Consider the following 53,784-nt stretch of genomic DNA (forward strand, 5'->3'; position numbering starts at 1 on the left):
TCTACCTGCGTGATTGCGGTCGTTGCTTGCCGCTGTCGCGTGGGCGGTCTAAACCGCGCGCAAATGATTTGAGTTTCGCCAAAGGACCGCCACATGATTCCCCGCTATTCCCGCCCCGACATGGTTGCCATCTGGTCGCCCGAGACCAAGTTTCGCATCTGGTACGAGATCGAGGCCCATGCTTGTGACGCGATGGCCGATCTGGGCGTGATTCCGCGCGAGAATGCCGAAGCCGTGTGGAAAGCCAGGGACGCGGAATTCGATGTGGCTCGGATTGATGAGATCGAAGCTGTGACCAAACATGACGTGATCGCCTTCCTCACGCATCTGGCTGAACATGTGGGCAGTGACGAAGCGCGGTTCGTGCATCAGGGCATGACCAGCTCGGACGTGCTGGATACTTGCCTGAACGTGCAGCTGGTACGCGCCGCCGATATTCTACTGGACGGCATGGACAAGGTGTTGGCCGCGCTGAAGAAACGCGCGCTGGAACACAAGAACACCGTTCGCGTCGGCCGCAGCCACGGCATCCATGCCGAGCCGACCACGATGGGCCTGACCTTCGCCCGCTTCTTTGCCGAGATGGATCGCAACAAGAACCGGCTGGAGAAAGCCCGCTGGGAGGTCGCCACCGGCGCGATCTCGGGTGCCGTGGGAACCTTCGCCAATATCGACCCGGCGGTCGAGGAACATGTCTGCGAGAAACTGGGCCTGCGCCCCGAGCCCATCAGCACACAGGTGATCCCGCGCGACCGCCACGCCATGTTCTTTGCCACCTTGGGCGTCATTGCCTCGTCAATCGAAAATATCGCGGTCGAGATCCGCCACATGCAGCGCACCGAAGTCCTGGAAGGGGCCGAGTTTTTCTCGATGGGCCAGAAAGGCTCCTCGGCAATGCCGCACAAGAAGAACCCGGTGCTGACCGAAAACCTCACCGGTCTTGCCCGTCTGGTGCGCATGGCGGTGATCCCGGCGATGGAGAACGTGGCGCTCTGGCATGAACGTGACATTTCGCACAGCTCGGTTGAGCGCAGTATCGGTCCGGATGCGACCGTGACGCTGGATTTCGCACTGCACCGACTGGCCGGTGTTGTCGACAAGATGCTGATTTTCCCGGAAAACATGCGGGACAACATGAACAAATATCCGGGTCTTGTGATGTCGCAGAGGGTGCTTCTGGCGCTGACCCAGGCCGGGGTCAGTCGCGAGGATGCCTATTCCATGGTGCAGCGTAACGCACTCAAGGTCTGGGAAGACCGCCTTGATTTCCGCGAACTTCTGCTGGCGGATGCAGAGGTGGTTGCCGCGCTCGGAGAAGAGGCGATCAATGAGAAGTTCGACATGGGCTACCACACCAAACACGTAGACACGATTTTCAAGCGCGTTTTCGGCGAGGGTTAAGCGTAAACCCGGTTCACGAATTTTTTGCCGAATAAAACTCGTCCTGAGGCGTATTCCTACTACAACAGTATGAAACCTACGCCGCAGGAGGCACCATGTTCCGTGAAACCCTGGCGATTGCCCTGATCCTTCCCGCCCTTTCCTTTGCAGCTGGTGGGGGTGGAAGCTCTGCCCCCAAGCCAAGCGAAACCACCAAATCCTGCGTGGATGGCAAGGTCTGGGACAGGAACTCCAAGTCCTGCGTGAGTGCCAGCAATTCCGCGCTGGATGATGACACGCTCTACGGTGCGGTGCGCGAGTTTGCCTATGCCGGTCAATATGACAATGCGCAGGCGGTACTGGCCGCGATGTCGGATCAGCATGACGACCGTGTCCTGACCTATTGGGGCTTTACCCATCGCAAGAAGGGCGATTTTGAAACCGGCATGGCTTTCTATCGTAAAGCGATTGCTCAGAACCCCGACAATATTCTGGCGCGCTCCTACATGGGTCAGGCGCTGGTCGAGCAGGGCGATCTGGTGGGCGCCAGACGGCAGTTGAAATCCATACAGGCATCAGGCGGGGTCGGAAGCTGGGCTGAGACTTCGCTCCATCAGGCGATTTCGACGGGCGCGACCTACAGCTATTGAATGTGGTTCTCGGAAATCGTGATCACGGATTGGCTGAAACTATGATATAGTCGCGCTCATTCCAGCGAGGAGAACGCCCATGAAACTGAGATTAGCATTGTCTGCCGTGATCATGGTGCTTGCTTCCACTGCCATGGCCGGCCCCGGCTGCGGCAAAGGTCACAGCAAGCAGGTTATGTCCTGTGCCGAGGGCACTGTCTGGGACATTCAAAGCCAAAGCTGCGTGCCTCAAATCACAAGCTAAGCGGTTCTCCCGGTTTTGTGACGAATTTGATCGGATGTGAAATCCCGTCAAATTCTTGCTTTGTTCTTAGACATATTTTCACCCTTCCTGCCTTATCCTGAGCGTCACTCAAGGAATGAGGATCAGGATGAATGATATGACCCCGATTGCCCGCCTGTCGCCGCCGCGATCGCCGGGTGCGACAGTGGCACGCCTGACCCGGCGTCAGAAAGCCGCCATCGTGGTGAGGTTCCTGATGAATGAAGGGGCAGAGGTGCCACTGACGGACCTCCCGGAACCGCTGCAGGCGGCGCTGACGACGCAGATGGGGTCGATGCGCTATGTAGATCGTTCAACCCTCGCGGATGTGGTGGCAGAATTCGCATCAGAGCTTGAGGCCATGGGCCTGACATTTCCAAGGGGTGTCGCCGGCGCTTTGACTGCGCTTGACGGCAAGATCAGCCCGCAAACCGCCGCACGCCTGCGCAAGGAAGCCGGGGTGCGCCAGTTTGGTGAGCCGTGGGAACAGGTTTGCAACGCCGGCGTCGACAGTCTTTTGCCGATCATCGAACTGGAAAGTATCGAAGTGGCGGCCGTTGTCCTGTCAAAACTTGAGGTCACACAGGCTGCGGAATTGCTGGGTAGATTGCCGGGTGAAAAGGCGCGGCGCATCACCTACGCGGTCTCGCAGACCGGGGCGGTCACGCCAGAGGCGGTTGATCGGATAGGTCTTTCGCTGGCGGCGCAGTTGCACGATGTTCCCGAAACCGCGTTTGACAGCGGGCCGGTAGAACGGGTCGGCAAGATCCTGAACTATTCGCCCGCTGCGACGCGCGACGATGTGCTGGAAGGGCTTGACGAGGCTGACAAGGATTTTGCGTCATTGGTACGCAAGGCGATCTTTACCTTTGCCAACATTCCCGAACGTCTGAATCCGGTCGATGTGCCCAAAGTCATTCGCGAGGTGGATAATGCAGTCCTTGCGACGGCGCTGGCGGCTGCCCTGGGCAGCGATGACCTGGCCCCTGTGGCCGAATTCGTGCTCGAGAACATGTCCAAACGCATGGCCGAGGCGCTGCGCGAGGAAGTGGAGGAACTGGGCAAGGTGAAGCAAAAAGATGGCGAAGAAGCGATGACCAGCGTCGTCAATGCCATCCGGACACTGGAAGCCAGCGGCGAGGTGACGCTTGTGATCCCCGAGGACGATGAGGATGAAGAGTGATCCGCAAAGGTGCGGCCGCTCACGTGATCTCTTGCGGTTGGGGTAGCACCTCTTCCTCAGTTGGTGTTTTACGCAACGCACACCTTCATCACTGCTAACTTGGCGGGAGCCGTGTTGCCGATTTGCTAACGACGCATCGGCGCGTAATGTACACCGCTGAACGAAGACAGCGGCAATCGACAACGCGATGTGGCGGGCCCGCTGCAATGCGGTGGACAGGCATGAAGGGGCGGCTTAAGTTGTCTCTCATGAGTGATATTGACGGAAGACGCTGGCATGACATGGGCGGACAGCCCGCGGGGGATATTCCCATGGAGGGGCATGATTTTGCCCTTTGGGAAAAGCGTGTAGATGCGCTGATGGTGCTCTGCGGCGGCAAGGGACTGTTCACCGTGGATGGTCTGCGCCGCGCGCTGGAGGATATGGGCGAAGAGGCGTTTGAAAAGCATAGCTACTACGAACGCTGGATCGCGTCTGTCAATCAGAACCTGATCGAGGCAGGCACCTATACGCTCGAGGAGTTGGCGCTGAAGATGCAGGAGGTGGCCGAGCGCGGCCCGAGCTATGCTGAGGCGCAAACAGATGGCTGAGAGGGTACGGGTGAAAGCGCTGATGCCGCCGGGCCACGTGCGTGCGCCAGCCTATCTGCGCGGCAAGACCGGCGTGATCGAACGCCGGCTGGGTACTTTTGGCAATCCCGAGCAACTGGCTTATGGCCACAAGGCCGGAAAGAAGCATTTGCTGCGGGTGCGCTTTACCATGGCAGAGCTGTGGGGCGAGGGGGCCGAGGCGCCCGACGATACCGTGGATGCCGAGATTTATGAACACTGGCTGGAAGAGGCGTAAGCGACGATGCCCCATGACCATCACGATCATCTGAGCCCTTCCGGACACCCGTTTCGGCCCGATAATGACAGCCCGCTGACCTATTGGCAGCAAATGGAAATCGCGGTGCGTGAATTGCTGATCGAGAAGGGCGTGATGACACCCGCCGAGATCGCCGCGCAAATTGACGCGATGGATGCCCGCAACCCGGCCAACGGGGCTGCCGTTGTGGCGCGGGCCTGGGTCGATCTGGATTTCAAGGCGCGGCTGCTGGCCGATGCCGCGGCAGCGAGCCGTGAGATGGGGTTTGATATCGGGCCGCTTAACCTGATTGCCGTTGAAAACACCGAGCGCGTCCACAACCTGATCGTCTGCACCCTGTGTTCGTGTTATCCACGCAATCTTCTGGGCTTGCCGCCGGATTGGTACAAGACCCGCGAATATCGCAGCCGGGCCGTGCGTGAACCCCGTACGGTTTTGCGCGAATTTGGCGTTGAACTGTCTGATGACATGCAGGTTCGGGTGCATGACAGCACGGCGGATATGCGCTATATCGTGCTGCCCGCCCGACCAGCGGGAACGGCTGATCTTACTGAGGCCCAGCTGGCTGAACTGGTTACGCGCGATTCGATGATAGGTACAGGATTGCCGCGTAACGCACTGTAATCAAATCCACTTTGCCAGCGGCGGCAGGCTCATCAATACAGCATCTGCATCATGACCTGTGGCAAGGCCGAATTTCGTGCCGCGATCATAAACTAGGTTGTATTCAGCGTAGAGTCCGCGATGAATCAGCTGGGTGTTCTTATCCTCATCGGTCCATGGCTGCGTTCGCCGCTTTTCGACCAACGGCACAAAGGCAGGTAGGAAGGCGCGACCGATATCCTGCGTCAGGGCAAAATCCGCCTGCCAGTCGCCGCTGTTGTGATCGTCCATGAAAATGCCGCCGACACCACGTGCGCGATGGCGATGGGGGATGTAGAAATACTCATCCGCCCATGCCTTGAGCTTTGGATAATGCGCATCGCCATGCGGATCCAGATGCGCCTTTTGCGTGGCGTGGAAATGTGCCGTGTCCTCTTCGTATTCGATGCAGGGGTTCAGATCCGAACCGCCACCGAACCACCAGGCATGTGGCGTCCAGAACATGCGCGTATTCATATGCACCGCCGGGGCGTGCGGGTTTTGCATATGTGCCACGAGGGAAATACCCGAGGCCCAGAAACGCGGATCATCTTCGATACCTGGCACACCGCGCGCCGCCATGGATTTCTGTGCCGCATCGCCGAGCGTGCCATAGACCTCGGAGACGTTGACGCCGACCTTTTCAAAAACGCGCCCGCCGCGCATCACGCTCATCAATCCGCCGCCTGCGTCGCTGCCATCATCGGATTGGCGGCTTGTGTTGCTGACATCGAACCGACCGGCGGGTCGGTCTGACAAGGGCCCGCTCGTGTGGTTGTCTTCCAGCGCTTCGAATGCGGCAACGATCTGGTTGCGTAACTCGCGAAACCAATCGGCGGCGCGTTGTTTTTCAGCGGCAAAGCTCTCGGTCATCTGTGTCGCCCGGTCAATGTGCCGGAGCCGCAACGGGATCAAGCAGCGTGCGGCCACCATCGACGGTCATGATTTGCCCGGTCATGAAGCCCGAGGCATCACAGGCAAGATATTGCACCGCCTCGGCCAGTTCGGCGGGGGAGGCAATGCGCCCCAGCGGGGTGTGATCTTCGATATCGCCGCGATAGGTTTTCTTTTCCCGCAGCGTATCTTTCAGTGACGCACTCATGACCGATCCGAAGGCCACCGCGTTGACACGAATTCGGTGCGGGGCGAGGGCGACCGCAAGACTGCGGGTCAGCTGATCGAGTGCTGCGGATGACACCGAATAGGCCAGCAGGTCGGGATGGGTGCGGCGCGCGGCGATCGACGACAGGTTGATGATCGTGCCGTTGCTGCGTTCCTCCTGATCCTCGGATTGTTTGATCATGCGCCGTGCCACAAGCTGAGACAGGCGCAGGGCGGTGATCAGGTTCTGATTGAGCAGCATCACCATTGCATCGTCATCGGGATTGAGCGGGTCAGAGGTGACCATCTGACGTGAGGCATTGACCAGAATATCGACCTGATCGAAGGCATCGATGGTGGCTGAAAGCAAATTCGCTTGAGTCAGTTTTTCACGAAGATCGCCTGAGAAGTACCTGATATTACTCCCATCTTCGTTTTTATCAATTTCCTTTTTCAGCTGCTTCTCGTCCATATCCGCAAGCATGACATTGGCGCCCTTGTTGGCGAAATGACGCCCGATCGCGAGGCCGATTCCATTGGCGCCGCCGGTGACGATTGCTGTTTTGCCGGAGATCGTGAAGGACATGATTGAGCCTTTCAGAGTGATTCTGCCACGGGCAGGCTAAGCGAATTCAACGCGCCTTGCGAGATGGCCGCGTTGCGTGCAGGATTTTGAACCGATTGTCGCCCGCGACCTTGGTTACATTGGCGAAACAGGCGGCGAGCGCGTCTTCATAGGGAAGGTGACGGTTAGCGACCAGCCAGAGCTGCCCAGAGGGTTTCAACATCGCTGCCGCCGAGGTGATGAAAGCGCGACCAAGCGCCGGGTCGGCGTTTCGGTCGGTGTGGAAGGGCGGGTTGGTGATCACGCAATCAAGTGCGGCATCAGGGCGCCAGCGGGTGGCGTCATCCCAGTGCAGCCGCAGGCGCGGGTCAGCGATGTTCTGGCGCGCGCAGGCGAGTGCGGCGTGATCGGCCTCAACCAGATCGAGCGTTTTGATGTCGCGTCCCTCCAGTGCACGCGCGCTCAGATAGCCCCAGCCACCACCGAGGTCGGCCAGATGCGCCCCCAGTTTGGCGGGAAGCGTATCTGCCAGAAGGCGCGATCCGGGGTCGATCCCGTCAGCGGAAAAGACGCCGGGCTGGGTGACGAAGCCATCGGCGATGACCTGCGGTGCACCGATTGCCCAATCATCAAAAGCAGGTGACGCGGTGAACCAGAAGAGCTTGCCATGCGCCTTGGACAGCGGTGGCGAAACCTGCGCGCGTTTGCGGCATTCCTTCAGGATCGATTCGACGCCGTCGGTTTTGGCCCCGTCCACGATGATCGGGCCATCGGTTACCCGGGCGGCCTCGGCGATCAGGCCACGGGCCAGTTGTTTTGACCGCGGCAGGCAGATGATCGCGGCGCTATAGCGGCCTTCGGGTTCGGTGGCGCAGCTCAGCCCCCGCGCGGCGAAATGATCGGTATCGGGTTTGAACCCGGTCAGCACATGCAGGCGGTCCTGCGGCAAGGGAGACAGATCGTGTACGTCTGTGCGCGGTGCGAAGACGGCAATTCGCCCGGTATCGGGCAAGCTCAGCTCGGCGCCTGAAAGGGCCGATGACAGGCGCGATCCGGACAAGTTATTCTTTTTCCATTGTGCATTGCAGCGGGTGCTGGTGCTGGCGGGCAAAATCCATCACCTGGGCCACTTTGGTTTCGGCGATTTCATGGCTGAAAACGCCGACAACGGCGACGCCTTTTTGGTGCACGGTCAGCATGATGTCGAAAGCCTGGGCGTGTGACATCCCGAAGAATCGCTCCAGCACCGCGACGACGAATTCCATCGGCGTGTAGTCATCGTTCAGCAGCAGCACCTTGTAAAGCGGCGGACGCTTGGTTTTGGGGCGTGTTTCAACAACGACCGACGTATCCTGATCGTCATCGTTCTTACCGGCCATTGTCACGCGATGTTGGATCATGTTGCTCAAAGGTACTTTGAAACGGGGCTATCGTGGGCTGTCTATATAACTCGACAGTAGCAGGTGAAAAGGGGGCGTTGCGTCAAAGGATAAACTATTAGCTAAAATCTTCCGGGGCTTGCGGGTTTCAACGGCGGCGTTTTCTGACAGGCTTGAGGCGGGTTTGGCCGGATTTCGCGGGTTGTTCGCTTTCAAGGCCAAGCTGATCGCGCAGGATGCGCGGACGGATTTCCTCAACCTTTCCCGGTTTCAACTGGCCCAGCTGGAAGGGGCCGTAAGAGACGCGGATCAGGCGATTGACGCTGAGGCCCACAAACTCCATCGCGCGGCGGATTTCGCGGTTCTTGCCTTCACGGATCGACACGGTAACCCAGGCATTGGCACCCTGCTGGCGATCCAGCGTCACGGTCATCGGCTGAAAATGCTCGCCTTCGACGTTCAGGCCCCGGCGCAGCGGTTCGAACGTCTCGTCAGCTGGCCGACCCTTGACGCGCACCCGGTATTTGCGCAGCCAGCCGGTCGAGGGCAGTTCAAGTTTGCGCTTGATACCGCCGTCATTGGTCAAAAGCAGCAGCCCCTCGGAGTTCAGGTCTAGCCGCCCCACACTCATCACCCTCGGCAGGTCCTCGGGCAATTCGTCATAGATCGTGGTGCGGCCCTGTTCGTCACGCGTTGTGGTCACCAGCCCGGTGGGCTTGTGATAGAGCCAGAGGCGGGGTGGTTCGGGGTCGCCCAGGATGCGGCCATCGACGGTGATCTTGTCCTTGCCGGTGACGTTCAGCGCGGCGCGGTCGATGGTCTTGCCGTTGACGGTGACGCGGCCTGCCTCGATCATGCGCTCGGCCTCGCGACGGCTGGCGATACCGGCACGGGCGATGACCTTGGCGATGCGGTCGCCTGCTGGGGGTTTGATACTCATGGCCCCCGATTAGCCCATAAGCAAGCCTTGCGAAAGCGCTGATCAGCGGGCAAAGACACGTGATGACTTTCAAAAGCCATATGGCGGCGGCACTGGCCGAAGCGCATGCCGCTGCCCAGCGGGGCGAGGTGCCTGTTGGTGCCGTGTTGGTTGATGGCAGTGGCAAGGTGGTAGCCCAAGCTGGAAACCGAACCCGCGAACTGAGCGACCCGACTGCCCATGCCGAGATACTGGTCATTCGCGCGGCCTGTACGGCGGCGGGTAGCGAGCGGCTGCCGGGTCATGACCTTTACGTGACGCTTGAGCCCTGTGCGATGTGCGCCACCGCGATTTCAGCGGCGCGTATCGCCCGGGTCTATTATGGCGCAACCGACCCCAAATCCGGCGGTGTCGCCCACGGGGCGCGAGTTTTCAGCCACGCGCAATGCCACCATGTGCCCGAGCTTTACGACGGCATAGCAGCAGAGGACTCCGAAGCGCTTCTGAAAGCGTTTTTTGACGCGCGGCGCTGAAAATTTGCTCAGATCTCAATCGGCACCATCACCTCGGGCTCGATGACATTTACATCCGGCAATGCTGCTATCAACTCTGCCGCCGATTGTTCAAGGATCGGGAAGGTCTTGTAATGGCAGGGGATCACGGTCTTGAAGTTGAAAAATGTCCTGGCCGCATAGGACGCGCGGCGCATGTCCATGGTGAAATGCCCGCCAGCGCAGAGAATGCCGATATCAGGCGCATGTAGGTCGTTGAACACCTTCATGTCCGCCATCACGTCGGTATCGCCTGACAGGTAAATGGTGTGACCCTCGGCCTCGATCATGTAGCCGCATTCAGTGCCGGGGACATTGGGGCCGTCAGGGCCCGCAACGCTGGAGGAATGCGTCGCGTGCACCATCGTCACTTTCACACCGTCCAGATCAACAGTGCCGCCCTTGTTGAAGCCCACGGTAGCGATCTTCTGGCGTTCTTCCCAATGGGACATCAGGTCGTATTGCCCGACAACAGGGACGTTCTGCGCTTTCGCGACATTCAGGACATCGGCCACGTGATCGAAATGCGCATGGGTCAGCAGGATATGGGTCGTGCCACTGGTCGCGGCCTCGTGCTGATCTTCAGGCAGCATCGGGTTGCCGTTCAGCCACGGATCAACCAGCAGAACCTGCCCGCCGATTTCGATTCTGAATGACGCGTGTCCCAGCCAGATGATGTTCATGATATCCTCCTGATCAGTCTTTCCGTCAGACTATCACGGGAAACGCTTAGGAAAAGAGGGCAGGTGGCTTGCGGGGCCGCGCACACGGCGGTAAACGCTGATCCGACAAAGATGACCCGGAGTTTCACCCCATGTCGATCGACACCGATACCGCCGCCAAAGTGGCCAAGCTGGCCCGCATCCGCGTGGAAGATGATGCGCTGCCTGCGCTGGCGCAGGAGTTCAACAATATCCTCGGTTTCATCGAGCAGTTGAATGAGGTCGATGTAACCGGGGTCGAGCCGATGGTCAGCGTCACGCCGATGCGACTGAAACGGCGCGAGGATGTGGTCAATGACGGCAATCAGCAGGACAAGGTTCTGTCAAATGCGCCCGACGCGCGAGAAGGGTTTTTTGCCGTGCCGAAGGTGGTTGAATAATGTCCGACCTGAACAAACTGACCATTGCCGAGGCACGCGACAAGCTGCGCGGCGGCGAGATCACCAGCACCGAGCTGACAAGCGCCTGCCTTGAGCAGATCGAAGGGGCCGGGGCGCTGGGCGCCTTTGTGCATCACACGCCTGATCAGGCGATGGAGCAGGCCAAGGCCGCCGATGCCAGGATCGCGGCAGGTGATGCCCCGGCGATGTGCGGCATTCCGTTGGGTATAAAGGATCTTTTCTGCACCAAAGGCGTGCCCAGTCAGGCCGCCAGCGCGATCCTGAACGGCTTCAAGCCTGAATACGAATCCACTGTGTCGCAGAACCTGTTTGATGCAGGTAGCGTGATGCTGGGCAAGCTTAACATGGATGAGTTTGCCATGGGCTCGTCGAACGAGACCAGCGTTTACGGCAATGTCGTCAACCCCTGGCGGCGCGGCAACGAAGACACGGCGCTGACGCCCGGCGGCTCGTCGGGCGGCTCGGCCAGTGCGGTCGCGGCGGACCTGTGCCTTGGTGCAACCGGCACCGATACCGGCGGTTCGATTCGTCAGCCTGCGGCATTTGTCGGCATCACCGGTATCAAACCCACCTATGGGCGCTGCTCGCGCTGGGGCATTGTCGCCTTTGCCTCGAGCCTTGATCAGGCAGGGCCGATGACCAAATCCGTGCGCGATGCGGCGATCATGCTTGAGGCGATGTGTGGTCATGACCCGAAGGATTCGACTTCAGCCGAATTGCCTGTGCCGAATTTCGAGGCGATGCTGACTGGCGAGATCAAGGGCAAGGTCATTGGCATCCCCAAGGAATACCGCATGGACGGGATGCCTGAAGAGATTGAAAAGCTCTGGGCCGATGGCACAGATATGCTGCGCGATGCAGGGGCCGAAATCCACGACATTTCTCTGCCGCACACTAAATATGCGCTTCCGGCCTATTACGTGATTGCGCCCGCAGAGGCCTCGTCGAACCTGGCGCGGTATGACGGTGTGCGCTATGGCCACCGGGCCAATCTGTCCCAGGGCGATGGCATCACCGAGATGTACGAAAAGACCCGCGCCGAAGGCTTTGGCCCCGAGGTGCAGCGCCGTGTCATGATCGGCACTTATGTGCTGAGTGCTGGTTTCTATGATGCTTATTACAACCGCGCCCGTAAGGTGCGCACGTTGATCAAGAAAGACTTCGAGGATGTGTTCGCTGCAGGTGTCGATGCGATCCTGACCCCAGCGACACCAAGCGCGGCATTCGGTCTGGGTGAAATGGCGGATGCCGATCCGGTGCAGATGTACCTCAACGACGTTTTCACCGTCACGGTCAATCTTGCGGGACTTCCGGGTATCAGCGTGCCTGCGGGCCTCGATAAGCGCGGTTTGCCTTTGGGGTTGCAGCTGATTGGCCGGCCTTGGGAAGAAGGCGAGTTGCTAAATTACGCTTACACCTTGGAAGGCGCCGCCGGTTTTGTGGCCAAGCCTGAAAAATGGTGGTAAATACGCCCAAAACATGGACGGCAGGATAAGCAGATGCGTTTTTTGATGATTACAGTCGCCGCCGCGACGCTTGCCGCGTGCAGCCCGCCGGTGCCCGATAGCGGGCAGGGTGTCGGATTTGGCAATTACGATGACTACCAGCAACAACAGCGCGCGCGAGATGCGCAGCTTGCGGACAATGCGCTGCCGCCATCGACCGCGATTTCAGGCGAGCCGGTCGAATCCGACGGCACGCTTGTGGCCGGAGAAGGTGCTGATCTGGCGGCCGAGACGCAGGCAGTGCTGGACGAACGGAGCGCCAATTCCGGCGAGGACGTTGTCCATGCCAGCCCGTCAAATCCGGCTCCAGAGGCGGTTATCGGCGCATCCGGCATCTCTGAAGAGAACAATTTCGATGCTGTTGGCGCGCAAAGGTCGATCGAAAGCGATGCGGCTAAAATTGCCCAGAACCGTGCGCAGTATAAGGTCATCGAGGCCGAAGCGTTGCCTAAACGTACGGGCAATACCGGCCCGAATATCGTGGATTATGCGCTGGCCACCAAACATCCGCGCGGCACGCAGGTGTATCGTCGCATTGGCGTTAACCTCGATGGCAAAGCCAAGCGCAATTGTGCGAAATACCCCTCGGCCGACAAGGCACAGGGCGAGTTTCTTGCCAAGGGCGGTCCGCAACGCGACAGGCTTGGACTGGATCCTGACGGCGACGGCTACGCCTGTAGCTGGGACCCTAGCCCATTCCGCAAGGCGGTTGGTGGCTGAACTTGGGGCCAACGCCGCTCGAGATCGAACAACACCCCTCGCCGAATTACGGGGCGCGCAGCGACAATGCGCGCCCGGATATGATTGTGCTGCACTATACGGCTATGGAGACGGCGCGCGCGGCGCTGGAGCGACTCTGTGATCCCGAAACCGAGGTGTCGGCGCATTATCTCATCGGTGAGACTGGCCATGTCTGGCAGTTGATACCGGAAGAACAGCGCGCCTGGCATGCGGGTGCCGGGCAATGGGGCGATGTCACGGATGTGAATTCGCGCTCGATCGGCATCGAATTGGCGAACTGCGGAGATCATCCTTTTCCTGACCCGCAGATGGCTGCGCTGGAATACCTTTTGGCACAGGTCATGGAGCGTTGGGCCATCCCACCCGAGCGGATAATTGGTCATTCTGACATGGCGATTGGTCGCAAGACTGATCCCGGCCCCCGGTTTGACTGGCGGCGTCTGGCGCAGCAAGATCTGAGTGTCTGGTCTGAAGCGCGTACCTGTGCAGGTGATTTCGCCGCAGACGCCCGGGCCTTTGGTTATGCCCCGGCCGATAGTGCGGATGCCGTGCTTTCAGCGGTCAGGTTGCGCTTTCGCCCTTGGGCGACGGGTCCGATAGATGATCTGGACCGGGCTATAATGCACGATCTGGCGAGCCGCTATCCCATTGACCGAAAGGCATTTACCGCCTAAACCGGCGCGGCGCGGAGGGCCGGATGGCTGCGGGCCTGGCAACAGGCGCGAGGAAAGTCCGGACTCCACAAGGCAACGGTGCCGGGTAATACCCGGCCGGGGTAACCCGAGGGAAAGCGCCACAGAAATGAGACCGCCCTCGTTTGAGGGTAAGGGTGAAACGGTGGGGTAAGAGCCCACCGCGCGGCTGGCAACAGCAGCGGCACGGCAAGCCCCACCGGGAGCAATGCCAAATAGGGACCGCAAGCGGGGTTTGGTCGGGCAACCGATACCACCCGCAGGCAGCTTTGGCCCGGCGGTCCGGGTTGGCAGCTAGAGGTGCTTTGGCAACAGGGCATCAAGATGAATGGTCATCCATGGGGGCAACCCCGGGACAGAATCCGGCTTACAGGCCCTCCGCGCACCTAGCTATATGCGATGCCGTCAGGATTGGGGATGGCGAGGTAATCCCGTTTTGGGATCTCGACCAGCCCTCCCAAACCCAGGGCGTCACGATCATCACCGGACAACGTTGCGATGGCCGTCGACACCGCATCGAACGTCGCCGCGCGGTCCGCGCCTTTGGCCGCGATATAGGGCAGGCCGGGGGTGGGTTCGGTCCATTCCAGCACCCGCAGGTCGCGCGCGAACGCTTCGTAGCGTTGCATCAACCGCCAACTCACCGCATCCAGTGCAGCGATATCCGCTTTTCCCGCCGCCACCCACTGCGCCGAGATCAAGTGCCCGTGCGTTTGCAGTTGATCGTCAAACCATAGACCGCGTGGTTTCAGATGGTTGTAAGGTGCCGCATAGCCCGACTGCGAAAAGTTCTGATTGAAGGCAAAGCGCGCCTGCGCGAACGCTTCTAGTGTTTCGCGCGGGTCATCGGTACGCACGACGATGGCACTGCGGTAATGCCCCGGCGGGCAGCCTTCGATCGCGAAGTCAGGCGTGCCGACCAGTGTTACCTTATCGTGCAGCCAAAGCCGGTAAGGCATGCCACAGGTCTGGCTCAGCACCAGGTCAGGATGGTTCCAGACCTCGAATTCATTGGCGTCCTGCGCCAGCGTCTTAGGGCTGTCGATACCGCGCTTGGCAAGTTCCGCGCGGATCAGCTGCCAATAGCGGCCGTGCGCCTCCGCCAGTTCGGGGCGGGCATACATCATCAGGCTGGCGATCATCGAAGGTTTCCCTGGTTCTTTCCGGTCAAGTCTGACGCGATTGGCTGGGGAATTGCAATTGGGCAACGGGATGTGACAGCATTTCGCAGGGCTTGGGCGCAAAGCCGGTTGACTCGGGCCCCGCGACGCGTAAAAGGCGGGTTCAAGATTTTCACGGGCCATGCAGTTGTGCCCGACGCAGGAGCACTATCATGGCGAAGCCGACCACAATCAAAATCCGCCTGAACTCGACCGCAGGTACCGGACACTTCTACGTGACCAAGAAAAACGCACGTACCATGACCGAGAAAATGGTCGTCCGCAAATACGACCCGGTTGTGCGCAAGCATGTCGAATACAAAGAAGGCAAGATCAAGTAAGATCGCGAGCCTGACTGAGTTGAAGAACCGCGCCATCGGGTGCGGTTTTTTCGTTTGGGGCATTTGAGTCGACTGGCGACAGGTGCCGTGGCGGGGCGGAGCACACTCCTGACTGGACCCTGTCGGCCTCGCGTCCTATCACTTTGATCAGATGACGGGGCTGTGCTTGCCCCAGGCTTTGATCGGGGGACAGGTTGGACCATCAGATTGCTGTCGAAGCGCTGACTGAGGATCAGGCGCGGGATGAACTGGCTGAACTGGCCGAGGTGCTAGGCGGCGCCAATCTGGCCTACCATGCCGAGGACGCTCCCCGCATCTCGGACGCGGAATATGATGCGCTGAAGGCGCGCAATGCCGCGATTGAGGCACGATTCCCGAAGCTTAAACGCGTCGACAGCCCGAGCGAACAGGTAGGGGCAGCGCCTTCAGACGGGTTTGCCAAGGTCAGCCATGCGGTGCGGATGCTGAGCCTCGGCAATGCGTTCGATGATGAGGATATCACCGAATTTGATACGCGCGTGCGCAAATATCTGGGGCTGGGAGCGGAGGCATCGCTGGCCTACACCGCAGAACCCAAGATCGACGGGTTAAGCCTGAGCCTGCGCTATGAGGCAGGCGTTCTGGTACAGGCCGCAACAAGGGGCGATGGCAGCGTCGGCGAAAACGTCACCGCCAACGCCCGCACGATTGATGACATCCCCGAAAAGATCGACGGTGCGCCCGAGGTGCTGGAAGTGCGCGGCGAGGTCTATATGAGCCATGCGGATTTCGAGGATCTGAACGCGCGTCAGGCGGAGCGCGGCGGCAAGATCTTTGCCAACCCGCGCAATGCCGCCGCCGGATCCATGCGCCAGCTTGACGCAAGCATCACCAAAGACCGCCCGCTGAAGTTCTTTGCCTATGCCTGGGGGGAACTGAGCGCGCCGTTGAATACCACTCAGAATGGCGCGATTGACCGATTGGCGGCGATGGGATTTGCCACCAACTCGCTGACCGCGCTCTGCGACGGACCGGATGATATGCTGGCCCACTACCGCGAGATCGAGCAGCGCCGCGCCACGTTGGGCTATGACATTGATGGCGTGGTTTACAAGGTCGATGACCTGGGCCTGCAGGGGCGGCTTGGGTTCCGCTCGACCACGCCACGCTGGGCGATTGCACATAAATTCCCCGCCGAGCTGGCCTGGACCCGGCTCGAAGCGATCGACATTCAGGTGGGCCGCACCGGTGCGTTAAGTCCCGTGGCGCGGTTGACCCCGGTGACGGTGGGCGGTGTCGTGGTCAGTAACGCCACGCTGCATAATGAGGATTACATCAAGGGCCTCGACAGCAAGGGCGCTGAAATTCGCGGCGGCAAGGAGATTTTTGAGGGCGACTGGGTGCAGGTCTACCGCGCCGGTGACGTGATTCCGAAAGTGGCGGATGTGGACCTGACCAAGCGGCCGGACGACGCGGTGCCCTATGAGTATCCGACGATCTGCCCGGAATGCGGGTCCGCAGCGATCCGTGAGGAGGGCGATGCGGTCCGGCGCTGCACGGGCGGGTTGATCTGCCCGGCGCAGGCGGTGGAAAAGCTGAAGCATTTCGTCAGTCGGGCCGCGTTTGATATCGAAGGGTTGGGCGCGAAGCAGGTCGAACAGTTCTACCTCGATAAGTGGATAGCTGAGCCTGCGGATATCTTCACCCTGCGGGATCGGTTTGGCAGCGGCTTGCAGCAGTTGAAAAACCGCGAGGGCTGGGGCGAGAAGAGCGCCGGGAACCTCTTTGACGCCATTGATGACAAACGCAGCATCCCGTTTGGCCGGCTTTTGTTCGCGCTTGGCATCCGCCATGTGGGCGAGGCGGCCAGCAACATGATAGCGCGGGTCTACGGCAATTGGGCGGAATTCACCGCAGCGATGGACGGTGCGGCAACGTTCGAGGGTGCGGAATGGGACCGTCTGCTGGGTATTGACGGTGTCGGAGAGGTGATGGCGCGTTCGCTGGTCACCGCTTTCGCGCAAGAGCAGGAACGCGCGGGCATTGACCGGCTGGCAGCACATCTGAACGTGCAGGATGCCGAGCAACCCGATACCGAGGGCAGCCCGGTTGCAGGTAAAACGGTGGTCTTTACCGGCACGCTGGAAAAGATGACCCGCGCCGAGGCCAAGGCCCGGGCCGAGGCGTTGGGGGCCAAAGTCTCGGGCAGCGTGAGTGCCAAGACCGACCTGCTGGTCGCCGGGCCGGGGGCGGGGTCAAAGGCCAAGAAAGCCGCTGACTTAGGAATTGATACCATTGATGAGGATGGTTGGCTGAGCCTGATTGGCGACGCATGAGTGGGCGCCCCGAAATTCTGTTTCCGCTCTTTGCGGAGCTTGAGACCCTCACCGGGGTGGGGCCAAAATCGGTGCAGAACCTGGCGGCGATTGATATTGCCCGCCCGCGCGATCTGATCTTCACCCTGCCGCAGTCAGGCGTTGACCGGCGCAAGCGGGAGACCGTCCAGGGTGCCGACCTGCCCGGCGTGGTAACGGTCGAGGTTGTCGTGGGCAATCACCGGGCACCCTCGCGACGGGGTGGGGCCTACCGGGTCGAGGCCACGGATGCAGCGACCACCTTTCAGATCGTGTTTTTTCATGCCCGCGATGAGTATCTGCGGAAAATCCTGCCAACGGGTGCGCGGCGGGTGGTGTCGGGCAAGGTCGAGCTGTTTGATGGCGTGGCGCAGATGGTCCATCCCGATCATGTGCTGGAACCTGATGAAATCGGCGATATCTCGGATTTCGAGCCGATCTATCCGCTGACCGCCGGCGTCACGCAAAAGATGATGGGTAAGGCGGTGACCTCGGCGCTCGCCCGCGTGCCGGAACTGGCCGAATGGATCGACACGGCGCAGAAGGCACAGGCCGGCTGGCCTGACTGGCATGCGGCGGTCAGGACCGCCCATGCGCCCGAGGATATAGGTGATCTGTCGGCGGCGCACCCTGCGCGCGAACGGTTGGCCTACGATGAATTCATGGCGCACCAGATGACGCTGGCGCTGGCGCGCTCAAAATTGCGCCGGGCCAAAGGACGCGAAACCGTGGGCACGGGCGCGTTGCAGGCCAAGGTTCTTGAGGTGCTGCCCTATGCGCTGACGGGCGCACAGACCCGGGCGATTGCCGATGTGGCCGCCGACATGGCCTTGCCCACGCGGATGAACCGGCTTTTGCAGGGCGATGTGGGCGCTGGCAAGACGCTGGTGGCGTTCAAGGCGCTGTTGATCGCGGTCGAGGCAGGCGGGCAGGGGGTGATGATGGCGCCCACCAGCATTCTGGCGCAGCAACATCTGGAGGGGTTGCGCCCGCTGGCCGAGGCGGCGGGGGTCAGGCTCGATATTCTGACTGGACGCGACAAGGGCACCGAACGGCGCGCCAAACTGGAGGCGCTGGCCAAGGGCGACATTCAGATACTGGTGGGCACTCACGCGGTCTTTCAGAAAGATGTCGAATTTGCCGATCTGCGCTTGGCCATCGTGGATGAGCAGCACCGTTTCGGGGTGCACCAGCGAATGGAACTGGGCCGAAAAGGCGCGCAAGCGGATGTGCTGGTGATGACCGCCACGCCAATCCCGCGCTCGCTGGCCCTGGCACAATACGGCGATATGGATGTGAGCGTGCTGGATGAAAAGCCGCCCGGTCGCAAACCGATCAAGACGGCGCTGGTGAATATGAGCCGGATGGATGAGGTGGTCGATCATCTGCGCAAGGCGCTGGCCGAAGGGCGGCAGGCCTATTGGGTCTGCCCGCTGGTCGAGGAAAGCGAAATCGTTGACCTGAGCAGCGCCGAGGAACGGTTCAAACGGTTGCGCGCCGCGCTTGGCGAGGGTGTCGTCGGGTTGGTGCATGGTCAGATGCTGCCCGACCAGAAAGATGCGGCCATGAAAGCGTTTCAACAGGGTGAGACCAGCGTTCTGGTGGCGACCACGGTGATCGAGGTGGGGGTGGATGTACCCAATGCCTCGATCATGGTGATTGAGCGGGCTGAAAGTTTTGGCCTGGCGCAATTGCATCAGTTACGCGGGCGCGTGGGCCGGGGCGAGGCACAATCGACCTGTCTGATGATGTATCAGGCCCCGCTGAGCGAAGGGGGGGAGCGGCGTCTCACCACGATGCGCGACACTGAAGATGGTTTCAAGATTTCGGAGGTTGATCTTGAGATGCGTGGCGCTGGTGATCTGATCGGAACCGCGCAATCCGGGCTGCCGAAGTTTCGCGTGGCGGATATGGAAACGCAAACAGCGCTGATGGCTGTGGCGCAGAGCGATGCGCGCAAGCTTTTGCATGACGATCCCGACCTGACGGGTGCACGTGGGCAGGCGGCGCGGGTGCTTTTATGGCTGATGGAACAGGATCAGGCGATCAGGCTGATCGGTGTTGGCTGATATTTGCATTTCCCCTTTGGGGTTCTTTGGTTGTGGCGGGGATAATAAAGTGGCCGCCTCTGCAGTTCGTTGCCGTCCCGTGGTCAGGCAATCGCGCGGCTTGACACATTCATGGCCATTTCTACATCAGAAAATATTGATGTCCTTCAGCGCCACATCACCCAGACCAGCCCATGCCAGATCCCGTGATGGTCATCTTCTATTGAGAAATCGCGCGACGGGTCGCGGTGAAAGGGAAGGCGGGAGATAACCGCTTGCGAGCTAAGGTTGTCCGCCTGTGTGTAGGCCAGAACCTCGGACAGACCGACCTTTTCGAAAGCGTGATCAAGGGCGGCACCGGCGGCCTCGGTTGCGTACCCGTATCCCCATGCGTGCGGCAGAAGACGCCAGCCTATATCGCCATGTGCCCCTAACGGGTGGTCTGTGCCATTCGGATAAGGCCCGACATAGCCGAGGAAATCGCCGGCTTTTGTGGCGACCCGCCAACGTACATAGCCGTGGTTTTGATGTGCCAGCATATAATCCGCCAACCGTTTCTCGCAGGTCCGGGCGCCGAACGGGTGGGGATAATCGCGCATGGCTTCCGGATTGCCAAGCAGGCGGGTGAAATCTGTCAGATCGTCTTCACGCCAGGAACGCAGGACCAGGCGGGCAGTCTCAAAAGATGTCTCTACCATGTCCACCTGCGTTCCATGCTAGCTTTCGTGGCTATCAGGGCGCAAAAAAGGGCCGGAGGCAAGCTCCGACCCTCAGGGCATTCCGGCAATCAGGGATGACTAGTGCCAGAATGGGCGACGGGCCTCCGTACAAGCCGCGTCGCGTTCGATGCCGATGTCGCGCAACATATGTTCGTCCAGCCGCGCGAGCTGTTTTCGAGTGCGATAATTCATGTCCCACTTGGTCACGATCACGGCAAACTGTACCGCCACACGTGCCAGGAAGGGCAGGGGGTATCCGCCTGTGGTCATCAGGCTGTCGGGGAGTTTGATCGTAATTGCATGTGACATTGTGGGCTCCATAATTGTATTGACACAATGCGGAATAATTCCGTAACATAGGGATACAATTTATGTAATGTGGCGTCGAGAAAAAGATTGTAATGGATACAATGTGGCGACCTGACCTGTCGAGAGCGGGGAGATCGAAATACAAGGCGCTGGCAGATGCGCTGCGCAAGGGCATTGCTGACGGCATGTTGCCGAAGGGCAGCAAGGTGCCGCCAGTCCGCGAACTGGCCTATCGCATTTCGGTCACGCCCGGGACTGTGGCGCGGGCCTATTCCTCTCTGATTGATGAGGGATTACTTGAGGCTGGCGTTGGTCGGGGGACCTTTGTTGCAGATCGAAAGGTTCGTGCGAAAGAACCGGTTGATTGGCCCGCGACAGTTTCGTTCCGGTCGCCATGGATGCCGGATGTGGGGCAGTCTGACCTTTTGCGAGACGCCATGAGGAACGTGGCCGAAAACGCCGACCCGCTGGACTTGATGCAATATCCAAATCAGAATCTGGGCGGGGCAGATGACCGACCTCTTCGCGATACAATACGGAGCCAATTGGAAGATTTACCGGTCGGAAACTTCACGGCAAATGACATTGTATTGGCACACGGGGCGCAAAACGCCATGCTGGCCGTTTTGCAAACCGTTTTGGAGGGGCCGGAACCGGTGGTGCTGATCGAACAGCATGCCTATGCCGGGTTCCGCCGCGCTGCAGAACTGTGCCGGGCGCGCGTGGTTGCCGTTGAATGCGACGATGAGGGGCCGCGGCCGGATCTCTTGCAGGAAGCAGTGCAGCGTCACCGGGCACAGATTTTCCTGACCTCGGCCGAGGTCAACAATCCGACCTTGCGGACAACGACACCGCGGCGACGGCGCGAGATCGCCTCGGTCGCGCGGCGTTTCGGGATGCATGTGCTGGACGATGATTGCTACAAGCTGACCCCGGCAAGCGGTGAGAGTTACCGGGCGTTGTTGCCGGATTTGGGGTGGTACGTGTCGTCGCCGTCAAAATCGCTCACGCCGTCTCTGCGGGTAGGCTGGGTGATTGCGCCGCGCTTTCGCGCCAAGGATCTGGCCCGTACGGTGTCTTTTGGCAGCTTCGGACTGGCGCGGCCTCTGACGGACATTACCCACGCGGTGCTCAACGATCCGCGGCTGCCGGATGTGCTGGCCAAAACCCGCGAGGCAATGGCAGCACGGGTGCGGCTGGCGGTCAACCATCTGGGCGGACATGATGTGACCTGGCACGAGGATGTGCCGCTTTTATGGATATCGCTGCCCGGCGGTTGGCGGGCAAGCCGCTTTGTCAGACAGGCGCAGGATCGCGGTGTGCTTCTGAAATCGTCGGAGGATTTCGTGCTGCGCGACAAACGTGCCCCGCATTCCATCCGGATGGCGATTAACGCACAAATCGCCACGGGGTGTTTCGAGGCGGCGGTGGACAAGATCCGCGACCTGCTGGACAATCCGAACGAGGAAATAACCGTCTGAGCCCTGGAACAGTGGGCGCCTCACCTTCGGGTTAGTGACGCTTGACGCGAAATCTGACCCGAGATATGCCGCCCAACAGATTGCAGACAACATCAAAATGATTGGCTTGCGCGATCTCGTCAGCTACCGGTTGGCTTCGGTCGGCCATACATGACGATCCAATTGTCGGTTTCGGGTTTAAGACATCAGATGAAATACAGACCCGAAATTGATGGCTTGCGCGCAGTGGCGGTTGTGCCGGTCATCCTTTTCCATGCGGGGTTCCCCGGCGTTAGCGGCGGGTATGTCGGCGTTGACGTGTTTTTCGTTATCAGCGGTTACCTGATCACAACCATCCTTATCGATGAACGCGAAAAGGGCACCTATTCCCTGCTGGGTTTTTACGATCGGCGTGCCCGGCGCATCCTTCCGGCGCTGTTCTTTGTGCTGTTGTGCACCATTCCCTTTGCCTGGTACTGGATACCGCCCGATGCGTTCGAAGATTACGCCCGCAGCCTGGCCTTTGCCGCGCTTTTCATCTCGAATATCCATTTCATCGAGCATTCCGGCTATTTCGACGCGGCAGCCCAACTCAGGCCGTTGCTACATACCTGGAGCCTTGCGGTCGAAGAGCAGTATTATCTGCTGTTTCCGCTGGTTCTCTGGGCGTTAGGGGCGTTTAGTCGGCGCAAACATCTCTGGGTTTTCTTAGGCCTCTCGGGCATTTCTTTGGGCATTGCTGAATGGGGTCTGCGCAACTACCCGCTCGAAAACTTCTTTTTCACACCCTCGCGGCTGTGGGAGCTTCTGGGCGGGTCGATCTGCGCGGCCATTCTGATGGGCCGCAGCCAGCCTCGCAACGATATTCTGGCACTGACAGGGCTGGCAATGATCCTGTTTTGCGTCTTCTGGTATGGCACCGGGGTCAGGTTTCCGTCGCTTTACACCTTGGTGCCGGTGGTGGGCACCATGCTGATCATCCTCTTTGCAGCGACGGATGGCTGGACCGCGCGCTTATTGTCACTGCGCCCAATGGTGGCCATCGGGCTGATCAGCTACAGTGCCTATCTCTGGCATCAACCGATATTCGTTCTTGCCAGGTATCGCAGCGTGTCTGAACCATCGCATGCGCTGATGGGGCTGCTGATACTGCTGTCACTGGCGCTGGCCTGGCTGACATGGAAATTCGTCGAAGCACCATTTCGCAGGCGCGCGATTCTGGCCGGTCGCGCGTCGCTGCTGACAACCTCTGCAGTCGGTATCATCGCGCTTGCCAGTTTTGGGTTCTGGGGTGATGTCAATAAGGGTGTACCCGAGCGGCTGGACAGGATCGGATCAGAGTATCTGAGCGACCTGAGTGCACAGTTCAATGAATGGCGGCCGCAGGATATCTGCACCGAAGTCGAGCCCGTTCCCGGTAAACTATGCACGCTTCATCAGCCCGATAACCCGGTGTCGCGGGTGGCGTTACTGGGCGACAGCCACGCGCAGGCGATGCTGCCTGCCTTTGCAGAGCTTTCGAGGACGCGCAACTTTACCCTGATGCGCGGCGTTCGTGCGGCGTGCCCGCCGCTTCTGGGCGTCTATCTGACCTATGGCCGACAGGATGCACGGGAATGTTTCGACACGATGCAGGCCTATGTCCGCGACATCGACGGCAGTGACATCGACACCGTGTTTCTGGTCGCACGCTGGAGCCTATATGCAAGTGGCAATCTGGCGGGTGAAGATGCCGGTTTCATGATCAGCGATACGCTTGGCGATCAGTTCCAGACCCAGGCGGGTTGGAAGGCAAGTTTCGAATTGGGCCTTGACCGTATGCTTTCTGCGCTGCGGAAGGCGGATGTGCGCGTCATCTTGGTCCACGAAGTACCGCAACAACGGATATTTCCCGAAAATATCCTCTGGCAGGCCGTATCGCTGGGCGGCACCAAAACTGCGGCCGAGGCCAGGTTTAAGCAAAGTTTCATCAGGCGGGACGAGGTTGATGCATTGACGGGCTACGCGAACAAGGTTCTTTCGCAACTGGCAGAGGCGCATGGCGCTGAGACGCTGTCGTTGAACACGGTTTTCGAAGACGAGGATGCGTATGTCTGGTTCAAGGATGGCAATGTGCTGTTTCGCGATACGGATCACCTGACACTCCGTGGTGCGTTGAGCGTCGCGCCCCTGATTGCAGAGACACTGAGGCCGTAGTTTGTGGGGTAAAATAATACCTATTTTTTAAACTACTGTTTTTACTATGTATAATTGACTTAGATGTGCTTGACGTGATCGGCGCACCGGATATAACGCCCCAATCAATTCGGGGATGAGCAGCCAGCCCATCCGGCATGTCAAACGATAGGGTTTCACCTTATGAAAACATTCTCTGCAACACCGGCAGATATCGACAAGAAATGGATCCTGATTGACGCCGAGGGCGTTGTTCTGGGCCGTCTTGCGTCGATCATCGCCATGCGCCTGCGCGGCAAGCACAAGGCGTCTTTTACACCCAACATGGACATGGGCGACAACGTGATTGTCATCAATGCCGACAAGGTTCAGTTGACCGGTAACAAGCGCGAAAAGCCGAACTACTGGCACACCGGCCATCCGGGCGGCATCAAATCGCGCACTACCGGCCAGATCCTGGAAGGCGCGCATCCCGAGCGTGTTGTGACACAAGCGGTTAAGCGCATGCTGCCCGGCAACCGTCTGGCGCGTCAGCAGATGACCAATCTGCGCGTTTACGCTGGTACCGAGCATCCGCACGAGGCGCAAAGCCCCGAAGTGCTGGATGTGAAATCCATGAATTCCAAGAATACGCGGGTAGCAATCTGATGGCTGAAGAAATCAAATCTCTCGAAGGTCTGGAAGCGGTTGCCGAAGGTGTCACCGCCGAGGCCGTAGTCGAAACCCTTGAGCCGCGCGAACCCGTTCGTGACGAGCTGGGCCGTGCCTATGCCACCGGTAAGCGGAAAGATGCGGTTGCCCGCGTCTGGATCAAGCCGGGTTCCGGCAAGGTCGAAGTCAACGGCAAGGAAATGAATGCCTATTTCGCGCGTCCGGTGCTGCAGATGATCCTGCGTCAGCCGTTCTCGGTTGCCGGTGTCGAAGATCAGTTCGACGTGAAGGCAACCGTCAAGGGCGGTGGTCTTAGCGGTCAGGCCGGTGCGGTCAAGCACGGTATTTCGAAAGCGCTCCAACTCTACGAACCCAGCCTGCGCGGGGCGCTTAAGGCTGCTGGCTTCCTGACCCGCGACAGCCGCGTGGTCGAGCGGAAGAAATACGGTAAGCGCAAGGCGCGCCGGAGCTTCCAGTTCTCGAAGCGTTAAGACGTCTTGTGGCGCAAATGAATACGGAAAGGCGCTGTGGTTTATCCCCGGCGCCTTTTTTCTACGCTGGATCGATATGGGGTGCGGTATAGCACTCGTCTGGTTTGATACTGAGATTTTGAATGAAGTACCGCCCGGAAATTGATGGCTTGCGCTCGGTGGCTGTGCTTCCGGTCATTCTGTTTCATGCCGGGTATTCATTTTTCAGCGGCGGCTATGTGGGCGTTGATGTTTTTTTCGTCATCAGCGGCTACCTGATCACCACCATTCTGATCGACGAGCGTGAAAAGGGCACGTATTCCCTGCTGGGATTTTACGAACGCCGCGCGCGGCGTATCTTGCCCGCACTGTTTCTTGTCCTGATCTGCACGATCCCTTTTGCGTGGCGCTGGATACCACCTGATCCCTTCGAGGATTACGCGCGCAGCCTGTCCTATGCGGCGATGTTCATCTCGAACATCCATTTTCTCGAAAAATCCTCCTATTTCGATGTCGGGGCCGAATTTCGTCCGCTGCTACACACCTGGAGCCTCGCGGTTGAAGAGCAATATTACCTGCTCTTCCCACTGGTCCTGTGGGTTCAGGGCAGCTTCATGCGCCGCAAGTTCCTGATTGTCTTTCTGCTTCTGTCGGCGCTGTCCATCGGGTTGGCAGAATGGGGGTGGCGCAATTATCCGACCGAAAACTTCTTTTTCTCACCTTCGCGCCTGTGGGAACTGCTGGCCGGATCGATCTGCGCGGCGATCCTGTTCAACCGGGCGCAGATGCGCAATGACGTGTTGGCGCTTGCCGGGCTTTTGATGATTGCTGGCTGCGTTGTGTTCTACAATGAGGCCGTACCATTCCCGTCAGTCTACACCATCGTCCCGGTTCTGGGCACGGCGCTGATCATTCTCTTTGCCGACAAGACAACCCTGACGGCCCGGTTCCTGTCGCTTTCGCCATTGGTCGGGATCGGCTTGATCAGCTATAGCGCTTATTTGTGGCATCAACCGCTTTTTGCCTTTGCCCGCATTCGCAGCGTGAACGAGCCGTCGACCCTGTTGATGAGCAGCTTGGCGCTGGCCTCATTGGTGCTGGCTTATCTGACCTGGCGGTTTGTGGAAACGCCATTTCGGCGCCGGGTTATCCTGTCGAAGCGAAACAAGCTGCTGTCTGCCAGCGCCATAGGTATCGTACTCTTCGCCGGCTTTGGGACCTGGGGGGATGAAACCAAGGGGTTTCCGATCAGGGTTCAGGAAAGCACGCCGGGTCTGTTGACGGCGCTGCGTGCACAGGTGGCCGAGCGTTGGCCGCAGAATACCTGCAAAAATGAGAAGACTGACCCTGAGCAAGGCCTCTGTGTTTTGTACGAAGCCGATGCACCGGTAACGAGCGTAGCGGTTTTGGGTGACAGCCACGCCCAATCGCTGCTTCCCGCGTTCAAAGAATTACCACGCAGTCATGGCGTGAACGTGCTGCGCGGGGTCCGGGCGGCCTGTCCGCCTCTGCTGGGTGTATATCTTGTAAGCGGCGGGGCAGATGCCCTGATCTGTCATAATGTCGCGCAGAAAATGGCTAAGCAGGTTGTCCGCCGCAACGTCGATGCGGTCTTCATCGCGGCACGGTGGAGCCTTTACGCCACTGGTGACTATAGCGGCGAGAACACCCCTTTTGCCCTGACCCTGACGCCGGGTACCCGGTTGCAGAGTGACGAGGACCGGCGGGTTAATTTCGAGGCGGCGCTTGATCAGACCGTTGCCTTCTACCGAGAGGCGGGGTTACGCGTGATCCTTGTTGCGCAGGTGCCGCAGCAATGGGTGCTGCCGGATAACGTGGTGTTGCAGTCGATGCTGCAAAGCCTTGATGACGAGCAAAGCCGCCAGAAGATAAGGACCAGTTTCGTCGAGCGCGAGAGGTTTCATGAGTTGACCAGCTATGCCGATAGCGTGCTGGCGAAAATGGCCGACAAATACGGCGCGGAAATTCTGTCGCTGAACGATTTTTTCGTGGATGGCGAAGCCTATGCCTGGTTTCGCGACGACGTAGCGCTTTATCGCGATAGCGATCACCTATCGATCGAGGGCGCACTGGCGGTGTCGCCGTTGGTCGTCGAACACTATATGCACCGTTAGTTTCAGATCATTCGTCGGGCGGCATAAGCCCTAGCCCGCGCAGGTAAATGCCTATTCCGGTTTCCAGCAGATCTTCGGGCGGAAACGGGCTTTGCGTGCCTGGGGAGTTGCGGGCAAACAACTCGACCACACCGTGGCTGAGTGCCCAGACATGGGCCGAAAACATTGACGGTGGCGGGCGTTTTTCCGGCGGGATATGCTGGCTGAGCTCTTCGGCTGCGCGTTCCAGAACGGCGCGTGCCCGGCCCGAAATCGCTGCAAGTTCCGGTGTACGGTTTACCGAGATACCGCTTTCGAACATCGCGATATAGTGACCGGGGTATTTCCGGGCGAAGGCCAGATAGGCGCGGCCCGTGGCTTCGAACGACGCCAATGCCGAGGGTTGGCCCTTTTCATAGGCGTGCTGCATCAGGTCGGCAAAAACCTCATAGCCTTGACGGGCGGCTTCGGCGATCAGGTCCTCGCGACCCTCGAAATGTCGATACACCGCAGCCGGGGTGACACCGGCCTGCTTTGCCGCTTCGGACAGGGTGAAGCCGGTCGGACCCTTGGCCTCGATCAGTTGCAACGCTGCTTCGACCAGTGCCTGGCGCAGATTGCCGTGATGATAGCCGCGTTTAGGCATCCCAGATCTCGGGTCCGGCACAGATTGCGGTATCGACCGTGCCGATGGCAGCGGTATCTTTATGGGTATAGTCGATACGGTGCAGCGCATGCCGGATCGCGGCCAGACGCGCCCGACGTTTGTCATCCGAGCGAATGATCGTCCACGGGGCCTCGGTCGTGTGGCTGCGGTCCAGCGTTTCGCGGATAGCGGCACTGTAGTCGTCCCATTTGTTCAGCCCTTCGACGTCGATCCAACTGAGCTTCCATTGTTTCAGCGGGTCGCTTTCGCGCTTGAGGAACCGGCGAAGCTGTTCGGCGCGGCCCACATTTAGCCAGAACTTGATCAGGTGGATGCCCTCATCCACCAGCATCTTTTCAAAGTCCGGCACCTGGTGAAAAAACTTCTCGCGCTGATCGTCGGTACAAAAGCCAAAGACCTTTTCGACCACGCCGCGATTGTACCAGCTGCGATCATAGAAGACGATTTCACCACCCGAGGGAAGGTGGTCTATGTAGCGCTGGAAATACCATTGACTGGCCTCCGACTCAGTTGGTTTTGATAGCGCCACGACACGAGCACCGCGCGGATTGAGGTTTTCGCGGAAGCGCTTGATCGTGCCACCCTTGCCAGCAGCATCGCGGCCTTCGAATACCATGGCGACACGCGCGCCGGTGTCCTTGGCCCAGGCCTGCATCTTGACCAATTCGATCTGAAGCCGGGCCATATCCTGTTCGTAGGCCTTGCGCGGCGTCCGTTCGGAATGCGGATAGTTGGCATCCAGAATATCGCCCTTTTCGGCCCGGCGTATGGCGTTGCGCACCATGTCGGGCGCATCATTTTCGTAAAAGGCGCTGATGGCGCCGTCGAAGGGCAACTGCATGGGCCTCTCCTCTTTTATGAGGGCGCTGTTTTTACGGCACTATGGCGGGTCCGTGCGCCGTGTGCAATCAGGGGCGCGTTCCGGCGCGGGCGGCAGCGCGGTCGATTGCTGCCAGAACCTGGCCGGGTGCGGCGTGCTGGGGCATGTGTCCGACGCCGTCAAGCCGAGTAAGGCGCGCGCGGGGTGCCTGTGTCACCAGCCGCTCGGCATGGACCGCGATGGGCACGGTTGTATCGGCGGTGCCGTGTACAATCTCAATCGGCATGGTCAGGGTCGTGCCGTAGCGCTTTTCCATCTGCACGATATGGGGTCTGAGGCTGCTGACCTGCTGGCCATTCGCACGCAAGGTAATGCGCCGCAGGCTGAGGTCAGTGCCGATATAGTCGATATAGCCCTTTGGTGGCTGCTGCGGGGCGAAAACGGAGGTAACCGCGCTTTTCACCCGTGCCTCGGGCGTCAGCGCGGTGATCAACGGCACCACCGTGGCGCCGCCGACCGCAGAGCCGATGACCGTGTAGAGCCGGTCGAGATCACCGGGCCAGGGGTTTGACACGCCGCCCAGTGTGACCAGTGCTGCAGTGTCATCTGGCCGTGCCAACCCCCAGGCCAGCGTGACGGCACCGCCGTAGGAATGGCCCACGACAATGGGGTTGCTTACACCCAGCTTATCCGCCGCTTTTTGTAGCAGCGCGGCCTGCTCTTGCGGGCTTTCGCCTCGGGTATTCCCCAGCCCGCCATATCCCGGCATCCGGTCGGTCCAGCCGTGGCCGGGCCGGTCAAAGGCGATGACGCGGTAGCGGTCGGTCAGTTGCCCCGCAAGCGCGAAGGTGAAATCGCGCAGATTGCCGCCCGCGCCGTGGATCAGCACGAGATCGGGGCCCGACCCCTTGACCCAGGCATGCACACGCGTGCCATCGACATCGATGAACTGTCCGATGGGCGGGTGGGTCTCGCGCGCTGATGTCTCGCGCTTTTCGGCAAGAACGGTACATCCCGCGATCAGCGCCAAGGTAAGAAGAAGCACGCTTTTGAACGCGATACTCATCGTTCAGGCCCGCAGGTCAGTGCGCGCCAATCCGATCTGCGAAATGTCAAACGGCGTGGTTTCGTAAATCTCCGAAATCCAGTTGCCATAGAGCAGATGCGCATGGCTGCGCCAGCGGTTCTGCGGCTGCCGCGCGGGGTCATCACCGGGATAATAGTTACAGGGCACATTGATCGGTGTGCCATTTTCAACGTCACGGTCATACTCTTGTTTTAGCGTTCCGCTGTCATATTCAAGGTGATTGAAGATATAAAGTGCGCGGTGTGCGGGATCTTCCACAAGGCACGGCCCGACCTCATCGCTGTAAAGCAGGGTGCTCAGATCGCCGACGGCGTCAATTTCGGGCTGGCGCATTTCCGTCCAGCGGCTGACCGGGATCACGCAGTCGTCAGAAAACCCGCGCAGATAAGGCGAGGACGGCGCCATGTTGCGGTGGCGGAAACACCCGAACGCCTTTTCGGGCAGCATATGTTTGCGCACATCGTGGAAATGGTTGATCATCGCCATGCCGCCCCAGCAGACCCCAAAGGTGGAATGCACATGGGTCTGGGTCCAGTCGAAGACCTGGCGCAGTTCTTCCCAATAGGTGACCTTGTCGAATGCCAGATGTTCGATGGGTGCACCGGTAATAATCAGCCCATCGAATTTTTCATCGCTGGCGAGAACTTCGTCAAAAGGGCGGTAAAAACTGGCCATGTGTTCAGCGGCGGTATTGCGCGTGCGGTGTTCGCTCATCCGGATCAGGTTCAGCTCGATCTGCAGCGGGGTGGCGCCGATCAGTCGGGCGAACTGATTTTCCGTCTGGATTTTCTTTGGCATCAGATTCAGCAGCCCGATGCGCAGCGGGCGAATATCTTGCCGCGCCGCGTGATCCTCGTCCATCACCATCACGCCTTCGCGCGTCAGCACGTCATAGGCCGGCAGGCTGGCGGGGATCTTGATAGGCATTGGATCTCATCCTGAACAGTTGAGCGGCACAGATAGGTCGTTTTTTCGTGAAATTCCAGCGGGCTTAGGTGGTTTTTGGAAATTGCCGCAGCGCGCCGTGTCAGGCAGCCTTAATTGCGGTGGCGATCATTGTATCAAAATCCTCTGCCGAGGTTACTGCGGCAACCTGACTGGCGGTGACGCTGACACCCCATGCCGCCATCGCATCATATCGTGGTTTGCGATGCGCGAGCGCGCGGGCATAAGTCCAACGGATAAAGGCGTTTGGATCGACTTTGTCAGCGGCGCAATTGTTTTCGCTCAGATATTGCGTCCACGCGGTTTCCAGAAACTCGGGCTGATAGGCCATCGGCTTGGGCGCGCGGTCGAATCGGCGGATCAGCTCTTGGGTATGCTCTTCGCTGCCTTCGATGCGCACGAGCAGACAATGCTGTGACAGTTCGGTGAGCAGTGGGTCGTTTGGATCATTCCCATCGACCCATTCACAGATCGATCCGCCGGTATCGCAGATGAAGTTGTGATAGCCGTAAAGACGTTCTGCCCGGCTTATAAAATAGGCAGTATCATGCAGAGCCGCGATCTCGGCATTGCGAAACTGTTCCTGGCGGCGCTGATATTCTTCGAAGGGCAATCCACCCTTGGCCGGATCGCCCGGTTTGCCCAGATAGGTCGAGACCGGGGCGAGATTGTTGAAGGTAATGTTCGAGCCGATATAGATCGAATCCGTCAGCAGCAGATCGCGCAGAAATGGCACCTGCATGGCATGGGCCTTGGCGTTGTCGGCGATCAACTCGCCCATGTGGCGTGTGCCGATGCGGTAGTCTATCGAATAATGAAACCACGCGCCCTGGGCTCGCAGCAAGTTTGCGAGATGCGTTTTGCCCAGTCCGGACATGCCGTAGAACAGCACGCGCTTATGTGGTGATTTGAGCCAATCCTCAGCGCTTTTGTAGATCATCGCCTGTCCCCTTTGCGCTGTCGTACAAAGCAGCGCCGGGCGGGTCAAACCTTTATCAGTGTTGCACAAAAAAACCCGCCCGGTGAGGGGCGGGTTAACTGGCTTGTCCTACCGAACGATCAGAAGCGGAGGCCGACCTTGATCCCGGCTGCAATCGCATCGTTATCCGTGAAGTTTGCACCGATGCTGGTGCGTGCGCTGCCGACATCGATATATCTGACGCCGCTGGTGATTTCCCAGTTTTCGGTTTCGTATTTCACCGCAACACCGAAGCTTGTGTAACCATCTCTACCCGAGAGATTTCCGACGACATCGCCCTGGTCTTCTTCGTAACCGATGGTGAACGCACCTGACCAGTGATCGGTAAACCTGCGGCCGATGCCAACCTCATAGGTCCAGATATCCGAAGGCTCGCTGGCAATCGCAACCGCGCCGCCCAGAAAATCCATGGGTCTGATTTCGAACTCGGTCCATTCCTGCCACCGGATGGAACCAAAAAGCAGCGTATCTTTGGCGATACCGCTTTGGGCGTGCAGCGTCACAGCTTGCGGGATCGTCACGTCAAAAGGCAGCCCTAGGCTATCGACAAATTCGTGTTCGATCTCCGACTCGTAGGTTATTGCCACTTTCATCGCAATATCCGGTATCTGGTACGCCGCTCCCAACACATACCCGGTCTGCCAGTCTCGATCCCGTTGCAGGTTGTATACTGCCGGTAAAGGTAGCCCCGCCGTGCGAATTTGCAGATTGCCCGAAAGGGCTTGTATACGCACACCGCCGTAGGCGCTCACACGTTCTGAAAAGTTATACTTCGCCAACCCGGTGACAGCGAATGTATCCAGCACAGCGCTCGATCCCGAAAACGGATAGGGCGTGCCTGCCACATAGGTTACATTCGCCCCATAGGGCTCGTTTCCCGTAATGGCAAAGCTGAACTTTTCATTGACTTGATGCTTATAGCTCAATGCATAATTCTGATAGCTTGACTGGATATTCCCGCTGCCCAGAACGCCGGCGACAGTGCCGCTGACATTGGGATTGACCGTGGCGGTGCTGAATTCGAGATAGTTCTTGCCGTCTTCGAACAGAACCTGCGACCGATCTCCGTCGCGCATGATGCCACCGGCGTGGGCGCCTGTCGCGGCGATGGTCAGCGCGGTTGCTGCCAATGCATGTTTCCTCATCTTCTCTCTCCTCACAAAAGATTGAGATGATGGTTATCGGCTATCACACAATCGTCAAACATTAACGCCGCGTCACAACCAACAGGAATAATCCGGGTGCTTTCAACGACACACTTTTAGCGGGTATTTTTGTTGATGACCCGCTATTTTCGCGTTTCTGACCAGATATTGAGGTAATTCGCGCCGAAGATGATCAGTGCGCCGATCAGGACGAAAGCATCAATCTGTTCGTTGTAAAAGAGGTACCCGACGATCGCGATCACCGGCAGTCGCGCGAAATCAACCGGTGTGACAACAGTTGCCGGCGCGATAGCAAGCGCATTGGTGATGCAGAAATGAGCCAACAAACCGCCACAGCCGATCACGACGAGCCATAGCATCGAGTTGGAAGACGGCCAGACGACGGCACCGTCAATCCCGGCGCAAATTAGCCCGAAAATGGCTTGCGTGATCGTCATATACAAAAGGATGCTGGCCAGCGTGGTCACGCGGGTTAGCTGCTTGGTGAAAATGATTGCCCCGGCAAATCCGATCGCAGCGATCGCCGCGGCAATCGTGCCAATGGTCACCGTCTCAGGGCTGGGGCGCGCCACGATCAATATACCAATGAAGCCCAGGACCGCCGAAAGTGACCGGAGGCGCGTCAGTTTTTCCCCCAGCAACAGCGGTGACAAGATCAGCACCCAAAGCGGCGAGGTGAATTCAAGCGCGAAAACCTGCGCCAGCGGAATCGCGGTAAGCGCAAAAAACCACAGGTTCTGCCCGGCGAAATGACAGACATTCCGGATAAGATGAAGCCCGGTATGGCCACGCTCTACACGGGACCAGTTTCCGGTCAGCGACAGAAAGGTGCCAAGGATGAATATGCCGACCAGGCTGCGATACATCATGATCTCGAACGTATCGAGTTCGAAGCTGATCGCGCGCCCTGCAACTGCCATCAGTGTGAATGAGACAATCGCGCCGATCATCCATATCGCCGCCCGCAAGATGTTACCGCTTTCAGAGGACGCGGTTACTCCCACTCGATCGTGCCGGGGGGTTTTGAAGTGATATCATAGGTCACCCGGTTGATGCCCTGCACCTCGTTGATGATCCGCGTGGCGGTCTCGCCCAGGAATTCATGGCTGAACGGGTAGTAATCTGCGGTCATACCGTCGACGGATGTTACGGCGCGCAGGGCACAGGCAAAGTCATAGGTACGCCCGTCGCCCATCACGCCGACCGTGCGCACCGGCAGGACCGCGACAAAGGCCTGCCAGATATCATCATAAAGCCCGTGTTTGCGGATCTGGTCGATATAAACCGCATCGGCCTTGCGCAGAATCTCGAGCTTTTCACGGGTGATCTCTCCGGGGCAGCGAATCGCAAGGCCCGGGCCGGGGAAGGGGTGGCGGCCGATGAAGCTATCTGGCAGACCCAATTCGCGGCCAAGGGCACGCACCTCGTCCTTGAACAGTTCGCGCAGGGGCTCGACCAGCTTCAGCCCCATCTTTTCGGGCAATCCGCCAACGTTGTGGTGGGATTTGATGGTCACCGACGGCCCGCCAGAGAAACTGACGGATTCAATCACATCCGGGTAAAGCGTGCCCTGTGCCAGAAACTCCGCGCCCTCGATGGCATTGGCGTGTTTCTGGAAGACATCGATAAAGAGCCTGCCGATTATTTTTCTTTTTATTTCCGGTTCACTTACGCCGTTAAGTTCACCCAGAAACAGCTCGGACTCGTCGGCGTGGATCAAGGGGATGTTGTAGTTGTCGCGGAACATGCCTACGACCTCGTCCGCCTCGTTCTGGCGCAGCAATCCGTGATCGACGAAAACGCAGGTCAGCTGATCGCCGATCGCCTCGTGGATCAGCACTGCGGCGACCGAACTGTCGACACCGCCCGACAATCCGCAGATGACCTGTTTGTCGCCGACCTGATCACGGATCTTACGGATCGCTTCCTCGCGGTAGGCACCCATGGTCCAGTCGCCGGTGAACCCAGCAGCGCGGATGAAGTTTTCATAAAGCTTCTTGCCGTTGGGCGTATGGTGTACCTCGGGGTGGAACTGCACGGCATAGAAATTGCGGTCAGTATCGGCGGTGATGGCATAGGGCGCGTTGGGCGAGGTGCCGAAAACCCGGAAACCCGGCGCGAGTTCGCTGACATGATCGCCGTGGCTCATCCAGACTTGTTCTTTGTCATCGGCAAACCAGTCGTCAAGCAAGCCAAGCTTTTCATCCGTGGGCGTCACAAATGCGCGGCCAAATTCCGCTGTGCCGCCTCCGCCGGAAATCTTGCCGCCCTCTACCTTGCCACCCAGGTCCTGCATCATCACCTGCTGGCCGTAGCAGATACCCAGAATCGGTACGCCCAGCTTATAGGCCGATTCCGGCGGGCGGGGACTGCCCTCGCGTGTGACCGTGTCGGGGCCGCCGGAAAAGATCATCGCCTTGGGTGCGAATTCTTTCAGAAAAGCGTCGCTGACATTCTGGTAGGGATGGATTTCGCAATAGATGTTCAACTCGCGCAGGCGACGGGCAATCAGCTGTGTCACCTGGCTGCCGAAATCAACGATCAAAAGGCGGTCATGGGATGTCTGGCTCATGACCTGCCTCGTAGGACACAGGCCGAATATACGCAAGACTTCGAATGCAGTTGGGTAAAAACATATACAGTGGCGCACAATGTCGTTTTCCCGCCTCAAAGGGCGCAATTCTTCCGCGGGAACGTCATCGGCTGGGATAAAAATACCTAAGTCCGCACCCGCAAAAGGGTGCTTAGCTGGAAAAAAGGTAAGACAATATGGCCGAGGCATCAGCCCGCAAACGTGGACGTGGAGGCGGCGGTGCCGCCCGCCGGGCAGAACGGACCGCCGTCTCGATCGAGACGGCAAAGTACATCGAGCGCAACATTCCCAATTTCGAGATTTTGAATGACGAGGCGCTCGAAATCATCGAGACCAATGCCGAGACCATCCTGGAAGAGGTTGGGGTTAATTTCGTCGATAACCCCGCCGCGTTGAAACGCTGGCGCGATGCCGGCGCGGATATTGATGGAGAGCGGGTCCGCATTCCGCGCGGTCTTGCGCGCAAGCTGTGTTCGACCGCGCCATCAGAATTCACTCAACATGCCCGTAATCCTGAAAGGTCCGTCGTCATCGGCGGCAAGAACCTGGTGCTGGCGCCGGTCTATGGCCCGCCCTTCGTACGCGACGCCGCCGGCGGGCGGCGTTATGCGACAATGGATGATTTCAATAAGTTCGTGAAACTGGCTTATATGTCGAAATGGCTGCACCATTCCGGCGGTACCGTCTGCGAGCCGACAGACATCCCTGTCAACAAGCGCCATCTCGACATGTTGCTGTCGCATATGACACTAAGCGATAAGCCGTTCATGGGCTCGGTGACCGATCCGAGCCGGGCACAGGATAGTGTCGATATGTGTGGCATCCTCTTCGGTGAGGAGTTCGTGCAGCAGAATACTGTCATGACCTCGCTGACCAACATCAATTCGCCGCTGACATTTGATGATGTGATGATGGGGTCGCTAGAGGTCTATGCCGAGAATAATCAGGCCTGCATCATCTCGCCCTTCATCGTTGGCGGGGCGATGGCACCGGTATCGGTGGCCGGTACACTAACGCAGGTTCTGGCCGAGGTGATGGCCGGTGTCGCCTACAACCAGTTGGTGCGCCCGGGGGCGCCCGCGATTTTCGGCGCCTTCGTCAGCTCTATCGATATGGGGTCTGGGGCGCCGACCTTCGGTACGCCCGAAGCATCGCTGGTGACCTACGGGGCAGGGCAGCTGGCCCGGCGTCTAAACCTGCCATTCCGGTCGTCAGGGTCGTTCTGCGGCTCGAAGCTGCCGGACGCGCAGGCGGCGTATGAAACCGCCAACAGCCTCAACATGGGCCTGATGGCTGGCGTGAACTTCATGCTGCATTCCTGCGGCTGGCTCGAAGGTGGCCTGGTCGCGGATTTCGAGAAGTTCGTGATGGATGCAGATCAGCTTGGCGTTCTGCATCATCTGGCGAAAGGTGTTCAGATCGATGAAAACGGACAGGCGATGGATGCGATCCGCGAGGTAGGCCCCGGCGGTCATTATCTGGGCTGCGCTCATACGCAGGCGAATTTCAAATCGGCATTCTGGAAATCCAACCTACTGGATTATAAACCGTTTGAAACCTGGGCAGATGAAGGCGAGCGCGATACCTATAAACTGGCTACAAACAGGGTTGAGTTTCTGCTGAACAACTATCAACAGCCTGCGCTCGATCCGGCCGTGGCCGAAGCGCTTTCGGCTTATGTAGCGGAAAAGAAAGCCTCTATGCCGGATGCGTTTACCTGACGCATTTTCTCAGCGGCGCGAATTCGATGCTCGAGGTGCGCAATATGCGTGCCTCGCCCATCATCGCGATCAACAGGTCGACGTGTTTTATCGATGAATACCCCGTATTGCGCATGCGGCGCTGTTCATTGATGTCGGTTTCGATCTCGACCAGCCGGGCCAGCGCGGCACCGCTGCGCGGCAATGGCCCCTGACCCAGATGACGCCTTAGATGCACATCCCGGCGGTATTCCGCCATGCCGATACGCGCGGCCTGGATCAACAGGCGTGGGCGCTTCAGGTTATCTAGCTTGGTCAGCAAGTCGTTCATGATATTCTCCCCAATTTGAACATTGACATTGATTGCACAACCCACACGGGTGTTGCGTTCAGGGCGAAACCGGCGTTCGGCACGCTTTGCAATTGTTCACACAGCGGAAACAATGGTTGTAATGTTCGCAACAATTAACGAACCGGTAATAACTACTCGCTTAGGTTGTGAGGGACTGTGAATACTCGGTAGAAAAGTAAGGTTTCGAATAGGGTAAGGGACAGGCATTGGGGCAGAAGGTTCGGACTGAAGACGGCTTAAACGAGCTGCCGGTTTGGTTGCCTGAATCGGCGTTCCATTATCTCGTTCATACCGAAACCGGTGCATCGATCCGGGCTCTGGCGCGCGACGCTGGGTGCCATGCGTCGACGATACTTCGCCAGATACGCAGTTTTGAAACACGGCGGGACGACTTGCTGATCGATCAGGCGCTGCGCCGGTTGGGCCGCAAGTTCTATGGGGCGAAAAATACCGGTTCTCCCTATACGGAGAGCACTATGAACGCACTACACAAAGTCGAAATTGAAACTGAAGCTGACACACTGAGCGAAACACGTCTTAGGCAGGAAAGTCGGCGCATCCTTCGTAATTTGTGCGAGACCGGCGCAGTGCTGGCGGTCGCTGCCGAAATGGACAAGGCGGTAGTCGTTCGTGAAACCGATGACGGGCAATCCGTACGCTCAGGTATCGTCGATCGCGAGATCGCTGAGGCGATGGCGCTGAAAGACTGGATCGCCTGCGATGCGCCCGGCCGGATCGCACGATATCATATCACCCGTGCCGGGCGTGCAGCGCTTAATGCGATGCTGACGGACGCCGAGAACAAGGCAATGGGATTTAACGATGCTCAGGCGCCATTTGATGGTGCCGCTAAGCCAGTCGAGATGGCTGATGATGCGGATGCGAGCGCCGAACGGTCGAAACGCGTCAGGTACAACATGGCAGAAACGCCGCTTTCTGCCCTGGCGCGGCGTAAGGATCGCGACGGTCAGCCGTTTTTGCCCAACGATCTGGTGCGTGCTGGAGAGCGACTGCGCGAGGATTTCGAACTGGCGCAGATGGGGCCGCGCAAGGAAAACAACTGGGATAAGTTTCTAACGAATACCGAACGCGCGATTGCACCGCTTGACGGATCCGCAAGGGGCGCCGAAGCGGCACGAGCACGGGTGACCGGCGCATTGCGCGAACTGGGACCGGGGCTGGGCGATGTTGCCCTGCGCTGCTGTTGCTATCTGGAAGGGCTGGAACGCGCCGAAAAGCGCATGGGATGGTCCGCGCGCTCGGGAAAGATCGTGCTGCGCATCGCGCTGCAGCGGCTGAAGCGGCATTATGAGGAACTAGGCGATGCAGGCGGGCTGATCGGCTGACGCCTGGCCGGGCGTCTAGCCGCCCACAATCCAGCCAACAAAATAGGCAACCGCCGCGCAGACCGTGCCGACCAGCACGGTCTCGCCCACAGCACGGATTGGCTTTTCGCCGGTTGCATTCCAGCGCAGTAACCCAAGCGCCACCAGCGCCGTGAATGTTGCTGCCAGCGACAGCGCAAACGTGTCGTCAACCGGTTCAAAGATGAAATAGGGAACCAGCGGCACAGCCCCGAAGATTACGAAGGATCCGAAGGTGAACAGCCCATTGACGGCAGGGCTTTCTTCGTCCGGATCCTGCATGCCGAATTCGTAGGTCATCATCAGATCGGCCATCATTTCGGGATGGCGGGCGAGGATGGCCGCGGTTGTATCGGCCTCGCCTGCGGGCAGGCCGCGCTGGCGCAATATCTCGAACAATTCCATCTGTTCCTGCTGCGGATTCCGCATGATCTCGCGCAATTCGCTCTCGCGGCGTTTGCGGTAAAGATCGTGTTGCGACCGCAGTGACAAGAATTCCCCCAATCCCATGCTGATGGCGTCGGCAAAAAGGTTTGCCAGCCCGAATACCAGCACCGCCAGCCCGCCAATCTGGGCGACGCCATCGGCTGCCGCGCCTGCGAATCCCGCCACGATGGCAAAGGTAGTGACGATCCCGTCATTGCCGCCATAGACGATCTGTTTCAGATGTTCCTGGGTGCGCCCCAATGCGTGCGCCTCGCGGCGATGCGCCTGCCAATCCATGATGTGCCCGACCTTTCAACTTGATATGGCAGGCTCAGAATAGGGGGCACGCAGTCGTGTTGAAAGCGCCGATGGCGCTTTCGGCGACAAAATCTTGACCAGGAAAAAACGGCTCGTGACCCCCAGAGAGACACGAGCCGTACAAATACCAACATACTCATTAAACGGTGGGCACTGATTAAGCGGCTGCTCTGCCTGCATGGCGGCTTTGCAGAACTGGTACTTCCCACCGCCGCTCAATATAGATAGGTAGTGTTACTAAACCATTCGCGGGGAATAATTTGTGCGTGACCTCAAAATTCCTGAACAACGCCATCCCGAAAAGGCGCATCGGCCCGATAACACCCAGCCGCGTAAACCCGACTGGATCCGAGTAAAGGCGCCGACCAGCAAGGGGTATTTCGAAACCCGTAATATCATGCGCGAACATAAGCTTGTGACCGTCTGCGAAGAAGCAGGCTGTCCCAATGTGGGCGAATGCTGGAGCCAGGGTCACGCAACAATGATGATCATGGGCGAGGTCTGCACCCGTGCCTGTACGTTTTGCAATATTGCCACCGGCAAGCCACCTGAGGCGCTTGACGCGTTCGAGCCGGGCCGGGTGGCGGATGCGGTGCAGAAGCTGGGGTTGAACCATGTAGTGGTGACTAGCGTGGACCGCGACGATGTGGATGATGGTGGGGCGGAACATTTTGCCCAGACCATCCGCGCCATCCGGCATCGCAGCCCCACGACCACGATCGAAATTCTGACCCCGGATTTTCTGAATTGCGATCCGAGCGTTCTGGAGGTGGTGGTCGAGGCCAAGCCGGATGTGTTCAACCACAACCTGGAAACCGTGCCGGGCCTTTATCCCGAAGTGCGCCCGGGCGCGCGGTACTTTCATTCGCTTCGCCTGCTTCAGCGGGTAAAGGAGCTTGATCCGACGATGTTCACCAAGTCCGGCATCATGGTGGGCTTGGGCGAAGACCGGCAATCGGTGCATCAGGTGATGGACGACATGCGCGCCGCCGGGATCGATTTCCTGACGATCGGGCAATATCTGCAACCGACGCCCAAACATCATCGGGTCGATCGGTTCGTGACCCCGGAAGAATTTTCAGCCTATGAGAAAGCGGCTTATGGCAAGGGCTTTCTTATGGTTTCGGCCACGCCTTTGACACGCTCTTCCTACCATGCAGGTGATGACTTCGCGCAGCTTCAGGCCGCGCGTAATGCCAAGTTTTCCAATTCAGCGCGCTAGAGCAGATCATATCGAACCGAAACCACTGCTGGTCAGGATTGGCCCGAAGTTGCCGTTGGGGTTTATCATCAGCGCGGAGCCAAGACCGCAGGCCGCTGCGTATCTACGGCGCACTCCCACGCGGCGGCGATTTGGTGAAGTCTGCGCACGACATTGAAGTTTTTCGGGTTTGGCAGCGATAAAGCGCTAGTCACTAACGTCGTATCGCCCCCTCGCGTGCGTCGTCGATGCGCGGCTTTTTCAATATCTGCTCAATAGGCCAAACTAACTTCATTGGTTCCACCTGCTACTGAGGCATGCAGTCAAAAACACCGGAGACCCACGTCGCCGGTGCTATCCGTGATCAAACAGTTGGTGTGGGTGTCAGCCGCCCCAGCTTCGGACCGGGCCGCAATCCATGTGTACAAAATTGCTGCGGGAATATTTGCCAACTCCGCCACCCCGGCATGCCAGAGCTGCGCGATACATCTGGTTGACCGACCGCGACGACAAGCGCAGATCAGCGGCTTCGCCTTTGAGGTGGCGAGAGTTTTTGGCCACGCCGCGCGACCGGCTGCGCAACATCGTGTTGGTCTTCGCCGTGCGGTAACCAGATAGCAACATGTAGGGCTCCTGCACGTCCAGCAGGTTATGGCTGGCTGCAAGGATATCGATCGTGCGCAGGTCGATATCCTTGACGTCATTGGTGCGCCAGTCGCGCATGAACAGAGAAATCTCTTTCAGTGCGTCTTTGATATAGTCGCCTTCAATCCAATAAATGGTGTCGATTCTCTCGCCGGTACGGGGCGACGTCATGCGAAGTCGTCGAATATCGCCTCCGCCACGCAAGAAGCCTGCGGCCTTGGAGAATGTCGGGGTTGCTACAATTGCGGTCGCCGCAAATGCACCAAGCACCCCACGTCGGGTCATTCTGCCCGTAGTGCTTTGTTCCGTCATAGTAGTTAGCGCCTGTCCCGTCGCTTACCTGTTCACCTGCCATTCAGCAGGCCTGCCATCTCATCCCCAGATGCGCGAGTTTTATGGCATAAACGGAATCACCAACCAAGGGTGATTTAGGGCAAATTGTAATTATCAATTGGTTTCGGCGAATTCTCGCGCAAATCATCGTGAATGTGTTTATTTTGTGTGAAGTTCGACGCGGTTCGCCACATTCCGGCCCGTCGTTAACATCCTGATAAAGATTTGAATGGACTTAATTTGACAATTCGGCTGATAGACAGCCACATTCTTTATGCGAGTAGGCAGACCAGGGGGAAGAGTATGATTTTGGCGATGCAAAGAAGTTTGGTGCAAGGCGTCGTGTTCGCATCAGTTGTGGCGTTAGTTAGTGTTTTCGGGCCGTCGGCTGCCAAGGCACAGGTGACCGCCTTCAAACAGGCCGTGGCCGAGGCTGCGTCAAAGGACCGGGATCTGGCCGCTTTCTATCACGCGAACAGCTATCGGGGCATCTGGACCGGCAACAGCGTCAAGGAGCGTCGCCGCCGTCAGGAATTGTTCCGGGCGATCGAGATGGCCGACCTGCATGGACTGCCCGAAGCCCGTTACAAAGCTCCGGAATTGAAGGCACGGATGAAGGCCGCCACGTCGCCGCGTGACCGTGGACTGGTTGAGGTGGAACTGAGCCGGACATTTGTTCAGCTCTCGCGCGACATGCAGACGGGCGCGTTGGTCCCTACGCTTATCGACGATGGCATCAAGCGCGAGGTGCCGTTGCGCAAACGCGATAGCTATCTGGCCAGTTTTGCCAAGAGCAACCCGCGCAATTTCTTTCGCGCGCTGCCGCCTAGAACCAACGAATACACGCGTCTGATGAAAGAAAAAATCCAACTTGAAAAACGCCTCGCTGCGGGGGGCTGGGGGCCGAAGGTTCCCGCAAAATCCCTCAAGCCGGGTGCAACCGGAAATGCGGTGGTGGCGCTGCGCAACCGGTTGATCCAGATGGACTATATGCGCAGATCGTCCAGCCGTTCCTATGATGAGGATGTGAAAAGGGCGGTTCAGAAGTTTCAGTCGGATCACGGCCTGACGCCGGATGGCGTGGCTGGCGCCGGCACGTTGGCCGAAATCAACAAGCCGGTGCAGGCGCGGCTGCAATCGGTGATGGTGGCAATGGAGCGCGAGCGCTGGCTGAATAAGCCGCGCGGCGACCGCCACGTGCTTGTCAATCTGACGGATTTCAGTGCCCGGATCATTGATGACGATCGGGTGACCTTTCAGACCCGCGCCGTCGTTGGTAAGAATATCAGTGATCGTCGCAGCCCGGAATTCTCGGACGTTATGGAGTTCATGGTCATTAATCCGACCTGGAATGTGCCGCGCTCAATCGCGGTCAAAGAATATCTGCCGATGATGAAGCGCAATCCGAATGCAGCCGGGCATCTACAGCTCTACGACAGGCGGGGCCGCAAGGTTCCACGCGGTGCAGTGAATTTTGAAGCCTTCAATTCAAGGAATTTTCCGTTCAGCATCAAGCAGCCGCCGTCGCGGCGCAATGCACTGGGGCTGGTGAAGTTCATGTTCCCCAACCAGTATAACATCTACCTGCATGATACGCCGGAAAAGGCCCTTTTTGCTCGCGAAAAACGTGATTTCAGCCACGGCTGTATCCGCCTGCAACAGCCTTTCGAGTTTGCTTACGAGATGCTGTCCAAGCAAGAGAGCGATCCGAAGACCTTTTTCCACGCCAAGCTGGAAACGGGTCGCGAAACGGTTGTACCGCTTGACGAACCCGTGCCCGTGCACATCACTTATCGTACGGCATTTACTCAGGCGAAAGGCCGTACGCAGTTCCGTCGCGATGTCTATGGTCGCGACGCTAAAATTTGGAGCGCGCTGGCCAAGGCAGGGGTTTCACTGGGGGCGGTTCAGGGATAAACCCCTCTCCTGAATAAGGAGAGTGCCATGGCCTACACGATAGAACAGATTGCAACGGCGCTTGGGGCCAAGGCTTTTGGCGCCGTAGATTTGGAAATTGACGGTCTGGCCGAACCTGCCGACGCCACGGCACGCGATCTGGCACTGGCGATGAAACCCGAATATGCCGCGAACCTGTCGCAGGGCAAAGCCCGCGCCGCGATGGTCTGGAGCGATGCCGACTGGCAATCCCTGGGCCTGGATGCGGCCATTGTTTCGCCGCGTCCGCGCTATGCGATGTCGGGTCTGACCACGATGATGGATCCGGGCCAGGGGTGGGGCGATGGCATTCACCCGTCGGCTGTGATCGACAACACTGCTGAACTGGGTCCGGGTGTTGCCGTTGGGCCGCTCGCGGTGATCTGTGCCGGCGCCAAGGTCGGCGCGGGCACCATTGTCGGCCCGCAATGTTTTGTCGGGACGAATGCGCAGATCGGCACGATGGGTTTTCTGCGCGAAGGTGTGCGGATTGGCGCGCGGGTCATGATCGGCGAGAGGTTTATCGCGCAGCCCGGATCGGTGGTTGGTGGTGATGGATTTTCCTATGTCACACCGGAAAAGTCCTCGGTTGAACAGGCGCGCCAGACCCTCGGCGATACCGGCGACACCCAGTCGCAATCCTGGACACGTATCCACAGCCTGGGTGCGGTGCGGATCGGCGACGATGTCGAACTGGGATCGAATTGCACGATTGATCGTGGCACGATCCGCGACACCCGCATCGGCAACGGTACCAAGATCGATAACCTGGTGATGGTCGGTCATAATGTGGAAATCGGCAATGACAGCCTGCTTTGCGGTTGTGTCGGCATCGCGGGATCGACCAGAATCGGCAATAACGTGGTTCTGGGTGGTCAGACCGGGGTCAGCGACAACATCTTTATCGGCGATAACGTCATTACCGGGGGCGGCACGATCGTGCTGTCCAACATCCCCGCGGGTCGCGTGATGTTGGGATATCCGGCGATGAAAATGGACTCGACGATGGAAGTGTTCAAAGGCCTGCGCCGGTTGAAGCGGTTGTTCACTGATGTCGCAGAGTTGAAGAAAACGGTTTCAAAGAATGATGCGAGTGACTAAGTCCTGAGCAAGGATAGCTGGAAGGCGACGACAATGAGCATCACCGAGCGCGTTATCGGAATTATCGCTGAGCAGGCCGTGCTGGAGCGGTCAGATGTAAGCATGGACAGCACGCTTGAAGACCTGGGCATCGACAGCCTGGGACTGGTCGAAAGCATCTTTGCGATCGAGGAAGAGTTCGACATCTCAATCCCGTTCAATGCCAATGCGCCGCAGGAGAGCGATTTTGACATCTCTTCCGTAGCGTCGATCGTCGCAGGCATTGAAAAGCTGGTGAAAGATCAGTCGTGAAACGGGTCGTCATTACCGGGGCGGGAACGATCAATGCCCTAGGGCATACCGTTCCCGAGACGCTCGAGGCGATGCGCGAGGGCCGTTGCGGCATCGGTGAGCTCGAATTTCGCGACGTCGAAAGGCTTGCGATTAGGATCGGTGGGCAGGTCCGGGGCTATAGTGCCGACACCCGCTTTAACCGCCAGCAGCTTTCGCTTTATGACCGGTTCACACAGTTTACGCTGATTGCGGCGCACGAGGCGATCAGCCAGTCAGGGCTTGAATTCTCCGGCGCGCTGGCGGCTAAATCCGGCGTGGTGCTGGGCAATTCCGGCGGCGGCATGACAACGCTTGATGAGAATTACCGCTCGGTCTACGAAGATGGCAAGAACCGGGTGCATCCCTTTGTCGTGCCCAAGCTGATGAACAACGCGGCCGCCGGTCATGTTTCGATGGAGTATAATCTCAAAGGTCCGAGCTTTACCGTCTCGACCGCCTGTGCGTCGTCCAATCACGCAATGGCGCAGGCATTTCAGATGGTGCATGGCGGCATGGCGCCGGTGATGATCACGGGCGGTTCAGAATCGATGCTGTGTTTTGGCGGCGTCAAGGCATGGGAAGGGTTGCGGGTCATGTCCAAGGACGGCTGCCGCCCGTTTTCGGCCAATCGTAACGGCATGGTTCAAGGCGAAGGGGCCGGCGTTTTTGTCTTCGAGGAATATGAACATGCCCGCAAGCGCGGTGCCGAGATCTTGGCCGAGGTTGCCGGTTTCGCGATGACCTCTGATGCCGCCGACATCGTCATGCCGTCAAAGCAGGGGGCAGCCCGGGCGATGCGCGGCGCCTTGAGTGATGCACGTATCAATGCCGACAGGGTGGGTTATATCAACGCCCATGGCACGGGCACGACGGCCAATGACAAGACCGAATGTGCCGCTGTTGCCGATGTGTTTGGCCCGCACGCCGACAGGCTCATGATCTCTTCGACGAAATCCATGCACGGGCACTGCATCGGCGGGACCGGCGCAGTGGAGTTGCTGGCCTGTATCATGGCGCTGCGTGACGGGGTGATTGCACCGACGATCGGGTACGAGGAAACAGACCCGGAATGCGCGCTGGATGTGGTGCCAAACCAGGCACGCGAGGCGCCGATTGAAGTGGCATTATCCAATGCTTTTGCCTTTGGCGGGCTGAATGCGGTTCTTGCCCTGAAACGGTTCGAAACCTGAGCGCTGATACCGCTTGCTGTGACGCCAGATGCGCCAATAGGAAACGCCGCCCCTGATGGCAGCTGGGGGCGGCGTTTCGTTGTTTTCAGTGCGAGCCCTTAATTGGTCACGGTCGAGACATTTTCGAGCGCGGCGGTAAACCCGCTCAGAGACATCTTGATGTTAACCTTCTGATCGGGGGCCTGGGCAGGCACGATCTGCAGCACGGCGTTGGAGCCTTTTTTGAAGGCTTCCAGATCAGCCGCGGTCATGCCGATACGGGCAAAACATCCGACCACGCTGCAGAAGGAATAGGAAAAGCTCTTTGCAGGGCCGCCATCGACCGACATGCGCAAATCCTGAGACAGCAACGTGCCCAGCGGGACAACGATTGTCGCACCCGCTGCGGCTTGGCTACCCTCTGGAAGCTTGAAGATGCTGACTTCGGCAACCGGGTTGCCCGCGTCTTCTGTCAACAACTGGTACATTTGGCATAGATCTTCCTGACCTTCACTTCGGAAGCATTTCAACTGCCAGTCGCCGTGGGTTTCCTTGATATAGGTTGGGTCCTCGTCGACTTCGCGCCCCATGTCCAGTTCGGTGGCTTCGGACGTTGTTTCTGCCTGGTCTTCGGTAGGTGTTGCGTTTCCGTCGGTCTGACCGGCCGCATCAGAGCCTGCATCCGTGTCGGTTTGCGTGGTTTCCTGGGCGTGAAGCGCGCCTGCAAAGCTCAGCGCCGTAATCAGCGAAAATACATTAAACAGTCTCAGCATCGGTTCCCCGTTTGATGGTTACTACATGTTGGTTGCGCTCTAACATGGTGCGGCCAGAGTGTCAGGCCCAAATCACATTCCAGAGAGGCGCCTGAGGTGCTGATTTACTGTTTTTGGGTCACAAGAAACCGAAAAGAGGCCAATGGCCTCTTCTCTTAGTATCTCCCTGCCGGACTGGCCGGCTTATTATGTTCCGGACGCTAGGGCAGATATTTGCAACGGTCAACAGTTAAGATGCAAAAAACTTTGCACAAAAAAAGGCCGTACCCGAAGGCACGGCCAGTCTGACAGGGAGGAAGTCACTCGAAGCCAAGAGGACATGAGGCCCCGAGTCGCTATTCATACTGGTGGTAAATCGTTAACTTAGTATGTTCAGACCGTGAAAAAAATATGACAGGGAATAAGAGTCTTGGAAAATCAGGTGTTTATTGGCGGCGGCGGTGCAGAATATGGCGAAGCACAGGGTCTTAATCTGCGTTATGCCAACCGTCACGGCCTGATTGCGGGGGCGACCGGCACCGGAAAAACGGTCACATTGCAGATATTGGCCGAGGGATTCTCTGCCGCGGGAGTGCCGGTTTTCCTGTCGGATGTGAAAGGCGATCTTTCGGGGCTGGCCGCCGCCGGAAGCGCCGATTTCAAGCTGCACGAGGCATTTACGAGCCGGGCGGCGACCATCGGGTTTGCCGATTATCGCTATGAAAGTTTCCCGGTGACCTTCTGGGATCTGTTTGGCGCGCAGGGGCATCCGGTGCGCACGACCGTCGCCGAAATGGGGCCGTTGTTGCTGTCACGTCTGCTGGAACTGACCGAAGCACAGGAAGGCATCATGAATATCGCCTTCCGCGTCGCCGATGAGCAGGGCATGCCGCTTCTCGACCTCAAGGACCTGCAGGCGCTTTTGGTCTGGGTCGGTCAGAACGGGTCTGAGCTGTCGCTACGCTATGGCAATGTCTCGACCCAATCCGTCGGCGCGATCCAGCGGCAATTGCTGGTGCTGGAAAATCAGGGTGGAACCAAGTTATTTGGTGAACCGGCGCTGGAACTGTCGGACCTGATGCGTACCGACACCGACGGGCGGGGGCGGATCAACATATTGTCCTCGGACAAGCTGATGTCGGCGCCGCGCCTTTATGCGACTTTCCTGCTCTGGCTGCTGAGCGAGCTGTTCGAGACACTGCCCGAAGTGGGCGATCCGGACAAACCCAAGCTGGTTTTCTTTTTTGACGAAGCACATCTGCTTTTTGAAGGCGCGCCCAAGGCGCTGGTTGAAAAGGTCGAGCAGGTGGCGCGACTGATCCGCTCCAAAGGGGTTGGGGTCTACTTCATTACGCAAAACCCGGACGATGTGCCCGAAGATATCCTGGGCCAGCTGGGCAATCGTTTTCAGCATGCGCTGCGTGCCTTCACCGCCCGCGATCAGAAGGCGCTGACCCGCGCCGCTGAAACTTACCGTCCCAACCCGCGCTTTGATACGGGTGAGGCCATTCGTGACGTTGGTGTGGGCGAGGCGGTTACCTCGATGCTGCAGAAGAAGGGTGTGCCGGGCATCGTTGAACGCACGTTGATCCGGCCACCGTCGTCAAAGCTGGGCCCGATTGATGCGGCGACGCGGGCTCAAGTGATGGCCAACTCTCCGGTCTCGGGCAAATACGACACGACCGTTGATCGCAAATCAGCCTATGAAATTCTGGCGGCCCGTGCGGATGAGGCCGCGAAAGAGGCGGAAGACGCGGAAACCAAGGCCGAAGAGAAATCCGCCGCCGAGCGTGAGTTTAACGCAGGGCGGCGCTATACCGGGATCAAGGTGTCGCGCTCATCCTCGCGTCGCACGACCACACGCGAAACCGGTATTGGCGGAAGCTTTGGCAAGGCGGTGACCGATGTGGTACTGAAAGAGCTGAAGGGCACAACGGGTCGCCGTATTGTCCGGGGCATATTGGGCGGGCTTTTCAAGGGGCGTTAGGGCGTTGTGCGTCACCGGGTCGCCGCCAAAGCGTCAGGCATGTCTGACGTTGACCAGTCAATTACGTGAGCCGAATTGAACACCGGCAACAGCACGGTTATGGTGCGCCGAAGCCTCGATCCACAGGACCAGATCATGACCGATACGCCGATTTCCGAGATGTCATTTGAAGCTGCCATGCGCGAGCTTGAACAGGTCGTGGGCAAGCTGGAACGGGGTGATGTGGCGCTAGAGGATTCCATCAAGCTTTACCAGCGTGGCGCAGAGTTGAAAAAGCGATGCGAGGCGAAGCTTAAAGAAGCCGAAGAGAAAGTCGCGGCCATTACGCTGGACGCCGAGGGCCAGCCCACCGGCACAACACCCGTCGAGGGACAGTAAACGCGATGCAAAACAGGCGTGCCGCGGCGGCGACGCGGGTTCAGGAACATCTGATAGAAGTTCTGGCGCCTTTTGGGGACAGCGCGGTGGCGGAAGGCATGCGTTATGCCACCTCGGGCGGCAAGCGCGTCCGCGCGCTTCTGGTCATGGAAAGCGCGCGGCTGCACAAGGTTGCTGGTGAACGCGCGATCTGGCCCGCGGCGGGAATCGAAGCGATGCACGCCTATAGTCTGGTGCATGATGATCTGCCCTGTATGGACGACGACGACATGCGCCGTGGCCAGCCCACGGTGCATGTGAAATGGGATGAGGCGACAGCGGTTCTCGTGGGCGATGCGTTGCAATCACTTGCGTTCGAGCTTGTCAGCCACCCTGCGGGAGCTGAAACGTCGACGGCGCGGGCGAACCTGTGCTTCGATCTCGCACGCGCCGCAGGCGGGCAGGGGATGGTGCTGGGGCAGGCGCTTGATATCGCAGCCGAAACTGCGTCCTCGCCCCTGACGCTTGAAGAAATCACACACCTTCAGGCGGGCAAGACAGGCGCGCTGATCGAATGGTCGGCAACTTGCGGTGCGGTCATGGCGGGGGCCAACGCCGACTCTCTGAGAGCATATGCGCACGCCCTGGGGCTGGCATTTCAGATACAGGATGACGTGATCGACGTGACGGGCTCGGTCGAGGCCGCAGGCAAGGCCGTCGGCAAGGATGCGGCTGCGGGCAAGGCCACTTTTGTTTCGCTATTGGGGCTGGATGCGGCAAAAACCCGCGCCGCGGACCTTGTTGACCAGGCCTGTGACGCCCTATCTGAGTATGGTAAGGATGCCGAAACCTTGCAGCAGATCGCGCGCTTCGTTATTGCCCGCAAGACATGAACCAACCCGGGTGAGCCCCAATGACGACACACCCTGAAACACCACTGCTGGACCGGGTACAAAGCCCGGCTGACCTGAAGCGCTTTTCCGATGCCGAGCTGACCCGTCTGGCGCATGAGTTGCGCACCGAGACGATCAGTGCGGTGTCGATGACCGGCGGCCATCTGGGGGCCGGGCTGGGCGTGGTTGAGTTGACGGTGGCACTGCATGCGGTGTTCGACGCGCCGCGCGACAAGATCATCTGGGATGTCAGCCATCAATGTTATCCGCACAAGATCCTGACCGGGCGGCGCGACCGGATGCCGACCCTGCGCCAGAAGGATGGATTGAGCGGTTTCACCAAGCGATCCGAGTCGCCCTATGATCCGTTCGGCGCGGCACATAGTTCCACCTCAATCAGCGCAGCGCTTGGGTTTGCCGTGGCCCGCGATCTGGGCGGGCTCTGCGAGACCGGTCATGGTGACGCAATCGCCGTCATCGGTGATGGCGCCATGAGCGCGGGCATGGCCTTTGAGGCGATGAATAACGCGGGCCACCTGAAACGGCGACTGATCGTTATTCTGAACGACAACGAGATGTCGATTGCGCCCCCCGTGGGCGCGCTTTCGTCGTATCTGTCGCGGCTTTATGCTGGTGAGCCGTTTCAGGAATTCAAGGCCGCCGCCAAGGGCGCAGTGTCGCTTTTGCCCGAGCCGTTTCAGGAAGGCGCGCGGCGCGCCAAGGAAATGCTCAAGGGTATGGCCGTTGGTGGCACCTTGTTCGAAGAGCTTGGATTTTCCTATGTCGGTCCGATCGACGGGCATGATATGGATCAGCTTTTGCCGGTTCTGCGCACCGTGCAGCAACGTGCCTCGGGTCCGATCCTGATCCACGTGGCAACGAAAAAGGGCAAGGGCTATGCCCCCGCCGAAGCCGCCCGAGATGGCGGCCACGCAACCGCACGGTTCGACGTGGTGACCGGCGCGCAGAAAAAAGCCCCGTCCAACGCGCCCAGCTACACCAAGGTCTTTGCCAATGCCCTGCTGGATCACGCGGCCACGGATGACAAGATCTGCGCTATAACCGCGGCGATGCCGGACGGGACCGGTCTGGATCTTTTTGCCGAACGCTACCCGTCGCGCTGCTTCGATGTCGGCATTGCCGAGCAGCACGCCGTGACCTTTTCTGCCGGTCTGGCGGCGGGCGGCATGAAGCCCTTTTGCGCGCTCTATTCGACCTTCTTGCAACGCGGCTACGATCAGGTGGTGCATGACGTCGCCATTCAGCGCCTGCCGGTACGCTTTGCCATTGACCGGGCGGGACTGGTGGGGGCCGATGGCGCCACCCATGCGGGCAGCTACGACATCGCCTATCTGGCCAACCTGCCGGGGTTCGTGGTCATGGCGGCGGCGGACGAGGCCGAACTGGTGCACATGGTCGCCACGGCGGCGGCGCATGATACCGGTCCGATTGCCTTTCGCTACCCGCGTGGCGAAGGACAAGGCGTCGAGATGCCGGAACACGGCGAGGTGCTGGAGATCGGCAAGGGCCGGATCATTTCACGCGGCGCACGCGTCGCGCTCTTGTCGTTCGGCACACGTCTGGGCGAGGTGCAAAAGGCAGCAGAATCGCTTAACGCGCGTGGGCTGACCCTGACGATTGCCGATGCCCGTTTCGCCAAGCCGTTGGATGAAGATATGATCCTGTCGCTGGCGGCGGATCACGAGGCTTTGGTTACGATTGAGGAAGGCGCAATCGGCGGCTTTGGCAGCCATGTGGCGCAGCTTCTGGCGGAAAACGGTGTGTTCGATGGCGGGTTCAAGTACCGCTCGATGGTACTACCGGATATTTTCATTGATCAGGCCAGCCCCGAGGATATGTACCGTGTCGCAGGGCTGGACGCGAAACATATTGAGGCGAAAGTGCTTGAACTGCTGGATATTGCCCAGATTGGTGATCGACGGGCTTAGTTGCTGCAAACATTCGCTGTCCGGGTATTTTTTCCAAACCTGGCGGAAGGCGAGACACTCCGCCCGACTGTTGGATTGCCACAGGCCAAACGTCGCCTACATTAGTCCTTGATCCAAGATTGTTGCATTATCCGCAAAACGTCCGGAGCAGAAACGAATGTTGTTTAAGTATCTGAAGCTTTGCCTGGCAGGCGTGATCGGTTTTTCTACCCTGTTGCCCACCCATGCGATGGAGACCGATCAGGGGTCGTTGACCGTTACCAAAATGGCGGGGGGGCTGGAGGCTCCCTGGGCTTTTGGGTTCCTGCCGGATGGATCGGTTCTGATTACCGAACGTGATGGGGCGCTGCTGCGCGTGACCGGGGAGGGTCAGCACCCTGTGGCGGGTGTGATCGAAGTGGCAGTGAAGGGGCAGGGCGGCTTGCTTGATGTGATGGTCCCGCGTGATTTTGCCGCCAGCCGGGAACTGTTCTTTTCCTATGCCAAATGGCAGCCTAGTGGCGCGGGCACCGCCGTGGCGGTGGCGCGTCTTTCCGTTGATGGGCGGCGTCTGGAGGGCTGGACCGAAATATTTGAACTCACCCCCGGTTCATCGGGTGGCCGGCATTTCGGAAGCCGCATTGTCGAGGCACCCGACAGCACGCTTTTCGTAACGATCGGCGAGCGTGGCGACCGCCCGTCGGCGCAGGACCTGTCACGCGAAAACGGCTCGCTTATCCGGATCAATCGCGATGGCACCGTGCCGGATGACAACCCTTTTGTTGACGACGCAACCGTGCAGCCTGAAATCTGGTCTTATGGACACCGCAATCCCCAAGGCGCGGCTCTGGATCTGGCAGGCAACCTTTGGGTCAACGAACACGGTGCGCGCGGCGGCGATGAGGTCAACCGCATCCGCAAAGGTGCAAATTTCGGTTGGCCTGTGATTTCTTACGGGCGGCATTATTCTGGGTTCAAGATCGGTGAGGGAAACGCCAAGCCGGGGATGGAGCAACCGGCCTACTATTGGGATCCGTCGATCGCGCCCTCGGGCATGATGATTTATTCCGGCAAGCTTTGGCCGGAGTGGAAGGGCGACATCTTCGTCGGCTCGCTCAAATTCGACTACATTGCGCGTCTGGACGGTGACCCGCTGGCGGAGGTCGAACAGCTGAAATCAGCTGAAACCGAACGGGTGCGCGACATCCGCGAGGCCCCGGATGGCACGATCTGGTATCTCAGCGTCGGGCAGGGCGCGCTCTACCGGCTATCGCCAGACTAGGTCACGTCACGACCGTCCTCGAACAGGGCAGATGCGTTTTCGCGCATAGCTTCTTTGCGGACAAAGTGACTAAACCCAACTTTCTGGAATGCGGTGTGGTGAAACTAGTTTTTAGTTTGCAGGGCGCTTACG

53 protein-coding genes and 1 other RNA gene are annotated in these 53,784 nt (G+C 59.0%); 33 read left to right on the top strand and 21 right to left on the bottom strand.

All coding sequences use genetic code 11. The features are described from left to right. Nucleotides 1–93: 93 nt before the first annotated feature. The 7 genes from purB to nthA all read left to right on the top strand — a co-directional run bounded on the left by purB (nucleotide 94) and on the right by nthA (nucleotide 4,966). On the top strand, nucleotides 94–1,401 hold the full coding sequence (gene purB / locus LC334_RS04800) for an adenylosuccinate lyase (protein ID WP_085799098.1): 1,308 nt from the start codon (nucleotides 94–96) through the stop codon (nucleotides 1,399–1,401). A 95-nt stretch (nucleotides 1,402–1,496) separates the two neighbouring features. After that, nucleotides 1,497–2,030, top strand: coding sequence for a tetratricopeptide repeat protein (locus tag LC334_RS04805; RefSeq protein WP_139836299.1), 534 nt, complete (start codon nucleotides 1,497–1,499; stop codon nucleotides 2,028–2,030). Between the two features lie 79 nt (nucleotides 2,031–2,109). Next, nucleotides 2,110–2,274 (top strand): carbohydrate-binding module family 14 protein, encoded by a 165-nt coding sequence (locus tag LC334_RS04810; protein ID WP_176237622.1) that lies wholly within the window; start codon nucleotides 2,110–2,112, stop codon nucleotides 2,272–2,274. A gap of 127 nt (nucleotides 2,275–2,401) precedes the next feature. Further along, nucleotides 2,402–3,475: a flagellar motor switch protein FliG gene (locus tag LC334_RS04815; RefSeq protein ID WP_085799181.1), complete on the top strand. Its 1,074-nt coding sequence runs from the start codon at nucleotides 2,402–2,404 to the stop codon at nucleotides 3,473–3,475. A 248-nt stretch (nucleotides 3,476–3,723) separates the two neighbouring features. After that, entirely contained in the window at nucleotides 3,724–4,065 is a 342-nt protein-coding gene (locus LC334_RS04820; RefSeq protein ID WP_223412883.1) for an SH3-like domain-containing protein, read from the top strand. Next, nucleotides 4,058–4,321 carry an SH3-like domain-containing protein gene (locus LC334_RS04825; RefSeq protein WP_085799100.1) on the top strand — a complete coding sequence of 88 codons (264 nt, stop codon included), beginning with the start codon at nucleotides 4,058–4,060 and terminating at the stop codon, nucleotides 4,319–4,321. The genes LC334_RS04820 and LC334_RS04825 overlap by 8 nt, the downstream gene beginning before the upstream one ends. A gap of 6 nt (nucleotides 4,322–4,327) precedes the next feature. Next, a complete protein-coding gene (gene nthA / locus LC334_RS04830; RefSeq protein WP_085799101.1) occupies nucleotides 4,328–4,966 on the top strand; it encodes a nitrile hydratase subunit alpha in 639 nt (212 codons plus the stop codon). Here the strand turns inward: nthA and hemF are convergent, their stop codons facing one another. From hemF to LC334_RS04855, 5 genes are all read right to left on the bottom strand, one after another. After that, a complete protein-coding gene (hemF, locus tag LC334_RS04835) occupies nucleotides 4,967–5,857 on the bottom strand; it encodes an oxygen-dependent coproporphyrinogen oxidase (protein ID WP_085799102.1) in 891 nt (296 codons plus the stop codon). It lies immediately after the preceding gene. 13 nt (nucleotides 5,858–5,870) lie between these two features. Further along, nucleotides 5,871–6,671 (bottom strand): SDR family NAD(P)-dependent oxidoreductase, encoded by an 801-nt coding sequence (locus tag LC334_RS04840; RefSeq protein WP_085799103.1) that lies wholly within the window; start codon nucleotides 6,669–6,671, stop codon nucleotides 5,871–5,873. 46 nt (nucleotides 6,672–6,717) lie between these two features. Further along, nucleotides 6,718–7,710 carry a class I SAM-dependent methyltransferase gene (locus LC334_RS04845; protein WP_085799104.1) on the bottom strand — a complete coding sequence of 331 codons (993 nt, stop codon included), beginning with the start codon at nucleotides 7,708–7,710 and terminating at the stop codon, nucleotides 6,718–6,720. 1 nt (nucleotide 7,711) lies between these two features. Beyond that, on the bottom strand, nucleotides 7,712–8,050 hold the full coding sequence (clpS, locus tag LC334_RS04850) for an ATP-dependent Clp protease adapter ClpS (protein ID WP_085799105.1): 339 nt from the start codon (nucleotides 8,048–8,050) through the stop codon (nucleotides 7,712–7,714). 127 nt (nucleotides 8,051–8,177) lie between these two features. After that, on the bottom strand, nucleotides 8,178–8,969 hold the full coding sequence (locus tag LC334_RS04855) for a pseudouridine synthase (protein ID WP_085799106.1): 792 nt from the start codon (nucleotides 8,967–8,969) through the stop codon (nucleotides 8,178–8,180). 62 nt (nucleotides 8,970–9,031) lie between these two features. Between LC334_RS04855 and LC334_RS04860 the strand changes: the two genes are divergently transcribed. Beyond that, nucleotides 9,032–9,481, top strand: a complete 450-nt coding sequence (locus LC334_RS04860; RefSeq protein ID WP_085799107.1) for a nucleoside deaminase — start codon at nucleotides 9,032–9,034, stop codon at nucleotides 9,479–9,481. Between the two features lie 8 nt (nucleotides 9,482–9,489). Here LC334_RS04860 and LC334_RS04865 read toward each other — a convergent pair whose 3' ends face one another. Next, complete coding sequence (locus LC334_RS04865) at nucleotides 9,490–10,182, bottom strand: metal-dependent hydrolase (RefSeq protein WP_085799108.1); 693 nt, start codon at nucleotides 10,180–10,182, stop codon at nucleotides 9,490–9,492. Between the two features lie 131 nt (nucleotides 10,183–10,313). Here LC334_RS04865 and gatC point away from each other — a divergent pair, with 131 nt between their 5' ends. The 5 genes from gatC (at nucleotide 10,314) to rnpB (ending at nucleotide 13,946) form a co-directional block, all read left to right on the top strand. Continuing rightward, nucleotides 10,314–10,601, top strand: a complete 288-nt coding sequence (gatC, locus tag LC334_RS04870) for an Asp-tRNA(Asn)/Glu-tRNA(Gln) amidotransferase subunit GatC (protein ID WP_085799109.1) — start codon at nucleotides 10,314–10,316, stop codon at nucleotides 10,599–10,601. Further along, nucleotides 10,601–12,088: an Asp-tRNA(Asn)/Glu-tRNA(Gln) amidotransferase subunit GatA gene (gatA, locus tag LC334_RS04875; RefSeq protein WP_085799110.1), complete on the top strand. Its 1,488-nt coding sequence runs from the start codon at nucleotides 10,601–10,603 to the stop codon at nucleotides 12,086–12,088. The genes gatC and gatA overlap by 1 nt, the downstream gene beginning before the upstream one ends. Nucleotides 12,089–12,121: 33 nt before the next feature. Further along, a complete protein-coding gene (locus tag LC334_RS04880) occupies nucleotides 12,122–12,847 on the top strand; it encodes a hypothetical protein (protein WP_085799111.1) in 726 nt (241 codons plus the stop codon). 80 nt (nucleotides 12,848–12,927) lie between these two features. Then, a complete protein-coding gene (locus tag LC334_RS04885) occupies nucleotides 12,928–13,542 on the top strand; it encodes an N-acetylmuramoyl-L-alanine amidase (protein WP_085799182.1) in 615 nt (204 codons plus the stop codon). Nucleotides 13,543–13,553: 11 nt separating this feature from the next. After that, an RNA gene (gene rnpB, locus LC334_RS04890) (RNase P RNA component class A) lies at nucleotides 13,554–13,946 on the top strand. On the opposite strand, the gene LC334_RS04895 is transcribed toward rnpB, so the two are convergent. Then, entirely contained in the window at nucleotides 13,947–14,702 is a 756-nt protein-coding gene (locus LC334_RS04895; RefSeq protein WP_085799112.1) for a phosphate/phosphite/phosphonate ABC transporter substrate-binding protein, read from the bottom strand. 191 nt (nucleotides 14,703–14,893) lie between these two features. On the opposite strand from LC334_RS04895, the gene rpmG reads away from it, so the two are divergent. The 3 genes from rpmG to recG all read left to right on the top strand — a co-directional run bounded on the left by rpmG (nucleotide 14,894) and on the right by recG (nucleotide 19,463). Then, nucleotides 14,894–15,061 carry a 50S ribosomal protein L33 gene (rpmG, locus tag LC334_RS04900; protein WP_007814563.1) on the top strand — a complete coding sequence of 56 codons (168 nt, stop codon included), beginning with the start codon at nucleotides 14,894–14,896 and terminating at the stop codon, nucleotides 15,059–15,061. 194 nt (nucleotides 15,062–15,255) lie between these two features. Then, nucleotides 15,256–17,376, top strand: a complete 2,121-nt coding sequence (gene ligA, locus LC334_RS04905; RefSeq protein WP_085799113.1) for an NAD-dependent DNA ligase LigA — start codon at nucleotides 15,256–15,258, stop codon at nucleotides 17,374–17,376. Then, entirely contained in the window at nucleotides 17,373–19,463 is a 2,091-nt protein-coding gene (recG, locus tag LC334_RS04910) for an ATP-dependent DNA helicase RecG (protein ID WP_085799114.1), read from the top strand. The genes ligA and recG overlap by 4 nt, the downstream gene beginning before the upstream one ends. 146 nt (nucleotides 19,464–19,609) lie before the next feature. Here the strand turns inward: recG and LC334_RS04915 are convergent, their stop codons facing one another. Together LC334_RS04915 and LC334_RS04920 are read right to left on the bottom strand one after the other, a co-directional pair. Further along, a complete protein-coding gene (locus LC334_RS04915) occupies nucleotides 19,610–20,140 on the bottom strand; it encodes a GNAT family N-acetyltransferase (RefSeq protein WP_139836300.1) in 531 nt (176 codons plus the stop codon). 99 nt (nucleotides 20,141–20,239) lie between these two features. Continuing rightward, nucleotides 20,240–20,470 (bottom strand): DUF1127 domain-containing protein, encoded by a 231-nt coding sequence (locus tag LC334_RS04920; protein WP_085799116.1) that lies wholly within the window; start codon nucleotides 20,468–20,470, stop codon nucleotides 20,240–20,242. A 92-nt stretch (nucleotides 20,471–20,562) separates the two neighbouring features. On the opposite strand from LC334_RS04920, the gene LC334_RS04925 reads away from it, so the two are divergent. The 5 genes from LC334_RS04925 (at nucleotide 20,563) to LC334_RS04945 (ending at nucleotide 27,361) form a co-directional block, all read left to right on the top strand. Next, entirely contained in the window at nucleotides 20,563–21,951 is a 1,389-nt protein-coding gene (locus tag LC334_RS04925) for an aminotransferase-like domain-containing protein (protein WP_223412884.1), read from the top strand. Between the two features lie 189 nt (nucleotides 21,952–22,140). Next, nucleotides 22,141–24,126, top strand: coding sequence for an acyltransferase family protein (locus LC334_RS04930; RefSeq protein WP_176237623.1), 1,986 nt, complete (start codon nucleotides 22,141–22,143; stop codon nucleotides 24,124–24,126). 162 nt (nucleotides 24,127–24,288) lie between these two features. Continuing rightward, nucleotides 24,289–24,753 (top strand): 50S ribosomal protein L13, encoded by a 465-nt coding sequence (gene rplM / locus LC334_RS04935; RefSeq protein WP_085799118.1) that lies wholly within the window; start codon nucleotides 24,289–24,291, stop codon nucleotides 24,751–24,753. Further along, nucleotides 24,753–25,247 carry a 30S ribosomal protein S9 gene (rpsI, locus tag LC334_RS04940; protein ID WP_085799119.1) on the top strand — a complete coding sequence of 165 codons (495 nt, stop codon included), beginning with the start codon at nucleotides 24,753–24,755 and terminating at the stop codon, nucleotides 25,245–25,247. The genes rplM and rpsI overlap by 1 nt, the downstream gene beginning before the upstream one ends. A gap of 122 nt (nucleotides 25,248–25,369) precedes the next feature. Beyond that, a complete protein-coding gene (locus LC334_RS04945; protein ID WP_085799120.1) occupies nucleotides 25,370–27,361 on the top strand; it encodes an acyltransferase family protein in 1,992 nt (663 codons plus the stop codon). A 7-nt stretch (nucleotides 27,362–27,368) separates the two neighbouring features. Here LC334_RS04945 and LC334_RS04950 read toward each other — a convergent pair whose 3' ends face one another. The 8 genes from LC334_RS04950 to guaA form a co-directional block, all read right to left on the bottom strand. Beyond that, complete coding sequence (locus LC334_RS04950) at nucleotides 27,369–27,986, bottom strand: TetR/AcrR family transcriptional regulator (RefSeq protein WP_085799121.1); 618 nt, start codon at nucleotides 27,984–27,986, stop codon at nucleotides 27,369–27,371. Next, nucleotides 27,979–28,848, bottom strand: coding sequence for a polyphosphate kinase 2 (ppk2, locus tag LC334_RS04955; protein ID WP_085799122.1), 870 nt, complete (start codon nucleotides 28,846–28,848; stop codon nucleotides 27,979–27,981). Before ppk2 ends, LC334_RS04950 begins: the two co-directional genes overlap by 8 nt. A 67-nt stretch (nucleotides 28,849–28,915) precedes the next feature. Then, on the bottom strand, nucleotides 28,916–29,893 hold the full coding sequence (locus tag LC334_RS04960; protein WP_085799123.1) for an alpha/beta fold hydrolase: 978 nt from the start codon (nucleotides 29,891–29,893) through the stop codon (nucleotides 28,916–28,918). Nucleotides 29,894–29,896: 3 nt separating this feature from the next. Continuing rightward, the gene (locus tag LC334_RS04965; RefSeq protein WP_085799124.1) at nucleotides 29,897–30,841 is read right to left on the bottom strand and encodes a homoserine O-succinyltransferase; all 945 of its coding nucleotides are present in this window, start codon (nucleotides 30,839–30,841) and stop codon (nucleotides 29,897–29,899) included. Between the two features lie 100 nt (nucleotides 30,842–30,941). After that, on the bottom strand, nucleotides 30,942–31,799 hold the full coding sequence (locus tag LC334_RS04970; protein WP_085799125.1) for an ATPase: 858 nt from the start codon (nucleotides 31,797–31,799) through the stop codon (nucleotides 30,942–30,944). 119 nt (nucleotides 31,800–31,918) lie between these two features. Continuing rightward, nucleotides 31,919–32,983: an outer membrane protein transport protein gene (locus LC334_RS04975; protein ID WP_085799126.1), complete on the bottom strand. Its 1,065-nt coding sequence runs from the start codon at nucleotides 32,981–32,983 to the stop codon at nucleotides 31,919–31,921. 143 nt (nucleotides 32,984–33,126) lie between these two features. Further along, nucleotides 33,127–33,954 (bottom strand): DMT family transporter, encoded by an 828-nt coding sequence (locus LC334_RS04980; protein WP_085799127.1) that lies wholly within the window; start codon nucleotides 33,952–33,954, stop codon nucleotides 33,127–33,129. A gap of 44 nt (nucleotides 33,955–33,998) precedes the next feature. Then, nucleotides 33,999–35,576, bottom strand: coding sequence for a glutamine-hydrolyzing GMP synthase (guaA, locus tag LC334_RS04985; protein ID WP_085799128.1), 1,578 nt, complete (start codon nucleotides 35,574–35,576; stop codon nucleotides 33,999–34,001). 197 nt (nucleotides 35,577–35,773) lie between these two features. Between guaA and LC334_RS04990 the strand changes: the two genes are divergently transcribed. Beyond that, entirely contained in the window at nucleotides 35,774–37,318 is a 1,545-nt protein-coding gene (locus LC334_RS04990; RefSeq protein WP_085799129.1) for a trimethylamine methyltransferase family protein, read from the top strand. Here the strand turns inward: LC334_RS04990 and LC334_RS04995 are convergent. Beyond that, nucleotides 37,311–37,628, bottom strand: a complete 318-nt coding sequence (locus LC334_RS04995) for a DUF6477 family protein (protein ID WP_085799130.1) — start codon at nucleotides 37,626–37,628, stop codon at nucleotides 37,311–37,313. The two genes, LC334_RS04990 and LC334_RS04995, sit on opposite strands and share 8 nt — an antisense overlap. A gap of 278 nt (nucleotides 37,629–37,906) precedes the next feature. Between LC334_RS04995 and LC334_RS05000 the strand changes: the two genes are divergently transcribed. Continuing rightward, a complete protein-coding gene (locus LC334_RS05000; protein ID WP_223412885.1) occupies nucleotides 37,907–38,995 on the top strand; it encodes a DUF6456 domain-containing protein in 1,089 nt (362 codons plus the stop codon). A 15-nt stretch (nucleotides 38,996–39,010) separates the two neighbouring features. Here the strand turns inward: LC334_RS05000 and LC334_RS05005 are convergent, their stop codons facing one another. Then, nucleotides 39,011–39,736, bottom strand: a complete 726-nt coding sequence (locus LC334_RS05005; protein WP_085799132.1) for a VIT1/CCC1 transporter family protein — start codon at nucleotides 39,734–39,736, stop codon at nucleotides 39,011–39,013. Between the two features lie 283 nt (nucleotides 39,737–40,019). On the opposite strand from LC334_RS05005, the gene lipA reads away from it, so the two are divergent. After that, on the top strand, nucleotides 40,020–40,979 hold the full coding sequence (gene lipA, locus LC334_RS05010) for a lipoyl synthase (protein WP_085799133.1): 960 nt from the start codon (nucleotides 40,020–40,022) through the stop codon (nucleotides 40,977–40,979). A 363-nt stretch (nucleotides 40,980–41,342) separates the two neighbouring features. Here lipA and LC334_RS05015 read toward each other — a convergent pair whose 3' ends face one another. Further along, nucleotides 41,343–41,915, bottom strand: a complete 573-nt coding sequence (locus LC334_RS05015) for a YcbK family protein (protein ID WP_085799134.1) — start codon at nucleotides 41,913–41,915, stop codon at nucleotides 41,343–41,345. Nucleotides 41,916–42,251: 336 nt separating this feature from the next. Here LC334_RS05015 and LC334_RS05020 point away from each other — a divergent pair, with 336 nt between their 5' ends. The 4 genes from LC334_RS05020 to LC334_RS05035 are packed head-to-tail and all read left to right on the top strand — an operon-like array spanning nucleotide 42,252 to nucleotide 46,474. Further along, the gene (locus LC334_RS05020) at nucleotides 42,252–43,853 is read left to right on the top strand and encodes a L,D-transpeptidase family protein (RefSeq protein WP_139836301.1); all 1,602 of its coding nucleotides are present in this window, start codon (nucleotides 42,252–42,254) and stop codon (nucleotides 43,851–43,853) included. 27 nt (nucleotides 43,854–43,880) lie between these two features. After that, nucleotides 43,881–44,972 (top strand): UDP-3-O-(3-hydroxymyristoyl)glucosamine N-acyltransferase, encoded by a 1,092-nt coding sequence (gene lpxD, locus LC334_RS05025; protein ID WP_085799136.1) that lies wholly within the window; start codon nucleotides 43,881–43,883, stop codon nucleotides 44,970–44,972. Between the two features lie 33 nt (nucleotides 44,973–45,005). Next, nucleotides 45,006–45,263, top strand: a complete 258-nt coding sequence (locus LC334_RS05030) for an acyl carrier protein (protein WP_085799137.1) — start codon at nucleotides 45,006–45,008, stop codon at nucleotides 45,261–45,263. Next, complete coding sequence (locus tag LC334_RS05035) at nucleotides 45,260–46,474, top strand: beta-ketoacyl-[acyl-carrier-protein] synthase family protein (protein ID WP_085799138.1); 1,215 nt, start codon at nucleotides 45,260–45,262, stop codon at nucleotides 46,472–46,474. Before LC334_RS05030 ends, LC334_RS05035 begins: the two co-directional genes overlap by 4 nt. 98 nt (nucleotides 46,475–46,572) lie before the next feature. On the opposite strand, the gene LC334_RS05040 is transcribed toward LC334_RS05035, so the two are convergent. Continuing rightward, nucleotides 46,573–47,226 (bottom strand): invasion associated locus B family protein, encoded by a 654-nt coding sequence (locus LC334_RS05040; RefSeq protein ID WP_085799139.1) that lies wholly within the window; start codon nucleotides 47,224–47,226, stop codon nucleotides 46,573–46,575. A 409-nt stretch (nucleotides 47,227–47,635) separates the two neighbouring features. On the opposite strand from LC334_RS05040, the gene LC334_RS05045 reads away from it, so the two are divergent. From LC334_RS05045 to LC334_RS05065, 5 genes are all read left to right on the top strand, one after another. After that, nucleotides 47,636–49,192, top strand: a complete 1,557-nt coding sequence (locus LC334_RS05045; RefSeq protein WP_085799140.1) for a helicase HerA-like domain-containing protein — start codon at nucleotides 47,636–47,638, stop codon at nucleotides 49,190–49,192. 135 nt (nucleotides 49,193–49,327) lie between these two features. After that, entirely contained in the window at nucleotides 49,328–49,570 is a 243-nt protein-coding gene (locus LC334_RS05050) for an exodeoxyribonuclease VII small subunit (protein WP_085799184.1), read from the top strand. Between the two features lie 5 nt (nucleotides 49,571–49,575). Then, nucleotides 49,576–50,442 carry a polyprenyl synthetase family protein gene (locus LC334_RS05055; RefSeq protein WP_085799141.1) on the top strand — a complete coding sequence of 289 codons (867 nt, stop codon included), beginning with the start codon at nucleotides 49,576–49,578 and terminating at the stop codon, nucleotides 50,440–50,442. Nucleotides 50,443–50,462: 20 nt separating this feature from the next. After that, nucleotides 50,463–52,391, top strand: a complete 1,929-nt coding sequence (gene dxs, locus LC334_RS05060) for a 1-deoxy-D-xylulose-5-phosphate synthase (protein WP_085799142.1) — start codon at nucleotides 50,463–50,465, stop codon at nucleotides 52,389–52,391. 157 nt (nucleotides 52,392–52,548) lie between these two features. After that, nucleotides 52,549–53,652, top strand: coding sequence for a PQQ-dependent sugar dehydrogenase (locus LC334_RS05065; RefSeq protein WP_085799143.1), 1,104 nt, complete (start codon nucleotides 52,549–52,551; stop codon nucleotides 53,650–53,652). The last annotated feature ends 132 nt before the right edge of the window (nucleotides 53,653–53,784 follow it).

This window comes from Roseovarius aestuarii (assembly GCF_019966515.1).
In the GTDB taxonomy this organism is placed as follows: domain Bacteria; phylum Pseudomonadota; class Alphaproteobacteria; order Rhodobacterales; family Rhodobacteraceae; genus Roseovarius; species Roseovarius aestuarii.

Excerpts from the sequence above, each read along its gene's own strand:
- rplM (WP_085799118.1), top strand. The coding sequence starts at position 24,289 with ATGAAAACATTCTCTGCAACACCGGCAGATATCGACAAGAAATGGATC.
- LC334_RS04950 (WP_085799121.1), bottom strand. The coding sequence starts at position 27,986 with ATGCCTAAACGCGGCTATCATCACGGCAATCTGCGCCAGGCACTGGTC.
- LC334_RS04805 (WP_139836299.1), top strand. The coding sequence starts at position 1,497 with ATGTTCCGTGAAACCCTGGCGATTGCCCTGATCCTTCCCGCCCTTTCC.
- LC334_RS04920 (WP_085799116.1), bottom strand. The coding sequence starts at position 20,470 with ATGTCACATGCAATTACGATCAAACTCCCCGACAGCCTGATGACCACA.
- LC334_RS04965 (WP_085799124.1), bottom strand. The coding sequence starts at position 30,841 with ATGCCTATCAAGATCCCCGCCAGCCTGCCGGCCTATGACGTGCTGACG.
- LC334_RS05050 (WP_085799184.1), top strand. The coding sequence starts at position 49,328 with ATGACCGATACGCCGATTTCCGAGATGTCATTTGAAGCTGCCATGCGC.
- LC334_RS04990 (WP_085799129.1), top strand. The coding sequence starts at position 35,774 with ATGGCCGAGGCATCAGCCCGCAAACGTGGACGTGGAGGCGGCGGTGCC.
- LC334_RS05015 (WP_085799134.1), bottom strand. The coding sequence starts at position 41,915 with ATGACGGAACAAAGCACTACGGGCAGAATGACCCGACGTGGGGTGCTT.
- LC334_RS04810 (WP_176237622.1), top strand. The coding sequence starts at position 2,110 with ATGAAACTGAGATTAGCATTGTCTGCCGTGATCATGGTGCTTGCTTCC.
- LC334_RS04885 (WP_085799182.1), top strand. The coding sequence starts at position 12,928 with ATGATTGTGCTGCACTATACGGCTATGGAGACGGCGCGCGCGGCGCTG.
- LC334_RS04895 (WP_085799112.1), bottom strand. The coding sequence starts at position 14,702 with ATGATCGCCAGCCTGATGATGTATGCCCGCCCCGAACTGGCGGAGGCG.
- LC334_RS04880 (WP_085799111.1), top strand. The coding sequence starts at position 12,122 with ATGCGTTTTTTGATGATTACAGTCGCCGCCGCGACGCTTGCCGCGTGC.
- LC334_RS04970 (WP_085799125.1), bottom strand. The coding sequence starts at position 31,799 with ATGATCTACAAAAGCGCTGAGGATTGGCTCAAATCACCACATAAGCGC.
- LC334_RS05055 (WP_085799141.1), top strand. The coding sequence starts at position 49,576 with ATGCAAAACAGGCGTGCCGCGGCGGCGACGCGGGTTCAGGAACATCTG.
- LC334_RS04930 (WP_176237623.1), top strand. The coding sequence starts at position 22,141 with ATGAAATACAGACCCGAAATTGATGGCTTGCGCGCAGTGGCGGTTGTG.
- LC334_RS04840 (WP_085799103.1), bottom strand. The coding sequence starts at position 6,671 with ATGTCCTTCACGATCTCCGGCAAAACAGCAATCGTCACCGGCGGCGCC.
- LC334_RS04925 (WP_223412884.1), top strand. The coding sequence starts at position 20,563 with ATGGATACAATGTGGCGACCTGACCTGTCGAGAGCGGGGAGATCGAAA.
- gatA (WP_085799110.1), top strand. The coding sequence starts at position 10,601 with ATGTCCGACCTGAACAAACTGACCATTGCCGAGGCACGCGACAAGCTG.
- LC334_RS05020 (WP_139836301.1), top strand. The coding sequence starts at position 42,252 with ATGCAAAGAAGTTTGGTGCAAGGCGTCGTGTTCGCATCAGTTGTGGCG.
- rpsI (WP_085799119.1), top strand. The coding sequence starts at position 24,753 with ATGGCTGAAGAAATCAAATCTCTCGAAGGTCTGGAAGCGGTTGCCGAA.
- LC334_RS04815 (WP_085799181.1), top strand. The coding sequence starts at position 2,402 with ATGAATGATATGACCCCGATTGCCCGCCTGTCGCCGCCGCGATCGCCG.
- LC334_RS04825 (WP_085799100.1), top strand. The coding sequence starts at position 4,058 with ATGGCTGAGAGGGTACGGGTGAAAGCGCTGATGCCGCCGGGCCACGTG.
- gatC (WP_085799109.1), top strand. The coding sequence starts at position 10,314 with ATGTCGATCGACACCGATACCGCCGCCAAAGTGGCCAAGCTGGCCCGC.
- LC334_RS04975 (WP_085799126.1), bottom strand. The coding sequence starts at position 32,983 with ATGAGGAAACATGCATTGGCAGCAACCGCGCTGACCATCGCCGCGACA.
- dxs (WP_085799142.1), top strand. The coding sequence starts at position 50,463 with ATGACGACACACCCTGAAACACCACTGCTGGACCGGGTACAAAGCCCG.
- LC334_RS05040 (WP_085799139.1), bottom strand. The coding sequence starts at position 47,226 with ATGCTGAGACTGTTTAATGTATTTTCGCTGATTACGGCGCTGAGCTTT.
- LC334_RS04945 (WP_085799120.1), top strand. The coding sequence starts at position 25,370 with ATGAAGTACCGCCCGGAAATTGATGGCTTGCGCTCGGTGGCTGTGCTT.
- LC334_RS04915 (WP_139836300.1), bottom strand. The coding sequence starts at position 20,140 with ATGGTAGAGACATCTTTTGAGACTGCCCGCCTGGTCCTGCGTTCCTGG.
- recG (WP_085799114.1), top strand. The coding sequence starts at position 17,373 with ATGAGTGGGCGCCCCGAAATTCTGTTTCCGCTCTTTGCGGAGCTTGAG.
- LC334_RS04860 (WP_085799107.1), top strand. The coding sequence starts at position 9,032 with ATGACTTTCAAAAGCCATATGGCGGCGGCACTGGCCGAAGCGCATGCC.
- LC334_RS04980 (WP_085799127.1), bottom strand. The coding sequence starts at position 33,954 with ATGATCGGCGCGATTGTCTCATTCACACTGATGGCAGTTGCAGGGCGC.
- purB (WP_085799098.1), top strand. The coding sequence starts at position 94 with ATGATTCCCCGCTATTCCCGCCCCGACATGGTTGCCATCTGGTCGCCC.
- LC334_RS05030 (WP_085799137.1), top strand. The coding sequence starts at position 45,006 with ATGAGCATCACCGAGCGCGTTATCGGAATTATCGCTGAGCAGGCCGTG.
- ppk2 (WP_085799122.1), bottom strand. The coding sequence starts at position 28,848 with ATGCAGTTGCCCTTCGACGGCGCCATCAGCGCCTTTTACGAAAATGAT.
- LC334_RS05005 (WP_085799132.1), bottom strand. The coding sequence starts at position 39,736 with ATGGATTGGCAGGCGCATCGCCGCGAGGCGCACGCATTGGGGCGCACC.
- LC334_RS04865 (WP_085799108.1), bottom strand. The coding sequence starts at position 10,182 with ATGAACATCATCTGGCTGGGACACGCGTCATTCAGAATCGAAATCGGC.
- LC334_RS04855 (WP_085799106.1), bottom strand. The coding sequence starts at position 8,969 with ATGAGTATCAAACCCCCAGCAGGCGACCGCATCGCCAAGGTCATCGCC.
- clpS (WP_085799105.1), bottom strand. The coding sequence starts at position 8,050 with ATGATCCAACATCGCGTGACAATGGCCGGTAAGAACGATGACGATCAG.
- LC334_RS04960 (WP_085799123.1), bottom strand. The coding sequence starts at position 29,893 with ATGAGTATCGCGTTCAAAAGCGTGCTTCTTCTTACCTTGGCGCTGATC.
- LC334_RS04995 (WP_085799130.1), bottom strand. The coding sequence starts at position 37,628 with ATGAACGACTTGCTGACCAAGCTAGATAACCTGAAGCGCCCACGCCTG.
- guaA (WP_085799128.1), bottom strand. The coding sequence starts at position 35,576 with ATGAGCCAGACATCCCATGACCGCCTTTTGATCGTTGATTTCGGCAGC.
- rpmG (WP_007814563.1), top strand. The coding sequence starts at position 14,894 with ATGGCGAAGCCGACCACAATCAAAATCCGCCTGAACTCGACCGCAGGT.
- nthA (WP_085799101.1), top strand. The coding sequence starts at position 4,328 with ATGCCCCATGACCATCACGATCATCTGAGCCCTTCCGGACACCCGTTT.
- LC334_RS04820 (WP_223412883.1), top strand. The coding sequence starts at position 3,724 with ATGAGTGATATTGACGGAAGACGCTGGCATGACATGGGCGGACAGCCC.
- hemF (WP_085799102.1), bottom strand. The coding sequence starts at position 5,857 with ATGACCGAGAGCTTTGCCGCTGAAAAACAACGCGCCGCCGATTGGTTT.
- LC334_RS05065 (WP_085799143.1), top strand. The coding sequence starts at position 52,549 with ATGTTGTTTAAGTATCTGAAGCTTTGCCTGGCAGGCGTGATCGGTTTT.
- lpxD (WP_085799136.1), top strand. The coding sequence starts at position 43,881 with ATGGCCTACACGATAGAACAGATTGCAACGGCGCTTGGGGCCAAGGCT.